The sequence below is a fragment of the Lysobacterales bacterium genome (assembly GCA_019634735.1).
Lineage (GTDB): Bacteria > Pseudomonadota > Gammaproteobacteria > Xanthomonadales > UBA2363 > Pseudofulvimonas.
Map to the genome: position 1 here is coordinate 57,383 of JAHCAT010000016.1, position 42,139 is coordinate 99,521.

Below are 42,139 nucleotides of genomic sequence, written 5' to 3' on the forward strand. Positions count from 1 at the left end.
AAAAGGCCGGGGGTCGCCTCCGCCCCGGCGGCCGCCAAAGGCCGGTCGCCCGCCTGCACGCCGTAGGCGCGCGGGTGGTAGCCGGCCACCTCGCCCGCCTCACCCACCGTCGCCGACAGCTCCGCGACCACGCCGACATGCATCCAGGGCTGCGGGGACAGCACCCGGAGGGGTCCGGCCTCCGGATAGGGCAACGGCGCGATCAGCATCGGCTGGAGCAGGCTGAACACGCCCGTTGTCGCACCGATGCCCAGGGCCAGGCAGAGCACGGCCAGGGCACTGGCCCAGGGCCGGGCGGCCAGGCGCCGCGCCGACTGCCGAAGTGCGCCGCTCATGCGCGTCCCCCTGGCATGCGGCGGGGACGAAGGGGGATGCCTGCAGCCTTGGGGCAGGCCACGGGACGGGCCGACAGGGAGGCTGGAGGGGTTCGCTCTGCGGTCGGCACGGCATCGTTCCCAGGCGCCCGTTGCTGGGCAGCGAATCCGAGTGCAACAACCATGCCAGGACGCGGTGTCCTGCGCGATCGCCCAGGACATCGCGCGGGGCCCACCGTCCCGGCCCCGACGCGGCCTTCCAGGACACGGTCGCAGCCGGCCGAGTGCCCGCCTGCGGACGGCGGGCTGTCCGATTCCGGCAGCGCCGAGGCTGGGATCGGTCGCCTGGCCGGCAACCTCCGGACGTCTGCGCCCCGGCAGGGGCAGCTCCAATGAGCAGGACCTACCCGGCAAGCCGATGCGGCGGCGGCCAGTTGTCCTTGCGGATAGTCACGGGGCCGGCGACTCGAGCCGCAGCCAGACGGGTAACGCAGCGACAGGCGGCTAACGGTCCGGCCCGCGGCGGACGCGGGCAAGGAGCTCGCGCACCAGGAACGCGAGCAGCGCCGCCGGCGCCACGAACTGCACCAGCACCTGGATGGCGCGGCGCAGCGTGCTGCGGATGGCCGTACGCACCTCGTCCTGTGACGGGTGAAAGTCGACATCCGACCAGCCGATCCACAGCAGCCCGATCAGCGCGGCCACGGCCAGCACATAGACCCAGGGAGGGCGACGTCCGGGTTCCGCCATGGTTCTGCCTCGTCGGGAACACAGGCCGAATCCTGGCCGCCCATCCGGCGACGTCCAAGGTGCCTTTGGTCACCACGTGGCACGCCGCGCCGGTCGTGCGGCCGCCGGGTCCGCGCGGCGGACCGGCACCCGCGAGGCGAGCAATCCGGTGAAGGGCGGGCCCGTGGCCCCTGCCCGCTCCTGATCCCGTGTCGCCCCGGGAGCCCGCCGGAAACGTCGGGCGCGTCCCGATGCAGGCGGGCGCCCTCCCGCGTTGCCCTGACCCCGGAGCGGACCGGCCTGCGCCCGACCCTGTCGACCCCGAGGATTTGCCGATGCCCGCACCCGACCTTCGCCCCGCCCGGACCCGTGCGGTCCGCCGCCGCGACCCGCGCCTGCTCGCTGCGGCCCTGCTGCTGCCGCTGGCCGCTTCGGCCAGCGACACCGGGGCGGTACCGGACCAGGCGACGACGCCGGCCAGCGTCGCCTCCCCCAGTGGCCCTTACGCCCTGGAGACGGTGCTCGGACCGTCGCTCGACGGCCCCGGCGACACCAGCGATGTCCAGGTTCGCTTCGGCGACGCGGTCGCGATCGACGGCGACTGGATGCTGGTCGGCGTGCCGGAGCGGCGCGGTGCCGGCGGTCAGGTCCGCGGCGCCGCATTCGTGTTCCGTCGCGACGCCGCCGGGGAATGGGAAACCCACCAGTTCCTGCAGTTCGGCGCCGGCGGCGATGCCCGGTGCGGCGCCGCCGTGGCGCTGAGCGGTCGCCATGCAGTGATCGGCTGCCCGGGCTACAGCTCGGAGGGACTCGCCGAGCGCGGGCGCACGCTGGTGTACTACCGGAACGATGACGGCCTCTACGTCGACCCGGTCACCTTCCTGGGCAGCCAGGCCGGCGCCCGCTGCGGCCACGCGGTGGCGGCCGCGTCGTGGATCGCGGTGGGCTGCATCGGCCAGAACACCACCGGCCAGAGCCCGGCACGCGGCGAGGTGGAGCTGTACGTCCAGCCCGAGCTGCCGCCGCCGTTCAATCCGCAGCTCTGGATCAATCCGGGCAGGCTGGTCTACGACGCCAACGTGGTGCCCGGCCCGGCGCCCTTCCAGATGGGCTTCGCACTGGCGATCGACCGCCTGGACGGCGTCGACCGGATCGCCGTCGGGATCCCCGGCACGGTCAACAACAGCGGCATGGTGCGCGTGTTCCGGCGCAACCCCGGCGACGGCCTGAACTGGACCTTCGAGTACGCCGGGTCGCTGCCCGGCGGTCCCCAGACCGACGCGCGCTTCGGCGAGCGCATCGCCCTGCGCGGTCGGTTGTTGAACGTGGGCGCACCCGGTGCCGACACGCGCGGGCGGGTGCACACCTACTACCTGAGTCCGGTGACCGGCGCCTGGTCGGCGACCGGAGTCATCGAGCCAGGCACCTTGCCGCAACACATCAACAGCGGCTTCGGAAGCGCCCTGGCGTTCAACGGCTCGGAGCTGTGGATCGGCCAGCCGGGCTGGCGTGATGCCAGCCTGGTCACGCGGGGCCGGGTGCTGCGCTACCGGGCCGAGTGCAGCGGCCCGCTGTGCGTGCCCGCCTACACCTACGTCGATGCCCGCTCCTACTCAGGCTCGCTGATGCTGTCCTCTGCCGAATTCGGCAGCGCGCTGGCCGCCGATCCCGGCAGCGGCACGCTGCTCATCGGCGCTCCGCGACTCGGTTATGGCTTTCCGGGCGGCGTGTCCGAAGGCACCCTGCGCCGCTGGGGGGGCGTGTTCTCGTACCGCGCCGACCGCCTGTTCGCCAACGGCTTCGGCAGCGCCTCGGCGGCGGTCGCGGACTGAACCGTCATGCGCTGGCCGGGGCGGCGCGGTCCGCCCCGGCAGCCACCCCCGCTGCCTGGTGCTGACGCTGGGGTGGTGCGCGCCCTTGCGGGTTGCGGCCTGCCCGGGCTATGGTCGCGCGCCGTCGCGACCCGGAACGGCATGCGCCTACCAGGGAGGTTGCACATGGCCATGGGGTTTGCTGCGTTCGCGGTGCCGGAGGCCCACATCGACCTGCTGGCCTCCCAGCCGGGCTGGGTGCACGACTACCTGGAAGGCAACCGACCCCATGCCGGGGACGCGACGCTTCCGGCGGACTGGCCAGCCCAGGCGCCGCAATCGCTGGGCGGTTGGGGCATCAACCACCGCAACGTCGACCTCTACCACTGGATCCTCAACCGCGGACCGGCGCTCGCCACAGGCGCCGGCTCGCTGTTCCAGACCTGGTACGAGCCCGACCAGCATGCCGCCTTGAAGCTCGACGACAGCAACGAGCGCTTCGCCTTCCGTTCCGGCCAGCTTCCCGAACTTCTGGCGCTCTCCGAGGCGGTCACGGTGGAGTCGACGCTGGCGGCTTTCACGGACTGGTGCAAGCAGCGTGGCGAACGCCACGACGACCTTGACCACTACGCCTGCCAGCCGTTCGTCGATGAGTTCGCGCAGTTCGCCCGCGGCCTGCGCGGCGCCATCGAACACGGTGACGGCATCGTCTGGTAGGTCGCCGAACGGCCCATCCGGCCGCCCGGCCACGCGCTGTTGCCGTCAGCCGGGCAGGCGTGGCCCGCGGCTGGGAGCGGCGATACGCGCCGCGCACGGTGACCCGCATCTGACCCGGCATCGGGGCGCGCCCGTGAACCCTGGCGCCACGGCGCGCCGCCCGTGGCAAGCTGGCCGCAGACCGCCGCCGGAGCAGCCGCATGAGCACGATGCCCGCAGCCTTCCTGGGCCATGGCAGCCCGATGAACGTGCTGGAGCGCAACCGCTGGACCGCCTGCTGGCAGGCCCTGGGCGCCAGCGTGCCGCGGCCGCGCGCGATCCTGGTGGTGTCGGCGCACTGGTACGTCAATGCCACGGCGGTGACCGCGATGGCGCGCCCGCGCACGATCCACGATTTCTACGGCTTCCCGCGGGCGCTGTTCGACATCCAGTACCCCGCCCCGGGACTGCCGGAACTGGTCGACGAGATCGCGCAAGTCGCCCGGCCGGACCATGTCGCCGCCGACCACGACAGCTGGGGCCTGGACCATGGCACCTGGTCGGTGCTGGTGCACGCCTTCCCGGCCGCCGATGTGCCGGTGCTGCAGCTGTCGATCAACGCCGGCAAGCCGGCGGCCTGGCACCTGGCGCTGGGCGCCCGGCTGACCCAGCTGCGCGAGCGCGGCGTCCTGCTGCTGGGCAGCGGCAACGTCGTGCACAACCTGGCGGCCATGGACCGCCGCAATCCCGATGCCGTGTTCGACTGGAGCAGGCGCTTCGACGAGGCGGCGCTGGAGGTCCTGCGCGCGGCACCGGGCGACGCGGCGCGGCTGGTCGAACATCCCGACTATCCCCGGGCAGCGCCGACCGCCGAGCACTTCCTGCCCTTGATGTACCTGGCCGGCTTCGCGGCAGCCACCGGCCGGCCGGTCACCCGGCTGGTCGACGGCCATGCCTACGGGTCGATCTCGATGGCCAGCTACGGCGTCGACGTGCCCTGCCCGCCGCCGACGGGGCATCTTCCCGGCGCCAGCACCCTGGCCACCGAGGCGCCCGGCGACGCCAGCAACCTTTGAAGGGACTGGCATCGGCGATTCACCTGCCGTCACGGGACGGTGCGGGCCAGGAGATCCGGAGAGAACGCGTGTCCGCCGAACAGCAGGCTCAGTCGCTGCGTCCCGCCGGCGGCTCGCGCAGGTGCCGCCAGCGCACGCCGGCGCCGGCCACGACCGCCGCGTAGACCGCCACCGCCGCCGCCACCAGCCAGGCCAGGTGGATGCCGCGCCACACGGGCGGCAGCTCGCCGAACGAGCCCACCGCGGCGGATCCGGCCAGCAGCAGGCCGGCCATCAGCGCACAGCCGGCCAGCATCGCCGCCAGCAGCCGGCCCAGGCCGCGCTGCGGCCGGTACAACCCGCGCCGGCGCAGCCAGGTCCACAGCAGGGCCGCCTGCAGCAAGCCGCCCAGTCCGGTGCTGAGCGCGATCGCGGCATGCGCGCCGGTCGTGCCGGCGGCGCGCAGCGGCAGCACCAGGGCGCTGACCAGGACCAGGTTGACGACCACCACGATCACCGCCGCCCGCATCGGCGTGGCGGTGTCCTGACGGGCGAAGAATGCCGGCGCCAGCACCTTGCTGAGCATGAAGCCGGGCAGGCCGAGCGAGATTGCCGCCAAGGCCAGGGCCGCCATCTGCGCGTCGTGAGCCCCGAACCGGCCGTGCTGATACAAGGTCGCGCAGATCGGCCCGGCCAGCAGCACCAGGCCGACCGTCGCCGGCAGCGCCAGCAGCAGCACCAGGCGCACGCCCCAATCTATACCGGCGTTGTAGGCGGCCGCGTCGCCGGCGGCATGGCGGCGCGACAGGGTCGGCAGCAGCACGGTGCCGATCGCCACGCCGATCATGCCGATCGGGAACTCCAGCAGGCGGTCGGCCAGGTACAGCCAGGTCTGGCTGCCCGCCACCAGGAGCGAGGCGAAGGCGGTGCCGACCAGCAGGTTCACCTGGGCCACCGAGGCGCTGAACACCGCCGGCCCCATCAGGCGCAGCACCCGGCGCACGCCAGGGTCGGAAAAACCCGACCGCGGCCGCGGCAGCAGGCCCAGGCGCATCAGTGCCGGCACCTGCACCAGCAACTGGATGACGCCCGCGGCCAGCACGCCCCAGGCCAGCGCATAGACAGGCACCTGCATGCGCGGGGCCAGCCACAGGGCCGCGGCGATCACCGCAAGATTGTGCAGGATCGGCGTCAGCGCCGGCAGGGCGAAGCGCTGGAAGGTGTTGAGCACGCTGCCCGAGAGCGCGGTCAGCGAGACCAGGAACAAGTAAGGGAAGGTGATCCGCAGCATGTCCGAGGCGGCCGCGAAGCGCGCGCTGTCGGCCAGGTAGCCGGGCGCGAACACCGCGACCACGCCCGGCGCCGCGGCGATGCCGATGCCGGTCACCACCAGCAGCACCGCGCACAAGGTGCCGGCGATGCGGTCGAGCAGTTCCTTCAGCGCCTGGCGGTCGCCCGATTGCCGGGCGGCACTGAACACCGGCACGAAGGCCTGGGCGAAGGCACCCTCGGCGAAGATGCGGCGCAGGAAGTTGGGGATGCGGTAGGCGACCACGAAGGCGTCGGTCAGCCCGGTGGCGCCGAACACGATCGCCTGGACCATGTCGCGGGCATAGCCGGACACCCGCGACAGCAGGGTCAGCGCCGAGAACACCAGGGTCGAGCGGAGCAGCCTCATGCGGGACGCGGCGGCGGCCAGGCGCGGACGGGGCGCCGCGGTCGCCGGCATTGTCGGGGCAGCGGCACGGCATCTGCAAAGGCCGGCCCGGTCCGGGCGTCGGGCCGGACCGACCGCTGCCCGACGGGCGGCACGGAGCACTTGACCGGCCCGGACCGCACCCGCATAATGCGCGGTCTTTGCAACCACCCGTTTCTGGAGAACCCCTTGGCCAACATCCAATCCGCCAAGAAGCGCGCCAAGCAGGCCGTCAAGCGCCGCGAGCGCAACATGGGCGCCAAGTCCATGGTCCGCACCGCCATCAAGAAGGTGGTCAAGGCGATCGAGGCCAAGGACCTGAACGCCGCGCAGGAGGCCTACAAGACGGCCGAGCCCCTGCTCGACCGCTACAGCAGCCGTGGCCTGATCCATCGCAACAAGGCGGCACGCCACAAGTCGCGTCTGCAGGCGCACATCCGCGCCCTGGCTGCCTGAACCCCGATCGGTTTCGGCGTTGCCCGATCCGAAGGCCGGCCCACGCCGGCCTTCGTCGTTTCCGGATCTGCGGTCCCTGCGCAAAAATCCCAAGCCGACGCGGCCCGCAAGGCGGGTCGCGGTCGCGATTCCCGGCGCCCGTCGGTGCATGCAGCAGGCCAACCCGTCGCCAGCGCAAGACAGACCGGCAGGCGGAAGCGGTCGCTGGCCCTCCCGATGTGCTTACGCCCCGACTGCGACGCCGATGACGGCTACGCCCGATCGGATGCAGCCGGATCCCAGGGGGCGTCCTCGGCGGCGCGGTCCAGCGCGGCCTGGCGCTGGCCGTCGAGGAACTCGAACACCTTCTGGGCCACCTGCCAGGTGCCCTCGCGGCCGATCGCCGACACCACGAACCAGGGCGCGGTCCAGCCCAGGTCAGTGACGATCTGCGCGGCGCGCGCCTGGCGCTCGTCTTCCGGCAGCAGGTCGGCCTTGTTCATCACCAGCCAGCGCGGCCGCTGCAGCAGATCCGGATCGAAGCGCTCCAGCTCGCCCTCGATGGCGCGCACCTGGGCGACCGGGTCGGCGCCATCCATGGGCGCCAGGTCGACCAGGTGCAGCAGCAGGCGGTTGCGCTGCAGGTGGCGCAGGAACTGGATGCCCAGGCCGGCGCCTTCGGCGGCGCCCTCGATCAGCCCGGGGATATCGGCTATCACGAAGCTCTTGTGCGGCTCGATGCTGACCACGCCGAGCTTGGGCGACAGCGTGGTGAACGGGTAGTCGGCTACTTTCGGCGTCGCCGCCGAGACCGCCCGGATGAAGGTGCTCTTGCCGGCGTTGGGAAAGCCGAGCAGGCCGACGTCGGCCAGCAGCTTCAGCTCCAGGCGCAGGCTGCGCTCCTCCCCCGGGAAGCCGGGCGTCGCCTTGCGCGGCGCCCGGTTGGTCGAGCTCTTGAAATTGATGTTGCCGCGACCGCCGTCGCCGCCGCGGGCGACCAGCAGTTCCTGGCCGTGCGTGGTGAGGTCGCCGATCACCTCCTCGGTGTCGACGTTGATCACCACGGTGCCGACCGGCACCTGGATGCGGACGTCCTCGCCGCCGTGGCCGGTCATCTGCCGGCCCGCGCCGTTCTCGCCGCGGCGGGCGCGGAAGCGGCGCTGGTGGCGGAAGTCGACCAGGGTGTTGAGGTTCTCGTCGGCGACCAGCCAGACGCTGCCGCCGCGGCCGCCATCGCCGCCGTCCGGGCCACCGAACGGGATGAACTTCTCGCGCCGGAAGCTCACGCAGCCGTTGCCGCCATTGCCGGCGGCTACGAGGATCTCGGCTTCATCGACGAACTTCATGGCAGGCGGGCTTGAGGGGTTGGGGGACCGGGGACCGGGGACCGGGGACCGGGGACCGGGGACCGGAAAGAGCATACGCCACGCGTCTGCGCGCGGCGGGCGGCGCCGGCTTGGCCACAGGCCCGGAAACGAAAGGCCCCGCGCGGGGCGGGGCCTGGCGTTGAACGCTTGGCGCGGGCGGTCAGCCGGCGACGACGTTGACCGTGCGACGCTTGTTCGGACCCTTGATGGTGAACTCGACGGTGCCGTCGGCCAGCGCGAACAGGGTGTGGTCGCGGCCCAGGCCGACGTTGACGCCCGGGTGGAACTGGGTGCCGCGCTGGCGGACGATGATGTTGCCGGCCTCGATCGCCTGGCCGCCGTAGATCTTGACGCCCAGCATCTTCGGGTTGGAATCGCGACCGTTGCGCGAGGAACCTACGCCCTTCTTGTGTGCCATGGCGGCTTACTCCTTGTCGCTGGACTTCTTCGAGCCGCCGGCGATGCCGGTGATCTCGATCTCGGTGTAGTGCTGGCGGTGGCCCATCTGCTTGCGATGGTGCTTGCGCCGGCGGAACTTGACGATATGCACCTTGTCGGCGCGGCCATGGCCGATCACCTTGGCGGTGACCTTGCCGCCGTCGACCAGCGGCGCGCCAACGGTGATGGCATCGCCATCGGCCAGCAGCATCACGTCGCCCAGCTCGATCTCGGCGCCCGGCTCGGCGTCCATCAGCTCGACGCGCAGGACGGCACCCTTCTCGGCGCGGTACTGCTTGCCGCCGGCGGAAAATACAGCGTACATGTCGGAAATCCTTGGGAAACAACCCGGTGAAGACCGGCGATTGTAGGGGGGATCGGGCGGGTGGGTCAACAGGGGGGTTACTCGGGACTCGGGACTCGGGACCGGGGACTCGGGACCGGGGACCGGGGACCGGGGACCGGGGACCAGGGAGCGGGGGCGGGGCGGAAGCGGAAGCGGGGGGCGAAGGGCGATGAACGGAGGCGGGACCTAAGGGGGCGCCTTTGCGGCGGTTGCCGGCCGACCGCACGGGGACTGAACGGACCACGGCGTCGCGACGCGTGGGACGGCTATAGTGCCTGATTGCCTTTTGCCGGTCCCAGCGCACCCATGGATTCCATCCGCATCCGCGGCGCCCGCACCCACAACCTGAAGAACATCGACCTCGACCTGCCGCGCGACCGGCTGATCGTGGTCACCGGGCTGTCCGGCTCGGGCAAGTCCTCGCTGGCCTTCGACACCATCTACGCCGAAGGCCAGCGCCGCTACGTGGAGTCGCTGTCGGCCTACGCCCGGCAGTTCCTGTCGATGATGGAGAAGCCCGACGTCGACCACATCGAGGGCCTGTCGCCGGCGATCTCGATCGAGCAGAAGTCGACCTCGCACAACCCGCGCTCGACGGTCGGCACGATCACCGAGATCCACGACTACCTGCGCCTGCTGTTCGCGCGCGTCGGCACGCCGCGCTGCCCCGACCACGGCATCCCGCTGGAGGCGCAGACGGTCAGCCAGATGGTCGACGCCACCCTGGCGCTGGACCCCGAGCGGCGCTGGATGCTGCTCGCCCCGGTGGTGCGCGAGCGCAAGGGCGAGCACGCCCAGGTGCTGGAGCGGCTGCGCAGCCTGGGCTACGTGCGGGTGCGGGTGGACGGCATCGTCCACGAGGTCGACGACGTGCCGGCGCTCAACCTGCGCACCAAGCACACCATCGAGGCCGTGGTCGACCGCTTCAAGCCGCGCGAGGACCTGCGCCAGCGCCTGGCCGAGTCCTTCGAGACCGCCCTGAAGCTGGCCGACGGCGTGGTCGCCGTGCAGGACATGGACGACGCCTCGGCGCCGCCGGTGCTGTTCAGCCAGCGCTACGCCTGTCCGGTCTGCGACTACTCGCTGACCGAGCTGGAGCCGCGGCTGTTCTCGTTCAATTCGCCGGTCGGCGCCTGCCCGGAGTGCGACGGCCTGGGCGTCACCCAGTTCTTCGACCCCGAGCGCATCGTCGCCCACCCCAACCTCAGCCTGGCCGGCGGCGCGGTGCGCGGCTGGGACCGCCGCAATCCGTATTACTTCCAGCTGATCTCGGCGCTGGCCCGGCACTACGGCTTCGACGTCGACACGCCGTTCGGCAAGCTGCCGGCGCGCGCCCGAGACGCGGTGCTGTTCGGCTCCGGCGACGAGGAAGTCAGCTTCACCTATGTCACCGGCAGCGGCGGCCGCAGCAAGCGCAGCCATCGTTTCGAAGGCATCGTCAACAACCTTGCGCGGCGCTACCGGGAGACCGAGTCGGCGGCGGTGCGCGAGGAGCTCAGCAAGTACATCGCCGACCAGCCCTGCCCGGCCTGCAACGGCGACCGCCTGGGCCCGGCGGCGCGCAACGTGTTCGTCGCCGAGCGCACCCTGCCCCAGCTCTCGCGCCTGCCGGTCGACGAGTGCAACGGCTTCTTCGAGGCCCTGGAGCTGCCCGGCTGGCGCGGCGAGATCGCCGCCAAGATCGTCAAGGAGATCCGCGACCGGCTGCGCTTCCTGATCGACGTCGGCCTGGACTACCTGACCCTGGAGCGCAAGGCCGACACCCTGTCCGGCGGCGAGGCCCAGCGCATCCGTCTGGCCAGCCAGATCGGCGCCGGCCTGGTCGGCGTCATGTACGTGCTGGACGAGCCCTCGATCGGCCTGCACCAGCGCGACAACGAGCGCCTGCTCGGCACCCTCACCCGCCTGCGCGACCTCGGCAACACGGTGATCGTGGTCGAGCACGACGAGGACGCCATCAACCTGGCCGACCACGTGGTCGACATCGGCCCGGGCGCCGGCGTGCACGGCGGCCAGGTGGTCGCCCAGGGCCGCGTCGAGGACATCAAGGCCTGCAAGGAGTCGCTGACCGGCCAGTTCCTGTCCGGCGCCCGCCAGATCGCGGTGCCCGCCAAGCGCCACCGCCCGGACCCGAAGCGCACCCTGCGCATCGCCGATTGCCGCGGCAACAACCTGCAGGGCGTCACGCTGGAAATCCCGGCCGGCCTTCTGACCTGCGTCACCGGGGTATCCGGCTCGGGCAAGTCGACGCTCATCAACGACACCCTGTACCGGATCGCCGCCAGCCACCTCAACGGCAGCAAGGAGCGCGCCGCCGCGCATGGCGCCGTGCACGGCATCGACCTGTTCGACAAGGTCGTCGACATCGACCAGAGCCCGATCGGCCGCACGCCGCGCAGCAACCCGGCCACCTACACTGGCCTGTTCACACCGCTGCGCGAGCTGTTCGCGCAGGTGCCGGAGGCGCGCGCCCGCGGCTATGCGCCCGGCCGCTTCAGCTTCAACGTCAAGGGCGGCCGCTGCGAAGCCTGCCAGGGCGACGGCATGATCAAGGTCGAGATGCACTTCCTGCCCGACGTCTACGTGCCCTGCGACATCTGCCACGGCAAGCGCTACAACCGCGAGACCCTGGAGGTGCTCTACAAGGGCCACACCATCTCCGACATCCTGGAGATGACCGTCGAGGACGCCTATGCGCTGTTCGCGCCGGTGCCGTCGATCGCCCGCAAGCTGGAGACCCTGGTCGACGTCGGCCTGAGCTACATCCGCCTGGGCCAGAGCGCCACCACCCTGTCCGGCGGCGAGGCGCAGCGCGTCAAGCTGTCGCGCGAGCTGTCCAAGCGCGACACCGGGCGCACCCTGTACATCCTCGACGAGCCGACCACCGGCCTGCACTTCCACGATATCGAGCAGTTGCTGGAAGTGCTGCACCGCCTGCGCGACGAGGGCAACACCGTGGTGGTGATCGAGCACAACCTGGACGTGATCAAGACCGCCGACTGGATCGTCGACCTCGGTCCCGAGGGCGGCCACCGTGGCGGCACCCTGGTCGCCACCGGCACGCCCGAGCAGGTCGCCGCCAGCGACGCATCGCACACCGGCCGCTTCCTGGCCCGGCTGCTGGCGCCGCCAGCACCGGCGCCGGCAGCCCGTCGCGCGCGCAAGCGCTGACATCCCTTCGAATCGGAACCGCCAGGCCATGACGCCCGTCCTGCACCGCACCGAACTCGACGTCCGCTGGGGCGACCTCGACGCCTTCGACCACGTCAACAACGCCACCTACCTGGACTACATCCAGGAGGCCCGCCTGCGCTGGCTGGTGTCCCTGCCCGAGGCCAGCTGGCGCGACGACGACATCCATCCGGTGGTGGTCAACACCACCTGCAACTACCGCACCGCCATCGTCTGGCCGGCCCGGCTGGCGATCGAACTGTCCGTGCTCAAGGCCGGCGAGAGCAGCCTGACCCTGGGCCACCGCATGGTCGACGCCGGCCGCCCCGAGGTGCTCTACAGCGACGGCCATGTGGTGATGGTCTGGATTTCCCGCGCCAGCGGCCGTTCGGTGCCGCTGCCGGACGTGGTGCGGGCCGCCCTGCCCGGCTGACCGCCGCCAGCCGCGCCCCCACCGCGCGCCGCGCGCCCTCCTTGGCCCGGTGAGCGCGCCAGCAGGCTGTTGAAGAACAGCCTGCTGGCGGCGGCCATGAATGGCCGCCCGGCGAAGCACGTGCGCAAGCGTTTGATTCGACGGGAGCGCGTCCGGACCTGCGCCGGACGGGCGACTTGAAAAAAACGACCAGGACGGTCGTTTTTCATCAAGCTGCTGGGGCATCCTGTCCTCGCTGCCCCACGAAGAGGAGAGCCAGGATGCACCGGACCGCCCTGTTGCTGGCCCTGATTGTCCCGGGCCTCCTGGCCGCTGCCGCCGCTCCCCCGCTCGAGACTACGGAACAGACCCGGGCGCTCTGCGCCCGGTCCGCCGCGGCCTTTGCCGAGGGCGACAGCGATGCCGCATTCGCCGCCCTGGCACCCTACTGGCCCGTGTCCCGGGCCGAACTGGATGCGCTGGCGGCGCAGACCACCGCCCAGCTGGCGGGGGTCGCCGCGCGGTTCGGCGCGCCCCTGGGCCACGAGCACATCCGCAGCACGGGCGTCGGGACCAGCCTTGTCGAACACACCCACCTGGTGAAGTTCGAGCGCCATGCGGTCCGACTGAGCTGCCGGTTCTACCGACCCGACGCGCACTGGCTGGTCAACAGCGTGAGCTGGGACGACAAGATCAACGAGCTGTTCGAATGAGCCGCGGCGATGTCGTGCTGAGGCCGGCGCGCCGCGACGAGGTCGCGGCCATCGTCGCCCTGCTCGCCGACGATCCGCTGGCGGCACGACGCGAGCGACTGGAGACGCCGCTGCCCGCCGCCTACCTGCAGGCCTTCGATGCCATCGAGGGCGACCAGGGCGAGGAACTCGTGGTGGCGGTGGCCGGCGAGGAGGTCGTGGGCGTGCTGCAGCTTTCCGTGCTGCCCTCGCTGACCCGGGTCGGGGGCTGGCGGGCGCAGGTCGAGGGCGTGCGCGTGGCCGCCACGCGCCGCGGCGACGGCATCGGCCGCCTCCTGCTGGACTGGGCGATCCAGCGCGCCCGGGCACGCGGCTGCGTGCTGCTCCAGCTGAGCACCGACCGGGACCGGCCCGACGCGCTGCGCTTCTACCAGTCCCTGGGGTTTGCCGCCTCGCACCATGGCCTGAAGCTGTCGCTGTAGGGGCGCCGGCCGGGCGCAGGCCCACCGCTGCGCCCTATGATGACCGTCCAACACCCGGGAGCCCGGCTATGGACGCCAACGGCACCTCCGACGAGCGCCCTTTCGTCGCGCCCTGCCGGCGGCTCGACGCCACCGCGCCGCTGCGCTGGCTGCGCCTGGGCTGGGCCGACCTGCGCGCGGCGCCCGGGCCGACGGCGGTGTTCGGCATCGCCGTGCTGGCGATGAGCGTCGCCGTCTCGGCCCTGGCCTGGTGGCTGGGCCGGTTCGCCCTGCTCGCCACCGTCCTGTCGGGCTTCGTCTTCATCGCGCCCCTGCTCGGCGTCGGCCTGTACGCGGTCAGCCGTGCGCATGCCGAGGGCCAGCCGGCCCGGGTCGGCGACTCGCTGGCGCTGGCCCGGCGGGTGGTCGGCCAGGCCGCGGTATTCGCGCTGATGCAGCTGGTGATCGTGATGGTCTGGTCGCGCGCCGGCATGATGGTCAGCGCCTTCGTGCCGCTGGCACCCGGCAGCACCGCCGCCCTGGTCGAGTTCCTGCTGGTCGGCTCGGCGGTCGGCTCGGTGTTCGCGGCGCTCACCTTCGCGGCGGCAGCGTTCTCGCTGCCGATGATCGCCGACCGCGATGTCGACATGGTCACCGCCTGCCTGACCAGCGTCCACGCGGTGCTGCGCAACAAGCGGGCGATGGCGGTCTGGGCAGCGCTGATCGTGCTGCTTACGGCGATCGGTTTCGCGACCGCCTTCCTAGGCCTGGCGCTGATCCTGCCGTGGCTGGCCTATGCAAGCTGGCACGGCTACCGCGAGACCATCGACGCCAGCGAATGGCCCACCCTGCCCTGGCGGCCCTGAGCCGCCTGCGCCACCTGCGGGCCGCCGCGGATATCCGGCACACCGACTGCAACCCCTGGAGAAGCCCATGCGCCACCTGCCGATGATCGCCCTGCTGATTGCCGGAGCGATCCACCTCCTTCCCCTGTCCGGGGTGATGGGCGCCACCGCGCTGGAGCGCCTGTACGGCGTCGCCGTCGACAGTCCCGACCTGGCCGTGCTGCTGCGCCATCGCGCCGTACTGTTCGGCCTGTTGGGCGCCTTTCTCGTCGTCGCCGCATTCCGTCCCGCCTGGCGCCTGGCCGGCCTGCTCGCCGGCCTGGCCAGCGTGCTCGCCTTCCTGCTGCTGGCCTGGCTCGAGCCGGGCTGGGGCGAGGCCATCCGCCGGGTGGTGATCGCCGACCTGGTGGCGCTGGTCGCGCTGCTGGGCGGTTGCCTGGCGCTCGCCCTGCGCCCCCGCCCGAACTGAAGCTGAGGCGCGGCGCCCTGCCGCGCCCGATGACGCCAGCTTGGCGGCGCGGCCCCTGCCCCGGGGCCGGCGGCGCCCGTGGTCCGGGCGAGGAACCTGATCGGGTCCCCGATCGATTCCCCGATCAGTCTCCGCCAGGCGCGCTCGACACAGGGGCGGCCAGATGCCGGTAGTCGCGCTCGACCCGCGCCACCCGCACCGTGTAGTGCGCGTACCAGCGGCGGATGCCGGCGTCCTGGGCGGCGCGATGCGCGAGGTCGGCCTTCCAGGCGGCGATCGCCTCCGGGTCGGACCAGTACGAGACGGTGATGCCCAGGCCGTCGGCGCCGCGGGCGCTTTCCATGCCCAGGAAGCCGGGGCGGGCGCTGGCCAGGGCCTGCATGCGGGCGGCCATCTCGTCGTAGCCGTCGACCTGGCCGGACAGGCGCGAGGTGAACACCACCTGCCAGTAGGGCGGCGGCGGGGTCGCCGCGAAACCGGGCGGCGCGTGTTCGCCCGCATGCATCAGCGTTGCTCCAGGACGACGCTGGCGAGCGGTCCGTCGACGCCGTCCAGTTCCACGGTCACGGTGTCGCCCGCGGCCAGCGGCTGCTGGGCGCGGAACAGCATCAGGTGCAGGCCGCCGGGCCGGAGTTCGACCCGGCCACCGGCCGGCACCACCAGCTCGGGCAGTCGACGCATGCGCATGGCACCGCCCTCGCCCTCGACCATGGTGTGGATCTCGATGGCGCCGAACGCTTGGCTGCGTGCGCCGGTGACCACCAGGTCGGCGACGCCTGTGTTCTCAAGCACCAGGTAGCCGGCGCGGACGCGGGCCACGGGCGGGGCCTCGCGTATCCAGCCGTCGTGGCCCTTCAGCTCGCCGGCGAAGGCCGGCGCGACGGGCACAGAAAGCGCGAACAGGAGGGCCAGAACGGGAAGCAGGCGCGGCATGGCGTGGGGTCCGGGCAGGTCGGGAAACAGAGCATAGCGGCCGCCGCGCCAACGCAATCGCAACGGCTGGCGCTGCCGCGGCGGTATCCTTGGCGGCCGTGCCCAGGAGTCGCCGCATGAGCCTTGCCATCACCGATCACGATCCCGGCATCCGGGTCCTGCACCTGGACCGGCCGCCGGTCAACGCCCTTTCGCCGACCCTGGTGGCGGCGCTGCGCGATGCCCTGGACGCCGCCATGGCCGACCCGGCGGTCCATGCCGTGGTGCTGTCCGGCGGGCCGAAGGTGTTCAGTGCCGGCCTCGACGTGCCGACGCTGATGACCCTGGACGCCGCAGCGATGGCGGAGTTCTGGCGCGACTTCCTGGGCGTCGCGGCACGCCTGGCGCGCGCCGACAAGCCGGTGGCCGCCGCGATCGACGGCCACAGCCCCGCGGGTGGCGCCGTGCTCGCGCTGTACTGCGACGTCAGGATCATGGCCGAGGGGCCGTTCCAGATCGGCCTCAACGAGGTCCAGGTCGGCCTGGCCGTGCCCGGCAGCATCATCGCCGCGCTGCAGCGCCAGGTTGGGCCCCGTCACGCCGAGCAGCTGCTGGTGGCCGGCGCCATGGTCGATTCCCGGCGGGCGCTGGAAATCGGCTTCGTCGACGCCCTGTGCCCGCCCGGCCAGGCCCAGGCGCAGGCACTGGACTGGTGCCGGCAGCGCCTCGCCCTGCCCCGCCAGGCGATGCTGGCCACGCGCCGTGCCGCACGGGCCGACCTGGCCGGCATCTTCGCCAGTGCCGAGGCGCTGGACATCCATGCCATGAACGAGGCCTGGTTCAGCCCGGAGACCCGCGCGACCATGACCGCCCTGGTCGAGCGCCTGCGCGCCGGTCGCGGCTGACCGGCGGGCGGCCTGTCCGGCCATGGCACGCAGCGTCGACCTGGACGCCGCCGAGCGCCTGCTGCGCGCCGGCGAGGTCGTCGCCATCCCCACCGAGACCGTGTACGGACTGGCGGCCGATGCCCGCAACGCCGGGGCCCTGGCGCGGGTATTCGCGCTCAAGCGCCGCCCGCTGGGCAATCCCCTGATCGTCCACCTTCCGGACGCGACCGTTGCGCCGGACTGGGCGCACGGCACCGGGGATCCGGCGGTGGCCGCCCTGCTCGCGCGCTTCTGGCCCGGGCCGCTGACCGTGGTGCTGCCGGCCCGCCCGACCGTGCTGCCGCTGGTCACCGCCGGCAGCGGCCAGGTGGCGCTGCGGGTGCCGGCGCATCCGCTGGCGCGGACCCTGCTGGCGCGCCTGGACGGCGCGCTGTGCGCGCCCAGCGCCAACCGCAGCGGCTACGTCAGCCCGACGTCCGCGGCGCACGTGCTGGCCGACTACCCGGACCACGACCTCGCGGTGCTCGACGGCGGCGACTGCCCCGGCGGCATCGAATCCACCATCGTCCGGCCGGTCGGCGACACCCTGCAGATACTGCGGCCGGGCGCCATCGACCTGGCGACGCTGCGCAACCATTGGCCAGGGTCCGTACAGGCCACCGACCCCGGGGCACTGCCGGTACCCGGCAGCAGTCCGCGCCACTACGCGCCGCGCACGCCGGTGCTGTTGATCGAACGCGACCGGCTGGTCGAAGCCGGCCCTTCTGATGCCGTGTTGGCGATCTCCCCTGCCCCGACCGGACTGCACGCCGCCGAACTGCGCACGCTGCCCGACGACCCGGCAGGGTATGCCCGGGCGCTCTATGCCACCCTGCGCGCGCTGGACCGCGGCGGCCATGGCCGCCTGCTGGTGCAGCGCCCGCCCGATGCCGATGCCTGGCTGGCGATCGCCAACCGCCTCGCGCGCGCCGCCCACCCGGAGTCCGCCCGATGACCGACCGCCTGATCCTGACCCGCCCCGACGACTGGCACCTGCACCTGCGCGACGGCGACCTGCTGGCCGCCACCGTGGCGCCGACCGCCGCCGTGTTCGGGCGCGCCATCGTCATGCCCAACCTGCTGCCGCCGGTGACCACCACCGCGCAGGCGCAGGCCTACCGCGCGCGCATCCTGGCGGCGGCGCCGGCCGGCAGCGGCTTCGAACCGCTGATGACCCTGTACCTGACCGAGGCCACGACCGCCGCCGAAATCGCCACGGCGCGCGCCTCCGGCATCGTTCATGGCGCCAAGCTCTATCCGGCCGGCGCCACCACCAACTCGCAGTCGGGCGTCGCCGACGTGCGCCGCATCTGGCCCCTGCTGGCGGCCATGCAGGAGGCCGACCTGCCGCTGCTGGTGCATGGCGAGGTCACCGATGCGCAGGTCGACGTGTTCGACCGCGAGGCGGTGTTCATCGAGCGCCACCTGGCGCCGATCGTCGAGGCCTTCCCGGCGCTGCGCGTGGTGTTCGAGCATGTCACCACCGCCGACGCCGTCGCCTTCGTCCAGCAGGCGCGGCCGGGCGTGGCGGCGACGGTCACGCCGCAGCACCTGCTGATGAACCGCAACGACCTGTTCGCCGGCGGCCTGCGCCCGCACCACTGGTGCCTGCCGGTGCTCAAGCGGCGCCGCCACCAGGAGGCGCTGCGCACCGCGGTGGCCAGCGGCGATCCACGCTTCTTCCTGGGCAGCGACTCGGCGCCGCACGCGCGCCGCGACAAGGAGTCGGCCTGCGGCTGCGCCGGCTGCTACTCGGCGCCGGCGGCGCTGCCGCTGTACGCCCAGGTTTTCGAGGAACTGGGCTGCCTGGATCGCCTGGAAGCCTTCGCCAGCCACCACGGCGCCGACTTCTACGGCCTGCCGCGGAACACCGGGCGAATCGTGCTGGAGCGTTCCGGATGGACGGTGCCGGATGAACTGCCGTTCGGCGCCGGCGGCATCGTGCCGTACTGGGCGGGACGGCCGCTGCAGTGGCGCGTTGCCGATACGGCCGCGTTGGCATCCGCCGACTGATCCGCAACGCCATCAGGACGGCTCGACGTCCGGGAGGGCGGCGCCCCCGGTGGCAGACGGAAGCGCCTCAGCCCCCGGCTTCGGCGATCCAGACCTCGACGCGACGGTTGCGCCTGCGTCCCTGCTCGGTGGCGCTGGAGGCGACCGGCAGGGCGCCGCCCAGGCCACGTGCGCGGGTGACCCGGATACCGCGTCTGGAAAGCTGCTCGGCGATGTAGTCGACGCGTTCGTTGGACAGCGCCAGGGCCAGGTAGGGCAGGGTTTCCGACGCCTCCACGAAGCCGATCAGCAGGACGCCCGTCCCGGCGCGCGCGGGCTCGGCGAGGAAGCGCGTGAGACGGTCCAGGTCGCGTTCGCCGCGGGTGTCCAGCACCCCGGCGCCCTGGCCGAAACGGAAGTTCAGCGACAGCCGGCGGGCACCGTCGACCAGGCGCAGGTATTCCTCCGGCACCTCCGGTGCCGGTGGCAGCGCCACCTCGCGGATGGTCTGGGTCACGAAGCCGGCCTGCGCGACCAGCGGCTGGGCGGCCGGACCGACCGCGAACTCCGCGAACGCCCTGGCCTGCGGCGAGGCGTCGCTGCGCAGATAGAGATACAGCCGCCGGCTGAGCAGATAGTCCTCAACCGCCACGGTCTCGTCGCCTGGAAGAATCGCGGCCGCGTCCAGGTCGCCGACCGCCAGCACGCGGGCACGGCGTGCGCCGCCCAGCCCGACGAAGCCGATCGCGAGCGGATCGGCGGCGACCGCCTCGGCAAGCGCGTCGCTGGACTCGTAGCGGACCGCGCCAGCGGACAGCACGCGTTCGCCCAGCACCAGGGTGCGGAACGTCTCCCAGGTGCCGGACCGCTCGTCGCGCGCGTGCAGGCGGACCGGGCCGGGCGCGCCACCAACCTCCCGCCAGTCGCGCGCCTGGCCCGAGAACAGGCGCCGCACGGCGGTCACGTCCAGCGCGCGCAGCGGATTGTCCGGATGCACGATGATCGCAAGGCCGTCGAGCGCCACCACGTACTCCTGGCCGGCACCATCGAGACGGCCGAGACCGGCGCCGGCCGCCGCCGCGATCTCCTCGGCGGTCGCGGGACGCGAGGACATCGCGATATCCGCCTGCCCGGCCAGCAGGGCGCGCATGCCGGTGTTCGATCCATGGCTGCGCAACTGCACGCGCAGTGCGCCGCCGACGAACTCGCCCTCGCCCTCGGCGCCGGGCCGCCACTCGGGGGAGGGCTCGCCACCGTCGAGCAGCCAGCGCTCGACCAGTGCCGGCGCCAGGTGCTCGCCGATCGTGTTGGAACCCTGGATGCGCAGCGTTTCGGCCGCGAGGGCCTGCATCGTGCAAGCCAGCGCCAGCAAGGACCACAGCGCCGTCGCCGTCGCCATCCGCACCACGATCGCATTCACCTTCGTCACCTCGCCCCGGATGCAAGCCGCGCAGGATGCCGGGCCCGGATGACGTGTCGATTACCGGCGCGGATCGCAACCCGGGCAAGGTCCGATCAGTAGACACCTTCCCAGCCCATGGACAGACCTGCGTGAATCGAGCACGCGCGCGCCTGATGCATAGGAGCCGGACACGGACATGTGCCGGGCCCGGCGAGTCCGATCAAGACCAGGACCGCCTTGCTCAGACCCTCCCTGGCGGTGCGGGGATTGCAGCAGTTGACCCAGCGGCCGCTCAGTCGCCGGTCGCCACCGGGCGCGCCGGATCGGTGATCCAGCCGCTCCACGAGGGTGCGTACAGGCGCGAGCCGTGCAGGCCGGCGTGCTCCATCGCCAGCAGGTTGTGCACGGCGGTGACGCCCGAGCCGCACATGTGCACGACCTGGGAGGGCGCACGACCCTGCAGGAGGGCCTCGAACTGCCGGCGCAGCTCGGCGGCCGGCAGGAAGCCGCCGTCGGCCGCCAGGTTGGCCGAGTACGGGCGGTTGCGGGCGCCCGGCACGTGGCCGGCCCGCGCGTCGATCGGCTCGACCTCGCCCCGGAACCTGGGCCCCGCGCGGGCATCCAGGAGGAGGATCTCTCCTCTGGCGAGCGCCGCCGCCAGCGCGCCGGCCTCCTCACAGGCCCTGCCAAGGGTGGAGGGGAGCATCGGCAGATCGCCGATCTTGCGCGGCGGCTTGTCGTCCGCCACCGGCAGGCCGGCGCCGGTCCAGGCGGCCCAGCCCCCGTCGATGACCGCCACCCGGCGGTGCCCGCAACTGCGAAGCAGCCACCAGGCCCGCGCCGCCGCCAGGGCACCGCCGGCGTCGTCGTAGCAGGCGACATCGGTATCGGGCCCGATCCCCCATCGGCCGCAGATGGCCGCGAAAACGCCGGGGTCGGGCAGCGGGTGTCTGCCCAGTCCGGATCGGCCCAGGTCGCTGAGATCGGTGTCGAGGTGGGCGTAGCGCGCGCCCGGCAGGTGGCTGCGCCCATAGGCCTGCCAGCCGGCGTTGGCGTCGGCCAGCGCGTAGCGGCAGTCCAGCACCACCAGGTCGGGATCGCCCAGGCGTGCGGCCACCCCGGCGGGAGCCACCAGGGTGTCGGGAAAGCTCACAGGGGCACGCCCCGCAGCCGCCCGAGCAGGCGTTCCAGGATCATCGCGGTGGCGCCCCAGATGGTGTGGCCCTCGAACTCGAGGGCCCGAAGCTCGATGTCGAGGCCCGGGCGCGGCAGCGGATAGGGCCGCCACAGCTCGCTTCGGGCGGCCAGCGCCAGCGGCAGCTCGAAAGCGCAGCTGACCTCGCCGGCGCACAGGCGCAACCGGTAGCCCGGATCCACCCTGGCCACCACGGGCTGAACCAGATACTCGCTGACCGTCGCCAGCGGCTCCATCCGCCCCAGCGGCCGAACCTGGCCGGCGGACACGCCGACCTCCTCCTGAGTCTCGCGGATCGCCGCGGCCACCGCATCGGCGTCGCCCGCGTCGATCCGGCCACCCGGAAAGCTGACCTGGCCACCGTGATGGGTCATGCCTTCCTGGCGGCGGGTGAGCAGCACATGCAGGCCGTCCGGGCGCGGCACCAGGCCGACCAGGACCGCGGCTGGCCGCAAGGGTCGGGGCCCGCCCCACCAGCGCTCCAGGGCCGCCAGGTTGTCCGCCGGCAGGTCCGGATCGCCGGCCAGCGGCAGCAGGCGCTCGGTCAGCGCCGGCCAGGGCGGTGCCAGCGTCTCAGGCATGGCCGCGCTCCTGCTCGCGGCGCGGCAGCACGACCTCCATGATCCGCATCCGCGCCGGTTCGCCCATGCTGGCCCAGCCGGCGATCTCCGCACCGGTGCGCAGGCAGCCAGCGCAGTAGCCCTCGTCGTCCAGCGTGCAGACGCCGGTGCACGGGCTGAGGATGGCTGGAGGGATGGCGGGTAGGGACACGTTGCGACTCGATGGCGGATCGGGTCCGGGGCCCGGAAACGCAGCGGGGCGGATCGCTCCGCCCCGGCTGGCCGTGCCCCGGGGGGGTGCGGCTTACTTCACTTCGATGAGCTTGATGTCGAAGGCCAGCGCCTCGTTCGGACCGATCGGCGGCTGGCCGCGCTCGCCGTAGGCCAGTTCCGGCGGCAGGAACACCTGCCAGTGGTCGCCCACCTTCATCCGCGGCAGCACTTCCTGCCAGCCACGCAGGACCTCGTCGACCTTGAAGGTGACCGGCTGGCCGCGCGCGAACGAGCTGTCGAACTCGAACCCGGTCGAGGCGATCGAGCCGCGGTAGTGGATGCTGACCTCGCTCTGCGCGGTCGGGCTGCGGCCGCTGCCGGCCTCGATGACGCGGTACTGGATGCCGTTCGGGAGCGACTGGATGCCGGTCTTGGAGCGGTTCTCGGCCATGAACCGATCGCTCTTGGTCTTGTTCTCGGCGGCGAGCTGGCGCAGGCGGCCGACCGCCTCCTCGCGCATGCGCGCCTGGAACGCCATCAGGTTGGCGCGCATCTCCTCGGCGGGTACGGTGGGATTGCGACCGGCAGCCGCGTCCTGGATGGCGCGGATCACGGTGTTGACGTCGATGTCCGCGCTCTTGTCGCGGAAATCGGAGCCAAGCTCGTAGCCGATCGCGTAGCTCAGCTTGTTCTTGTCGGTGGCCGGGATGGCCGGACGCTCGCCCGACTGCGGGTCCTGGGCGGCGGCGGCGGTGGCGAAGAGGGCCGCAAGCACGAGCGCGGCACGACGGAACAGCATGAAGAACCTCCTGGGAGTGCGACGCGGTTGGGAATCAGCGGGCAAGTGTAGTGGAAGCGGCCCGGCGCCGCGGTGGCGCCGGTTGGCCTGCGTTCAAGCAGGGCCGATCGGCAGGATCGCGCTGCCCGCCGGCCGGCCGCGGCCTACAATCGCCCTTTCGACCGACACGGACCCCGCGATGAGCTACCGCACCCTGCTGAGCGCCGACGAGGGCGCCGTCCGCACCCTCACCATCAACCGCCCGGACAAGCTGAACGCGCTGAACCGCGAGGTCATCGCCGAGTTGTCGGTGGCCTTCGCGCAGGCCGCCCAGGACGACGCCGTACGCGTGGTGCTGCTGACCGGGGCGGGCGCCAAGGCCTTCGTGGCCGGGGCCGACATCGCCGAGATGGCCGGCCTCAGCCCCGTCGAACTGCGCGATTTCTCGCGCCGCGGCCAGGCCCTGATGCGCTCGATCGAGCGCCTGGGCAAGCCGGTGGTCGCGGTGCTGAACGGTTTCGCCCTGGGCGGCGGCTTTGAACTGGCGATGGCCGCGCACCTGCGCCTGGCCGCCGATACCGCGAAGATCGGCCAACCCGAGGTCAAGCTGGGACTGATTCCCGGCTTCGGCGGCACCCAGCGCCTGCCCCGTCTGGCCGGTCGCGCCGCAGCCCTGGAGCTGTGCCTGGCGGGCGAGCCGATCGCCGCCGCCCGCGCCCACCAGCTCGGCCTGGTCAACCAGGTGCTGCCCGCCGACGAGTTGACGGCGGGCGCCATGGCGCTCGCCAGCCGACTTGCCGGCATGGCGCCCCAGGCCCTGCGCGGCGTCATCGACGCCGTGGTGCTGGGCGCCGACATGGCCACCGACCAGGGCCTGGACTACGAGACCCAGCTGTTCGCGGTGCTGGCCAGCACCGCTGACATGCGCGAGGGCACCAGCGCGTTCCTGGAAAAGCGGTCGCCGCAGTTCAGTGGGCGCTGAAGCTTGCCGCCGCATCCGACCGTGCTGCGCCCTGCGGCAGCCCTCCGCGCTGCCCTCATTGGGCGATGGACGCTCCTGGTGAGAAGCTGGCGCGCCGGCGCTCGACGATGCGCTCGGCCGCCATGCGCCCTTCAACCAGTTCATAGCCGAGCAGGGCGAACACGCGCTCGCCGATGAAGATCGGCCGCGCGTTGCCGTACCAGTCCACGCAGCTGGCGCGGCAGGCGTCGTCGACGGCGACCTCGGGATCGGCCATCAGCTCGCCGGCGGGGGAAAGCGCCAGATCGCGATTGCGCAGGTAGGCCACCACGGCCGACCCATGCCGGTGCGCCACCCGGCCATCACTACGACCGGGGCCGACAACCGGCAGGCCGATGATCCCGTCCTGCGCCGAGTGCGGGCGATAGAAGAAGCCGTGCGTCCGCCGCTCGCCCTGCGCCGCACCTGGCCTGACCAGCACCGAGGCCAGGGCGGCGCTGCCGGCCTCCAGTCGCAGGCTGCTGAAGTGCAGGTCGCCCTTGGCGCTGCCGACCACCAGCGCGTGTCCTGCCAGCGCCTCGATGCGCTCGGCGCCATGACCGAGATCGATCGTATGCACCGCGTCGCGCGCCGCCGGCCTCAGCGCGTGGACGGTGCGTCCCGGCTTCTCGTTTCCCGCGCCCTGCCATGGCCACGGCGCGCTGCCATAGACCAGCCAGTCGCCGATGTAGCGATTGCTGCGTGCACCGGGGCCCGGGTCGGGCAGCCGCCGGTAGGCGGACGCCGGTGCCGCTGCTCGACCATCGCCAAAGTGCGCCAAAGGCACTCGCAACAAAGCGATTTCGCCGCTGCCGGACTGGCCGCCCCACATGCCCTCGCCCCCGCCGACCTCGGAAACCAGCACGTTCAGGTGGCCATCGTCGCCCTGCAGGAAGGACATCTGGTCGAACGGAACACCCCGCGCGAGCAGGGCCGAAGGCGTCCCCTCGTCGAGCGGCATCCTGACCACCACGGACCGGTTCGGCCCCTGGCGGTCGTGGCGCGTGGTCCATACATAGACGGCGTCGGCGGACACGTAGAACACCCGGCCCGGCGGCCCCAGCACGGCGGTCGCCGAGCAGTCCAGAACCGCCGCCGCCAGGTTGCAGCGCGTCACCGTGTGCAGGGTCAGGCTCCACGGTGGCAGGTCCAGGCCATCGTCGACATGGAAGATGCGGGTCGCTGGCAGGATGCGCCGGAAGTCGCCGGGTACCGCATCGGGACGCCAGCGGCGCAGCCCGGGAAGCGGGCTGCCGGCGGCATCGTGGCCGCCGAGCCGGAACGGCGTGTACAGCACCAGGGTGTCGCCGACCAGGCGGCTCGCATAGTTGTTCGCCGAGTAGTAGTCGTTGCTGCGCAGGTGGTAGGTGTCGCGGTGACGGAGCCCGCCCGCCGCGTCGATGTCGAACAGCACCAGCTCGGTGCCGCCGCGCGCGTAGCTGTAGCCGATCACCACCACGGTGTCGCCGCCGACCAGCATCTCGTCGTACCAGGCGCCGCCCGGGTCGACCCCGGGCCCGAAGGCATCGACCATGGCCACCGGTGCCAGGTCATCGCCGCCGACCCGCACCGTGAACAGCCGGCCGCGGCGCAGCACCACCAGATGCTCGCCGTGGCGCTTGACGATGCCGCCCTCGTCGACGCCGGCGGTCTGGACATTGGTGATCGATTCTGCGGCGGCCCCGGCCGCCGGCGCTGGCGGCGACGCCGGCACTGCCTCCGCCACCACCATCGCGCTTCGACGCCGCGCCTGCATGCGCGCCCTTGCCTGGACCCTGGCCAGCCAGCGCTGCCATGCCGCCTCGTCGGCGAAGGCGGGCAGGCCGTTGCCCGCCGGTGCCGCACTGGCCGGAGCCACCGATCCAGGGACACCGCCCTGACCGCAGGCTGCCACCACCAGCGCCACCACCAGAACCCGTCCAATCCTGCCTGCCATGCCTGACTCCTGCCTTGTCCTTCGCCCGCCGTGCGCCGCGCACCGGGTCGGATACCTGCCTGCAACGCGGCAGGGCCGTTCATGGGGTCGACGGTTGCGGTCGGGCAAGGGCATTAAGCTGTGGCGACCGTCACCCGAACGACACCATGCCTTACTCGACGCGCGCCCCGCATCCGACCCGACCCGCGTTCGCGGCAGGACGTCGCCTGGCCGCCCCCGGGCTTGCCTTGCTGGCACTTGCCTCGATCCTGCCCGGTCCGCTCCTGGCCGACGAGGGCGCCGAGGTCTTCCAGCGCTGCCTGGCCGGGCTGGCCGCGCCTGCGGCCCGCGCCGGCATCGACGCCGACTTCTTCCATCGCACCACCGCTGCGCTGGCGCCCGATCCCGGCGTGCTGGAACTGCTCGACGCCCAGCCCGAGTTCACCACGCCGCTGTGGGACTATCTTGCCGGCCTGGTCGACGACGAGCGGGTCGACGACGGCCGCACCGCCCTGCAGCAGAACAGCGCGCTGCTGGCACGCATCGAGGCGCGCTTCGGCGTCGACCCGGCCACCGTGGTCGCGGTCTGGGGCGTGGAAAGCGACTTCGGCCGGATCACCGGCAAGCGTCCCCTGCTGCGCTCGCTGGCGACGCTGTCCTGCGCCGGCCGCCGGCAGCCGTTCTTCCGGGGCGAACTGTTCGCCCTCCTTCGTTTGCTGCAGTCCGGCGACCTGGTCGACCGCGACCTCACCGGCTCCTGGGCCGGTGCGTTCGGGCAGACCCAGTTCATGCCCAGCACTTACCAGCGGATCGCCGTCGACTTCGACGGCGACGGCCGCCGCGACCTGGTCGACAGCGTCGACGACGCCCTGGCATCGACCGCCAATTACCTCAGGCAGGCCGGCTGGCGCACCGGCCAGCCCTGGGGCGTCGAGGTGCGGCTGCCGGCCAGCCTCGACCTGGCCAGGGCCGGGCGCCGCAACAAGGCGCCGGTGTCGACCTGGCAGGCGCGCGGGGTCCGCCGCCTGGACGGCCGCGAACTGGTCGGACCGGGCTTCGAGGCCGGCGTCCAGGCCGCGGTGATCGCACCGACCGGACGCGACGGCCCCGCCTTCCTGGTGCTGCGCAACTACGACGCGATCTTCTCCTACAACGCCGCGGAGAGCTACGCGCTCGCCATCGCCCTGCTCGCCGAGCGCCTGCGCGGCGCAGGTCCGCTGCCGGTCACGCCCTGGCCGACCGACGACCCCGGCCTGTCGCGCGCCGAACGCCGGCAACTGCAGACCCTGCTGCTGGCGCGCGGGCATGACATCGGCGAGGCCGACGGCCTGATCGGCACGCTGACCCGGCGGGCGATCGTCGAGGAACAGCGCCGGCTGGGCCTCGAGCCCGCCGATGGCCGGGCCGGCCAGCGCGTGCTGGCCGCGCTCCAGGAGGCGGCAGCGCCCTGACCTCGGGGCGAAGTCATGGCGGGCGCCGGCTCAGGGTCTTGCCGCCGAGGTGCCGCCGAAGGCCGGATCCGCGCGGATCCGAACCTGGGCCAGCAATGGCACCGGCTGGACGCCGGTCGCACTGGACCGGGTGCCGCGCAGAAGGATCCGCTCGCCGTCGGCCGAGATCGCCAGCGCCGACACGTCGACCCACGTGGACACGTCGTATCCTGCAGCGGCCACCGCGGTGCGGATCGACACCATGCCGGTATCGGCGGTCCACAGGGCTGCATCGATCGGCGCACCGAGGGGCTGCGGGACCGGCGATACGCCATCCGACTCGAAGTAGAAGCGTTCTGCGCAGTTGCCGACCGCCACGGTGGCCGCCGCATCGATCGCAGTCAGTTCGCAGGTCTCCCTGGGATTGCTGGTCAGGGTGCCCAGGCGCACCACCTGGCCATCCCCAAGCCGGTACCACGGCGCGAAGGCGTCGAGCACCTGCATGCCCGGGGCGCGGCTGTGGTGGCCGAACATCACCGAGCAATCGGGACCACAGCCGACCGGGTTGTAGAGCTGACGGCCATCGGGTGCCAGCACCGGCACCGGCGGTCCCTGGTCCGGGGGCCAGGTGATCAGGGCCGCCGACGGCGGGGCCATGAAGGGTCCGTGCACGGGGATGATCCGGACCCCGAACAGGCTGCGGTCCGACGAAAGGGCATAGCGCGGCTCCTCCCGTGTCAAGGCCGGCAGGTCGCCGCTGGAGCGCGGCAACCAGCGCGTCCCCTGCTCGGGGTCCCAGCGCCAGCCCTGGAGCGGCGCCGTGGCGCTGCTGCGACCGACGCCCAGCACCTCGCCACCGTGCGCGGACAGGCCGGTGGCCCGGGACCAGTCGCCGGGGCCGTCGGGCAAGGCACGCCACTCGCCCTCGACCCAGGCCACCGGTCTGCTGCGAAACTCGTCGAAGCGCTCGGTGGCGACCACGGCATCTCCTGCCGAATCCACCAGAATCATCCCGTCTGGGTGCAGGGATCCCAGGCGATGCCACCGGTCCTGGCCGGCAGCCAGGCTGAGCACCCGAAGCGTGCCGGCCCCATCGCCGATGCCGACGACTGCCAGTATGTTCCCGTTGCCGTCGAACAAGGCCTGCAGGGGCACGACCTGGACGCCAGCCAGCCCGTCGATGCGCGAGGGCAGTTCGAGCAGCTCGATGCTGGCGCGGTCGCCCAGCCCGGGCGGACGCCAGGGGCAGCCCATCCCCTGCAAAGCGGTCAGCCGTTGCAGGGGTAGAGTGCCCTCCCCATAGCCGGCAACCATCGACCGGTAGCGCAGGGTGGCGAGATCGCAGCCGACGGCCAGCTCGATGTCGCCCCAGACCGTGCGACGCACCTGGCCCGAATCGAAAGCATCGCCGAACCTCGCGCCGGTCGCGGTATGCACGCCCTCGAAGACCAGTCCCCCGTGCGGGCCGGGCTCACCGACGCCGGTGATCCAATAGGGCATGCCTGCAAGATCGTAGGTGTACCAGGTCAGCAGCGCCTGTCGCGGACCGATCCATTGCAGAGTGATGCCTTCGCCATTGCGGTCGGGTGCGTACCAGGAGCCGCTTTGTCCCGCGAACGCCGAGGTCTCCTCGCCAGGCCGGCCGAATGGCGCCTCGCAGCGCGTCCCCCAGGCCGGCGCGAGGCGCGCCAGATCGCGCGCACGTTGCTCGCCATAGGCCTGGTAGCTCAACAGCCCCCGCTGGCAATCCTGGAAGGAGATGCGGGCGGATCCGACCACCTGGCGCTCGACATCTGCCGGATCGAATCCGGCGCCGAAACGCGCGCCCCGGTGGGCGACCAGTTGCGGAAACGCCAGGAACCAGCCGTCGCCGTCCTGGTCGATCCGCCCGGCGGCCGTGAGCCAGCGCTGCGCGCCTTCGCCATCGTAGGTGAACCAGTACAGCAGGGCCTGGCCTCCGCCAAGCATTTCCAGGGACCACCCCTCACCGCTGCGGCCTGGCGATACCCAGTGTCCTGCGTGTCCCTGGGTTGGAGCCACGCCGGCCTGAGCCAAGCCCGCCGATGCAAGCATCAGCGCCAGCGCAGCCACCATCGATGCGGTGCATTGCAAGGCGGTGGTGAGCGCTTTTTTGCCATTCAGAAGGTTGCTCATGGTCGTTCTTGGGAAACTGCCGGGCGGTTCACCATAGGTGCCGCTTCCTGGCCGGTCAACCGCGTCCGGCGGACAGATACCGTGCTGGCGGCGCGTGGCAGCGCCACGGGCCGGGAAGCCCGCGTGGACGCGCAGACATGAGGTCGCGTGCGTCCTGCGCCTTCCTGGCCTGCGCCCGACACCGGTCAGGGCGCTGGCAGGACGGTGCCTCCCGGGCAGGCCGCAGTGGTCGCGCATGGGCGGAACAGCGCATCCAGGTCGTTGCCACAGGCCACCCGCCACTGGCCCGGCGCCAGTCCGTCCATCTCCAGCGCGCCGATCGCCAGCCGATTCAAGCCCACCACGTGATTGCCGGTGGCCGCGAACATCCGGCGGACCTGGTGGTAGCGACCCTCGGTCAGCACCAGGCGCGCCCGGCGCGGGCCCAGCGCCAGCATGCACGCCGGCGCCAGGGGCCGGGTCTCGCCCTCGAGCAGCAGCGTTCCGCTGGCGAACAGGTCGCCTTCGTCGCCGCGCAGGTCCTCGGCCAGCTCGGCCTCGTAGAGTTTTTCCACGTTCGCGCGCGGCGAGATGATGCGGTGCAGGAGCTGGCCGTCGTCGGTCAGCAGCAACAGGCCGCCGGTCTCCCGGTCGAGCCGGCCGACAGAGGCCAGGGCCGGACTGCGCAACGCGAAGCGCGGCGGAAACAGCGAATGCACCAGCGGACCCGGACCGCGCGTCGAACACACCACGCCCACCGGCTTGTTCAATACAAGGGTCAGTGGCGGCGGCGGATCGAGCGGTTCGCCGTCCAGTCGCACCCCCTGCGGATCGACGTCGTCGTCCGCGTAGAGCACCTGCCCTCCGGCGTCGGTGATCCGGCCCTGCCGGAACAGCGCCAGCACCTGCTTGCGGCTGCCATACCCCAGGTTGGCGACCCGCCGCAGCAGTTTCATCGGGGCGCCTCGCCCTGCAGGACCTTGTATCCGGCTTCTTCGGCGACCACGCGCACGTCCCGGAAGCGTGCAGCCAGGATGGCCTCGTAGGGCAGATGCCGGTTGGCGACCAGCCACAGGCTGCCGCCGGGCACCAGGGCGGCGGCGGCAGCGGCGATGAAGGCCTGGCCCAGCTCGGGCCGGTCGGCGCGGTCGCGGGCATGGAACGGCGGGTTGCTGACGATGAGGTCGTAACGGCCCGGAATGCCGGCGGTCACGTCGTGCCAGTGCAGGCGCGCCTGGCGACCCCCGGCGCACGCCGCCAGGTTGAGGCGGGCAGGGTCAAGGGCGCGGCGGTCGCTCTCGAACAGGTCGATGCTGGCGATCGCCGGACAACGTCGAAGCAGCGACCCGGCCAGAAAACCGAAACCCGCGCCGAGATCGGCTGCGCTGCCGGACAGGTCGGCAGGAAGGCTCGCGGCGAGCAGGGCGGAACCGGGATCGACGCGGTCCCAGGCGAACAGGCCCGGCCGGCTCCACCAGCCTTCCGCGTTCCGAACCGGCGCATCCAGGGCGGCCCAGCGGGCGCGCAGTTCGCTGTCCACCGCAGCACCGGGCGCGCTCCAAAGCACCTTGCAACGATGCTTGGCAAGGCTGCACGGCGGGCCGGCCAGCGCCTTCAGGTCGGTCTGCAGGGCGCCGGCGCCCGACTGGTTGCCAGCCACCGCCACGACCGTGCCAGCGGCGGACACGCTGGCCGCGCGCGCCAGCAGGATGCGGCACAGGTCCCGGCTGCGTGGCGCCAGCACGACCGCGCAATCGAAACCGCCCTGCACGGCGTCCGTTCCGGCCACCTGGCCACCTTGCGCCTGCAGCGCCGCGGCAAGCGCCGCATCGTCCTGGAACAGGCGCCAGCCTGGCAGGGGCAGCCCGGATCCGGGCCTGGCGTTCAACACGGCGACCCGGGCAGGGTCGGACAGGGGCAGCGCGCCGCTGTCCAGCGCGTGGGCCAGCGCCGCCAGTTCCGGATCGCCGGGCAGGGTCATGGCGCCAGGAAGTCGCGCACGCTGCCGAGGTCGTCGACCACCGGCATCGGCGGCAGCGCCGCCAGGATGCGCCGGCCATAGCCCTTGCCGCGCAGGCGCGGGTCGAGCAGGGCGACCACGCCGCGGTCCTCGCCGCTGCGGATCAGGCGACCGACCCCCTGTTTCAACAGCAAGGCGGCCTGGGGCACCTGCCAGTCGTTGAACGGGTCGCCGCCCTCGGCGCGGACGGCCGCCAGCCGTGCGGTCAGGACCGGATCGTCGGGCGGCGCGAACGGCAGCTTGTCGATCGCCACCAGGGATAGCGCCTCGCCGGGCACGTCGACGCCCTCCCAGAAGCTGGCGGCGCCGAGCAGCACGCCGTTGCCGCTGGCCCGGAACGCTTCCAGGAGCTGGTGCTTGCCGGCCTGGCCCTGCACGAACAACGGCAGCGCGACGCGCTCGGCCAGGACCTGGGCGGCGTAGCGTAGCGCCCGGTGCGAGGTGAACAGCAGCAGCGCGCGTCCGCGCGAGGCCTCGACCAGGCCGGCCAGCGCCTGCGCCATCGCCTCCAGCCAGGCGCCATGGTTGGGTTCGGGCAGGTCGCCCGGCAGGTACAGCAGCGCCTGCCGGCGATAATCGAACGGGCTGTCCAGGCGCAGGGTCTGCGCGTCGAACAGGCCGGTGCGGGCCTGGAACAGCCGGAAGTCGTCGGCCACCGCCAGGGTCGCCGAGACGTGGATCCACGCGGCCCGCGACTGGGCGCGGAACTGTGCCAGCGGCGCGGCCACGGACAAGGGCGTCAGGCTCAGCCGGAAACCACGCTGGCTGAGCTCGTACCAGCGCACGGCGTCGTCGCCGGCGGCGCAGATCGGCTCGGGATCGGCATCGACCAGCTCGACCGGGTCGGCCGCCTCGCGCCAGCGCGCCAGGCGCTGCCGCAGGGTGTCCAGGCGCTCGCCCAGCGCATCCATGCCGGCGCTCGCCCCCTCCAGTCCTGACAGCACGGCCGCGGTGTCGTCGAGCGCCACGGCCAGCGCGGCCAGGCCGTCGACCACGCTGTCGCGCTGCAGGGCCTGCGCCGCGGTGCCGCGTGCCGGCAGCCCATCCAGGGCCAGGCGCAGGCCCCGAAGGGCGGTCTCCAGCGCCTGCAGCGGCGCGGTGGCGACCGCCAGCGCACCGCTCACCTGGCCGCATTCGGTCAGCAGGTCGGTGCCCAGCTCGCGCACCATGTGATCGCTGAGTGCGCTGCCCAGGAACAGCGAGGCGGTCTCGGGGAACTGGTGGGCCTCGTCGATGACAAAGGCATGGGCGCCGGGGAGGATCTCGCCGAAGCCCTCCTGCTTGAGCGCGAAATCGGCCAGCAGCAGATGGTGGTTGACCACCACCAGGTCGGCCTCCTGGGCGGCGCGCCGTGCCTTGACCACGAAGCAGTCGCCGTACTGAGGACACTCGCCGCCCAGGCAATTGTCGCGACTGGAGGTGACCCGCGCCTTGAGCGCACCGTCCTCGGCCAGGGCCGGGAAGGCATCGAGATCGCCATCGCGGCTGCGACCGGCGAACTCGCGAAGCGATTGCAGGACGGCGACGTCGCCCGTCCGGGCGTGGCGACCCTCGCGCCAGGCCTGGTCCAGGCGGTACAGGCACAGGTAGTTGCCGCGCCCCTTGAGCAGGGCGGTGCGCGGCCGCACCGCCAGCGCCTGGCACACACGCGGCAGATCGCGCAGGAACAGCTGGTCCTGCAGGGCCCGGGTGCCGGTCGAGACGATCACCCGGGCACCTGAAAGCAGTGCCGGGACCAGGTAGGCGTAGGTCTTGCCGGTGCCGGTGCCGGCCTCGGCGACCAGCAGGCCGCGATCGGCGACCGCCTGTTCCACTGCTGCAGCCAGCGCCAGCTGCGCCGATCGGGGCGAGAACCCCGAAAGGGCTGCCGCGAAGGCGCCCTCGCTGCCCAGCACCTGCGCCGCGGTTGGGGCCGATCCGGGTTCGGGGTCGCTGACGGCCATCGACCGGCGGGTCAGTGCGCCGGCACCGTGCGGCCGGCCGCCCAGTCGCGCAGCGCCTGCACCTGCTCGGCCATCAGCATAGAGAGCGGGCGGGTCGCGGCCAGCTCGGCGAGCAGCAGGGCCTGGTCGAGGGGCCGGGCGACGGCGTGGGCGGCATACAGGCCGGCGACCACTGCCTGCTCGATCTCGGCGCCCGAAAAGCCGTCGCTCGCAACGGCCAGCGCCGGCAGGTCGAAGCCGTCCGTTGCCAGGCCACGACGCGCCAGGTGCAGCGCGAAGATCTCGGCCCGCACCGTCGCGTCGGGCAGGTCGACGAAGAAGATCTCGTCGAACCTTCCCTTGCGGAGGAGTTCCGGCGGAAGCTGCTGCACGGCGTTGGCGGTGGCGACCATGAACACCCGCGAGCGCCGTTCGGCCATCCAGGTCAGGAAATGGCCCAGTACGCGGCGCGATACGCCGCCGTCGCCATCCCCGGCGCTGCTGGCCAGCCCCTTCTCGAGTTCGTCGATCCACAGCACGCAGGGCGCGAGCGCCTCGGCCGCCGTCAGGGCCTCGCGCAGGTTGCGCTCGGTCTCGCCGTGGTACTTGGCGTACAGCGCACCGAAATCCAGGCGCAGCAAGGGCAGCCCGAATCCGCCGGCGATCGCCTTGGCGGCAAGCGACTTGCCGCAGCCCTGCACGCCCAGCAGCAGGATGCCGCGCGGCGGGTCCAGGCCCGGCAGGGGCTCGACCGCGGCCAGCGCCGGGCGTCGCTGGGCGACCCAGTGCTTGAGCCGCGCCAGCCCGGCGACATCGTCCATGCCCGCGGCATCGCCCTCGAAGTGCAGGTGGCTGGAGCGGTTGAGCAACTCGAAACGCATGCGGTTGGCGGCCGGCACGTCGCGCGCGCAGACCACGCCGTCGTCGAAGATCAGGCGTGCGGCGACGCGCCTGGCCTCGACGGCATCGAGACCGCCCAGGTTGCGGATGATCGCTGCCAGCGCCTGCGGGTCGACCTCCACCCGGCGGCCGTCGTGTTCGCGCGCGTACCGGGCCGCCTCCTCGGCGACGATCCGGCGCAGGACCTCCGGCGATGGCAGGCTGATCGGGACGCGCAGAGCCAACCGCTCCAGCTCCGGGGCAAGCTCGATCCGGCTGCCGACCATCACCACCACGTGCGCCGCGCAGTCGTGGCGCTGCACGATCTCGCGCAGGTTGCGAACGGTGGCCGGATAGCCCAGGTAGGGATGGAAATCGAACAGCAGGAAGACGCTGCGCTGCCGGGCGGACCGGATCGCCGCCAGGGTGGAGCCGACGTCGGGCGCGGTGCCGGTGAGCGCGTCCTCCAGGTCGAGGTCCAGGCGCGACAGCCCCCCGGTGATGCTCCAGCGGTACAGAGGTCGAAGCACCTTGCCCAGGACATGCCGGAACAGGTCGACCACCCGGGCCTCGTCCGGGGTCTCGATCACCAGCAGCGGGGTGTCGGCACGCAGCAGCGCCGCCAGGTCGTTGCTCTCGGGCATCGTCTTCCTTGTCAGGGGCAGTCCACATCCGGACACGCCCGGATGACTCCACGGTGCCGGCTGCCGCCCCGGAACCGTCCGCGCCGCGCGATCCGTCCCCGGGCCGCCGCCTCGGCAACGCAAGGCGCCGACCACACCGGCTGGCGTGTCGCCAGGCCAGACGGCAGGCACCGGACGGCGCGGCACACTTTCGGCCGCGATTAGACCCCATTCCGGCGGCAGCCGCCATCGCCCGGCAGACGCTACTAGAGTGTCACATGTCGTCCCGCACCTGCCCGTGCGGGGCCGAGTGCCGCATCCGCCCCGCGCCGGAGCGGCCGCGGTGGGCACCGGACCGATGCCGATGTGCCGCCCGGACAGACGCACATCCGTCCCTTCGACGCCCCATCGCGCCGGGCGCGACCCTGGATCAGGCCACGCCCCGAAGCGACCCGATGGAGTGATCCACGTCTCAACCTGTGCGACCGGTCCGCGGCATCCTTGCGCCGGTCAGCGCTGAGGAGGCGACGCATGGAGCCCTGTGAGCAGGTCCCGGTGACGGGTGCCAAAGTGGTGGACCTGGCCGACGTGCGCCGGCGATGCCGCCCCGGCACCCCGGTGCCCGCCGTGCCGCTCGGCATGGATGTCGACTCCATGATCATCACGCTGGGCGATGCCGTGCAGTTCCTGTTCCACCTGCGCGCGCTGGGTCGTGAGCCGGCCGCACAACGCGACCTGGAACGTGCCGTGCGGGTCGCACTGGCCTGTCACCCGCTCAGCGAGGATGCCGAAATCCTCGCCGACACCTGGGACAGCATCCGCGACCTCAACTTCCTGGAAGCGCGGGTCGCTTCGGTTCGTCGCTTCGAGGCACGCAACAGCGAGGATTAGCAGCTTGTTGAAAAACGACCTTCCTGGTCGTTTTTCAAGTCACCCGTCTGGCGCAGGTCCGGACGGGCTCCCATCCGCAGCGTGGCTGTCACGGCAAGGGTTGGCCGGGCGACTGCGGCTGCGGCCAGCCCGCGGCGCGTGTTGATCCCGAACGGCCACGCGCCCGGGTGGGCGACCGGCGAGCCACCAGGACCGCCGTTCTCCACCGCACAACACGGGCGGTCCTGGCGATCGGCCGCGCCCTGCCGCGAGGTGCCGATCCCCCCGCTCAGTAGCGGTCCACCCGGGGCGGCATGCAGGCCTGTGCGCGCTCGCGCGCCTGCACCGCGCCATTGGGCGCGTTCTGCAGGACCCGCGCCTCGGCGATGGTCAGCCAGCTGCGCGCGCACCACTCGCCGACCCTGGCGCCGGCTTCCCAGGCCTCGCGGGCCAGCGCTTCGGCGCGCGCCGCCTCGCCGCGCGCGAGCAGCAGTTCGGCGTAGCGCTGGCGCGCCTCGGGGTCGTCCAGCACCGCCTCCAGAGCCCGTTCGGCGGCGCGGCGGTCGCCGCGCATCTCGGCCTGCGCAGAGGTCTCGATCGCCTCCACCACCGCCGCATCACGGACCAGCTCCACCTGGAACTCGCCGCGATAGGCGGCGGCGCCGTCCCGGATCACCGCCAGCACGTTGACCGGCGCAGCCGCCGCCACGGGTGCCGGGGCGCGCACCGGCTCAGTCGCGCAGGCGGCCAAACCAGCGGCGGCGAGGGCGCCGCTCATCGTCCTGGCGTACCGGTTGGTTGCTTGCTTCATCATCGTCCTCATTGCGTGTTCCACCAAGGTTCCTGAGCACGTCGCCCATGCCGTTGTCGATGCAGCCGCCCCAGCGCGGCAGCGCCGGCGCATGGCCGGGCACGAAGGGCAGCAGGCGGGTATCCGGGCAGCGCGGCGGGCGGGCCTCGCCGTCGGCGTTGACGGTCTGCCAGTCGATCGCCGCACGGCTGTCCACCGACAGCGGCACCTGCGGCAGCCGGCGCATCAGGTCGGTCCAGACCGGCAGCGCCGCACCGGTGCCGGTCAAGCCCAGTGCGGCATTGTCGTCGTTGCCGACCCACACGACCGCCAGCAGGTTGCCGGTATAACCGGCGAACCAGGCATCGCGCCCATCGTTGCTGGTACCGGTCTTGCCGGCGGGCGCGAACGGCGCCAGGGTCGAGCCGGCAAGCGCCCGTGCCGTCCCGGTGCGGGCGGCCTCCTGCAATGCATGGCCAACCAGGGCGACCGCCGCCTGGTGGCTGGCGCGCGCCTGGGCGGGCTGCAGGCGCGCCAGCGCGCGGCCACGGGCGTCGAGCACGCCGGTGACCACACGCAAGGGCCTGGCCTGACCCGCCGATGCCAGGAACCCGTAGAGCTGCGCGACCTGGGCGGGACTGAGGTCGAGCGCGCCAAGAAGCAGCGATGGATTCGGGGTCACCCGCATGCCGCCGGCAACCGATCCCACCAGGCTCGCGACCTGGTCGACGCCGATCGACATGCCAAGGTGGACGGTGGCCAGGTTCAACGAGCGCGACAGGGCGTCGACCATCTGCACGCGACCGGTGCTGCGCCCATCGAAGTTCTTGGGTTCCCAGCTGCGGCCGCCGGCGAGAGGCACCCGGATCGGCACGTCGTCGAGTGGGCTTGCCAGCGACCAGCGCGACGGCTGCGACAACGCGACCAGATAGACGAACGGCTTGGCCAGAGAGCCGACCGGGCGCTGCGCCAGCAAGGCGCGGTTGAATCCGGGATTGCGCACGTCGCGCCCCCCCACTGCTGCCAGCACGTCGCCGCTCCAGGGATCGGTCACCACCGCGGCGGCCTCGAGCTGGTCGGCGTTGCGCAACCTGGCGGTCGCCTCCTGGACCGCCGACTCTGCAGCTGCCTGGGCCGCGGGCGCCAGCGTGGTGTGGATGGCCAGGCCTTCCCTGCCCAGCATGTCGGCGTCGAGGTCGCGGCCGAGCTGGGCGCGGACCAGGTCCAGGAAGGCGGGATGCAGGTTCCGCGCCAGCCCGGGGCGCTCGGTGACCGCCAGCGGCTGCGCCAGGGCATGGCGGTACTCGGCCTCGTCGATCAGACCGGTCTCCCGGAAGTGCCGCAGCACCAGGTCGCGCCGGGCGTTGGCCCGTGCCGGGTGGCGCCGCGGGTTGAGCCAGGAGGGGCCCTGGATGAGGCCGACCAGCAGGGCGATCTCGGCGACGCCCAGGCGGCGCAGCTCGCGCCCGAACCAGAACTCCGCCGCCGCGGCCATGCCGTGCACCGACTGCCCGCCGTGCTGGCCCATGAACACTTCGTTGAGATAGAGCTCGAGGATGCGCCCCTTGTCCTGGCGCGCCTCGATCAGCACCGAAAGCACCGCTTCGTTGACCTTGCGCGTCCAGGTCTGCTCCAGCCCGAGGAACAGGTTGCGCACCAGCTGCTGGGTGATCGTGCTGCCGCCCTGGGTGCGGTCGCTGGTCAGGTTGCGCCATGCGGCGCGCACGATGGCCAGGGGATCGAGGCCGCGATGGCGCTTGAAGTCGCGGTCCTCGACGGCCTGTACGCCGGCGACCAGAAGGGTCGGCATTTCCACAAGGCGCAGCGGCCGCTGCTCGCGCTGCCGTGGTCCGTAGAAGGTGGCGATGCGGGCCGGATCGATGCGCGCCTCCGCCAGCGTCCGGCCGCCACCATCGGCCAGCGCGGCGACCCGGCCGCGCGCCAGGGCGATGCGCAGTCGCTGTTCGGGCCAGCTTCCGGAAGGATCCACGAAGCTGCGGGTCTGCACCACGAAGCCACCCTCGCCTTCGCGCGCGAAGGTCCCGGGACGCAGTGCCTGGCCGTCCTCCTGGTAGCCGGCGGCGGCCAGCTCGGCCAGCAGGGCCGTAGGGGTCATCGCCAGGTTGGGGCGCAGGATCATGGCGCGCGCATAGACCCTGCTGGGCTGCACGGTGACCGTGAACTCGGCGAAGCGCTGCGCGATCTGGCGGTCCAGGTACCAGGCCCACGCCGACAGGAAGCCGATCGCCAGGCCGATCGCCAGCAGCACGGCACGCAGCAGCCAGCTGCGCAGCGACAGTCCGGCCAGGGTCATGCGGCGGTGCCGGTCCCGAGGGGACAGGCGACGCCGGTGCCGCCCAGTCCGCAGTAGCCCCCTGGGTGGCGGTCCAGGTATTGCTGGTGCTCGGGCTCGGCAAACCAGAACGCGCCAAGCCGCTCGACCGTGGTGGTGATGGCGCCCAGCCCGGCCGCCTCCAGCCGCTGCTGATAGGCCGCCAGGCTGGCCCGCGCCAGCGAAGCCTGGCCGTCGTCGGCGACCAGGATGATCGAGCGGTACTGGCTGCCGAGGTCGTTGCCCTGGCGCATGCCCTGGGTCGGGTCATGCCCCTCCCAGAAGCGGCGCAGCAGGTCGGACAGACCGATCTGCGCGGGGTCGTGGACCACCTGCACCACCTCGGCATGGCCGGTCATCCCGGAACAGACCTCACGGTAGGTGGGATTGGGTGTGTAGCCGCCCGCGTAACCCACCGCGGTGGACACCACGCCGGGCAGCGTCCAGAACAGGCGCTCGGCGCCCCAGAAGCAGCCCATCCCGAACCAGATCCGGGCCAGGCCCGGGAAGGCATCGTCCAGCGGCGCATCGAGCACACGGTGGCGCGACGGCACCGGCATCGCCTCCGCCCGGCCAGGCAGCGCCTGCGCCGGCTCCACCATGCGTTGTCCGAAGGCGCCGATGCCGGCCATGCTCAGATCGCCTCGTACTTTGCCAGGCGCTCGGATTCGGCGCGCCCTTGGGCGATCCACTCCTGCATCGCCGGCAGCGCCAGCAGCGCGTCCATCCACGCCCGGCATTCGCCATCGACCGGCACCGCGTAGCCGGTGAAGCGGATCGCCACCGGCGCGAACATGCAGTCGACGATGCCGAAGTGGCCGCACAGGAACGGACCGACTCCGGCATGGCGGGCGCGCAGCGAGCGCCACAGCGCCTGCACCCGGTCGATGTCCCGACGTGCCCCGGCGCCGATCTGCGGCAGCGGACCGCGCCGGCTGCAGTTCATCGGCAGCTCGCCGCGCAGGTCGGGAAACCCCGAATGCATCTCGGCGCTGGCGCTGCGCGCCAGGGCCCGCGAGGCGGGGTCCTGCGGCCAGCCGTGCGCCTGCGGATGGCGCTCGGCCAGGTACTCGAGGATAGCCAGGGAATCCCAGACCACCACTTCGCCATCGTGCAGGACCGGCACCCGGCCGGACGGCGAGAAGTCGCCGATGCGGGTGCGGAACTCCTCGCTGTCCAGCGCCAGCCGGACCTCTTCGAAGGCGATGTCGTGGTGGCGCAGGAACAGCCACGGCCGCAGCGACCATGACGAGTAGTTCTTGTTGCCGATCACCAGGCGGTAGCGGGTCATGCGGGTCTCCAGAGGATGTCGCGGATGCTAGCAGGCTGCCGGAACACGGCCGGCAGGCGACACTTGCGCACCGGCCACGGCCGGCGCTGCCCTGCCCGGCCTCATGCCTGCCCGTCCGCCGGCTGCTTGTCGACGATCAGGCGAGCATTGATGCCGTGCTCCAGCCAGACCTTGCAGGCGGCGAGAACCAGATTGAAGCCCTCCGTCGAGTCCAGCGCCTGGGCGACCTGGGTCTCCGGGTCACCCTCAAAGCCCCAGGCGGCGATCCTTACGAAGGTGGCCTCCGTCCCGTGGGCTTCGAACAGCCACTCGACCGGCGTCGGCCACTCGATGAGCAGACGTCGGTCCGGATCGAAATCGCGCACCAGCACTTCGCCGGATGCTCCGCAGTGGTCCCAGAACCACGTCACCCTGGCGCCCGGCTCTAGCCGGCCGCTGGCGCGGCTGAACCAGAAGCGCGTGGTGACCGCCGGATCGACGAAGGCCGCGAAAACCACCGACACGGGTCGTCGGATGAGCATGGTCGCGCGTGCGACCGGCGGCGGGGGCATTGTCATGGCGCAAGCAATGGATGATCCGGAGTCGCCGGCATTCTCGCCGGGGCGCGGTCCGCTCGCCACGAGTCCCGGCATCAAGGTGGCCGGCCGTTCAGGTGCGCGGCGTGTGCAGGTCCTTCATCGCCCGCTCGAAGCCGCCTTCGACCATGCCCGGGGTGGCGTGCACCGCCTCCTCGATGGCACCGCGGATCGCCGCCTCGTCGTCGGCACCAGGCCGGCCCAGCACCCACGGGGTGACCTTGTCCTTGTGCCCCGGGTGGCCGATGGCGACGCGCAAGCGGTGGAACTTGCCGTGGCCGAGCAGGCGGACGATGTCGCGCAGTCCGTTCTGGCCGCCGTGGCCGCCGTCGAACTTGAAGCGCGCGACACCGGGCGGAAGATCCAGTTCGTCGTGGGCGACCAGCATCTCCTCCGGCTCGATCTTCCAGTAGCGCAGCGCGGCGGCGACCGACTTGCCGCTGAGGTTCATGAACGTGGCCGGCTTGAGCAGCCAGACCGACTGGCCGGCGATCTCGACCTTGGCGGTCTCGCCGAACAGCTTGCTTTCCAGCCCGAAACGCGCGCCGCACTGCTGCGCGAGGGCGTCCACAAACCAGAACCCGGCGTTGTGCCGGGTTCTGGCGTGTTCGGGGCCGGGATTGCCGAGCCCGACGATGAGGCGCAGGCCTGCCATCGGAAGTCGCGAAGATCGCGGCGACGGCTCGCCCGGAGGCGCGCCGTCGCCTGGCGATTACTTCTGGTCCTTCTTGGTGACCTTGGCGGCCGGCACTTCGGCGGCGGCCGGAGCGTCGGCGGCTTCGGCCTCTTCCTTGCCGTGCTTGGCGATGACGACGGTGAGGTCGTGCTCCTTGCCCAGCTTCAGTTCCGGGATCGACACGCCGGCCGGCAGCTTGAGATCGGACAGGTGGACGATCTGGCCGACGTCGAGGGCCGACAGGTCGATCTCGATGAACTCCGGCAGGTCCTTCGGCAGGCACTCGACCACGACTTCGTTCAGCTCGTGGGTGACGACGACTTCGGCCGACTTGCCGGCGGGCGACTTGTCTTCGTTGGCGAAGTGCAGCGGCACGGCGGTGCGCAGGGCCTTGTTCTCATCGACGCGCTGGAAGTCGATGTGCATGAGGATCTGCTTGAACGGGTGGCGCTGGAGGTCGCGCAGCAGGACCTTCTGGACCTTGCCATCGACGTTCAGGTCGAGGATCGACGAATAGAACCACTCGTGCTGGCTGGCCAGCCAGGTCTTCTCGTGTTCGAGCTGGATGCTCTGCGGGGCGGCGTCGCCACCGTAGATGACGGCGGGGATCAGGCCGGCATGACGCAGGCGGCGGCTCGCACCCTTCCCCTCGTCCTTGCGGCTGGTCGCCGAGATGTTGTGTTCGGACATTGTCTTGACTCGCTTTGCAGTGATGAACCGCCTCGCGGCGGTGGTTCGACTCCCCCGCGACCAGGGGAGCCGGGTTCC

General features: G+C 72.2%; 42 protein-coding genes (1 of these 42 only partly in view). 16 read left to right on the top strand and 26 right to left on the bottom strand.

Going from position 1 to position 42,139, the window contains the following annotated elements; all coding sequences use genetic code 11:
- Positions 1-335: the beginning of an ABC transporter permease gene (locus tag KF823_14270; GenBank protein MBX3727071.1), read on the bottom strand. 2,044 nt of this gene lie to the left of the window's left edge; 335 of the gene's 2,379 nt are visible here — the first part of the coding sequence; the start codon lies at positions 333-335; its stop codon lies beyond the left edge, outside the window.
- A gap of 483 nt (positions 336-818) precedes the next feature.
- The gene (locus KF823_14275) at positions 819-1,064 is read right to left on the bottom strand and encodes a hypothetical protein (GenBank protein MBX3727072.1); all 246 of its coding nucleotides are present in this window, start codon (positions 1,062-1,064) and stop codon (positions 819-821) included.
- A 314-nt stretch (positions 1,065-1,378) separates the two neighbouring features.
- Between KF823_14275 and KF823_14280 the strand changes: the two genes are divergently transcribed.
- The 3 genes from KF823_14280 (at position 1,379) to ygiD (ending at position 4,626) form a co-directional block, all read left to right on the top strand.
- Complete coding sequence (locus KF823_14280; protein MBX3727073.1) at positions 1,379-2,875, top strand: hypothetical protein; 1,497 nt, start codon at positions 1,379-1,381, stop codon at positions 2,873-2,875.
- Between the two features lie 165 nt (positions 2,876-3,040).
- Positions 3,041-3,571: a hypothetical protein gene (locus tag KF823_14285; protein MBX3727074.1), complete on the top strand. Its 531-nt coding sequence runs from the start codon at positions 3,041-3,043 to the stop codon at positions 3,569-3,571.
- Between the two features lie 209 nt (positions 3,572-3,780).
- Positions 3,781-4,626 carry a 4,5-DOPA dioxygenase extradiol gene (ygiD, locus tag KF823_14290; GenBank protein ID MBX3727075.1) on the top strand — a complete coding sequence of 282 codons (846 nt, stop codon included), beginning with the start codon at positions 3,781-3,783 and terminating at the stop codon, positions 4,624-4,626.
- 88 nt (positions 4,627-4,714) lie between these two features.
- On the opposite strand, the gene murJ is transcribed toward ygiD, so the two are convergent.
- Complete coding sequence (gene murJ / locus KF823_14295) at positions 4,715-6,283, bottom strand: murein biosynthesis integral membrane protein MurJ (GenBank protein ID MBX3727076.1); 1,569 nt, start codon at positions 6,281-6,283, stop codon at positions 4,715-4,717.
- Positions 6,284-6,490: 207 nt separating this feature from the next.
- On the opposite strand from murJ, the gene rpsT reads away from it, so the two are divergent.
- Entirely contained in the window at positions 6,491-6,757 is a 267-nt protein-coding gene (gene rpsT / locus KF823_14300; protein MBX3727077.1) for a 30S ribosomal protein S20, read from the top strand.
- A 251-nt stretch (positions 6,758-7,008) separates the two neighbouring features.
- On the opposite strand, the gene obgE is transcribed toward rpsT, so the two are convergent.
- From obgE to rplU, 3 genes are all read right to left on the bottom strand, one after another.
- Positions 7,009-8,082, bottom strand: a complete 1,074-nt coding sequence (obgE, locus tag KF823_14305; GenBank protein MBX3727078.1) for a GTPase ObgE — start codon at positions 8,080-8,082, stop codon at positions 7,009-7,011.
- 181 nt (positions 8,083-8,263) lie between these two features.
- Positions 8,264-8,521 (bottom strand): 50S ribosomal protein L27, encoded by a 258-nt coding sequence (gene rpmA, locus KF823_14310; GenBank protein MBX3727079.1) that lies wholly within the window; start codon positions 8,519-8,521, stop codon positions 8,264-8,266.
- Positions 8,522-8,527: 6 nt separating this feature from the next.
- Positions 8,528-8,866 carry a 50S ribosomal protein L21 gene (rplU, locus tag KF823_14315; protein MBX3727080.1) on the bottom strand — a complete coding sequence of 113 codons (339 nt, stop codon included), beginning with the start codon at positions 8,864-8,866 and terminating at the stop codon, positions 8,528-8,530.
- Between the two features lie 327 nt (positions 8,867-9,193).
- Here rplU and uvrA point away from each other — a divergent pair, with 327 nt between their 5' ends.
- The 6 genes from uvrA to KF823_14345 all read left to right on the top strand — a co-directional run bounded on the left by uvrA (position 9,194) and on the right by KF823_14345 (position 14,937).
- The gene (gene uvrA, locus KF823_14320) at positions 9,194-12,058 is read left to right on the top strand and encodes an excinuclease ABC subunit UvrA (GenBank protein MBX3727081.1); all 2,865 of its coding nucleotides are present in this window, start codon (positions 9,194-9,196) and stop codon (positions 12,056-12,058) included.
- Positions 12,059-12,086: 28 nt separating this feature from the next.
- The gene (locus KF823_14325; GenBank protein ID MBX3727082.1) at positions 12,087-12,491 is read left to right on the top strand and encodes an acyl-CoA thioesterase; all 405 of its coding nucleotides are present in this window, start codon (positions 12,087-12,089) and stop codon (positions 12,489-12,491) included.
- A 260-nt stretch (positions 12,492-12,751) separates the two neighbouring features.
- Positions 12,752-13,183, top strand: coding sequence for a hypothetical protein (locus KF823_14330; GenBank protein ID MBX3727083.1), 432 nt, complete (start codon positions 12,752-12,754; stop codon positions 13,181-13,183).
- A complete protein-coding gene (locus KF823_14335; GenBank protein ID MBX3727084.1) occupies positions 13,180-13,644 on the top strand; it encodes a GNAT family N-acetyltransferase in 465 nt (154 codons plus the stop codon). The genes KF823_14330 and KF823_14335 overlap by 4 nt, the downstream gene beginning before the upstream one ends.
- Before the next feature lie 68 nt (positions 13,645-13,712).
- Positions 13,713-14,489 (top strand): DUF2189 domain-containing protein, encoded by a 777-nt coding sequence (locus KF823_14340; protein MBX3727085.1) that lies wholly within the window; start codon positions 13,713-13,715, stop codon positions 14,487-14,489.
- Positions 14,490-14,556: 67 nt separating this feature from the next.
- The gene (locus KF823_14345; GenBank protein ID MBX3727086.1) at positions 14,557-14,937 is read left to right on the top strand and encodes a hypothetical protein; all 381 of its coding nucleotides are present in this window, start codon (positions 14,557-14,559) and stop codon (positions 14,935-14,937) included.
- 124 nt (positions 14,938-15,061) lie between these two features.
- Here KF823_14345 and KF823_14350 read toward each other — a convergent pair whose 3' ends face one another.
- Together KF823_14350 and KF823_14355 are read right to left on the bottom strand one after the other, a co-directional pair.
- Positions 15,062-15,442, bottom strand: a complete 381-nt coding sequence (locus KF823_14350; protein MBX3727087.1) for an antibiotic biosynthesis monooxygenase — start codon at positions 15,440-15,442, stop codon at positions 15,062-15,064.
- Positions 15,442-15,870: a copper chaperone PCu(A)C gene (locus KF823_14355; protein MBX3727088.1), complete on the bottom strand. Its 429-nt coding sequence runs from the start codon at positions 15,868-15,870 to the stop codon at positions 15,442-15,444. The genes KF823_14350 and KF823_14355 overlap by 1 nt, the downstream gene beginning before the upstream one ends.
- 116 nt (positions 15,871-15,986) lie before the next feature.
- On the opposite strand from KF823_14355, the gene KF823_14360 reads away from it, so the two are divergent.
- From KF823_14360 to pyrC, 3 genes are read left to right on the top strand one after another with little or no spacing between them, the layout of a single operon-like run.
- Positions 15,987-16,754 carry an enoyl-CoA hydratase/isomerase family protein gene (locus tag KF823_14360; GenBank protein ID MBX3727089.1) on the top strand — a complete coding sequence of 256 codons (768 nt, stop codon included), beginning with the start codon at positions 15,987-15,989 and terminating at the stop codon, positions 16,752-16,754.
- Positions 16,755-16,776: 22 nt separating this feature from the next.
- Positions 16,777-17,730: a threonylcarbamoyl-AMP synthase gene (locus KF823_14365; GenBank protein ID MBX3727090.1), complete on the top strand. Its 954-nt coding sequence runs from the start codon at positions 16,777-16,779 to the stop codon at positions 17,728-17,730.
- The gene (gene pyrC, locus KF823_14370; GenBank protein ID MBX3727091.1) at positions 17,727-18,788 is read left to right on the top strand and encodes a dihydroorotase; all 1,062 of its coding nucleotides are present in this window, start codon (positions 17,727-17,729) and stop codon (positions 18,786-18,788) included. The genes KF823_14365 and pyrC overlap by 4 nt, the downstream gene beginning before the upstream one ends.
- A gap of 67 nt (positions 18,789-18,855) precedes the next feature.
- On the opposite strand, the gene KF823_14375 is transcribed toward pyrC, so the two are convergent.
- From KF823_14375 to KF823_14395, 5 genes are all read right to left on the bottom strand, one after another.
- Complete coding sequence (locus tag KF823_14375; protein ID MBX3727092.1) at positions 18,856-20,187, bottom strand: substrate-binding domain-containing protein; 1,332 nt, start codon at positions 20,185-20,187, stop codon at positions 18,856-18,858.
- Positions 20,188-20,461: 274 nt separating this feature from the next.
- Positions 20,462-21,322: a sulfurtransferase gene (locus KF823_14380; GenBank protein ID MBX3727093.1), complete on the bottom strand. Its 861-nt coding sequence runs from the start codon at positions 21,320-21,322 to the stop codon at positions 20,462-20,464.
- On the bottom strand, positions 21,319-21,945 hold the full coding sequence (locus KF823_14385; protein ID MBX3727094.1) for a CoA pyrophosphatase: 627 nt from the start codon (positions 21,943-21,945) through the stop codon (positions 21,319-21,321). The genes KF823_14380 and KF823_14385 overlap by 4 nt, the downstream gene beginning before the upstream one ends.
- Positions 21,938-22,135 carry a DUF1289 domain-containing protein gene (locus KF823_14390; protein MBX3727095.1) on the bottom strand — a complete coding sequence of 66 codons (198 nt, stop codon included), beginning with the start codon at positions 22,133-22,135 and terminating at the stop codon, positions 21,938-21,940. Before KF823_14390 ends, KF823_14385 begins: the two co-directional genes overlap by 8 nt.
- A gap of 93 nt (positions 22,136-22,228) precedes the next feature.
- Complete coding sequence (locus KF823_14395; protein MBX3727096.1) at positions 22,229-22,936, bottom strand: FKBP-type peptidyl-prolyl cis-trans isomerase; 708 nt, start codon at positions 22,934-22,936, stop codon at positions 22,229-22,231.
- Positions 22,937-23,114: 178 nt separating this feature from the next.
- Here KF823_14395 and KF823_14400 point away from each other — a divergent pair, with 178 nt between their 5' ends.
- Positions 23,115-23,897: an enoyl-CoA hydratase/isomerase family protein gene (locus KF823_14400; GenBank protein MBX3727097.1), complete on the top strand. Its 783-nt coding sequence runs from the start codon at positions 23,115-23,117 to the stop codon at positions 23,895-23,897.
- Positions 23,898-23,952: 55 nt separating this feature from the next.
- Here KF823_14400 and KF823_14405 read toward each other — a convergent pair whose 3' ends face one another.
- Positions 23,953-25,851, bottom strand: coding sequence for a beta-propeller domain-containing protein (locus KF823_14405; protein MBX3727098.1), 1,899 nt, complete (start codon positions 25,849-25,851; stop codon positions 23,953-23,955).
- A gap of 146 nt (positions 25,852-25,997) precedes the next feature.
- Between KF823_14405 and KF823_14410 the strand changes: the two genes are divergently transcribed.
- On the top strand, positions 25,998-27,281 hold the full coding sequence (locus KF823_14410) for a lytic murein transglycosylase (protein MBX3727099.1): 1,284 nt from the start codon (positions 25,998-26,000) through the stop codon (positions 27,279-27,281).
- Positions 27,282-27,311: 30 nt separating this feature from the next.
- Here the strand turns inward: KF823_14410 and KF823_14415 are convergent, their stop codons facing one another.
- The 5 genes from KF823_14415 to KF823_14435 form a co-directional block, all read right to left on the bottom strand.
- Positions 27,312-29,414: a hypothetical protein gene (locus tag KF823_14415; GenBank protein MBX3727100.1), complete on the bottom strand. Its 2,103-nt coding sequence runs from the start codon at positions 29,412-29,414 to the stop codon at positions 27,312-27,314.
- A 185-nt stretch (positions 29,415-29,599) separates the two neighbouring features.
- Positions 29,600-30,349 carry a pseudouridine synthase gene (locus KF823_14420; GenBank protein ID MBX3727101.1) on the bottom strand — a complete coding sequence of 250 codons (750 nt, stop codon included), beginning with the start codon at positions 30,347-30,349 and terminating at the stop codon, positions 29,600-29,602.
- Positions 30,346-31,374, bottom strand: a complete 1,029-nt coding sequence (locus tag KF823_14425) for a class I SAM-dependent methyltransferase (GenBank protein ID MBX3727102.1) — start codon at positions 31,372-31,374, stop codon at positions 30,346-30,348. The genes KF823_14420 and KF823_14425 overlap by 4 nt, the downstream gene beginning before the upstream one ends.
- Positions 31,371-33,356 (bottom strand): ATP-dependent DNA helicase, encoded by a 1,986-nt coding sequence (locus KF823_14430; GenBank protein MBX3727103.1) that lies wholly within the window; start codon positions 33,354-33,356, stop codon positions 31,371-31,373. The genes KF823_14425 and KF823_14430 overlap by 4 nt, the downstream gene beginning before the upstream one ends.
- 11 nt (positions 33,357-33,367) lie before the next feature.
- The gene (locus KF823_14435) at positions 33,368-34,858 is read right to left on the bottom strand and encodes an AAA family ATPase (GenBank protein ID MBX3727104.1); all 1,491 of its coding nucleotides are present in this window, start codon (positions 34,856-34,858) and stop codon (positions 33,368-33,370) included.
- Positions 34,859-35,368: 510 nt separating this feature from the next.
- Between KF823_14435 and KF823_14440 the strand changes: the two genes are divergently transcribed.
- Positions 35,369-35,728 carry a hypothetical protein gene (locus tag KF823_14440; GenBank protein MBX3727105.1) on the top strand — a complete coding sequence of 120 codons (360 nt, stop codon included), beginning with the start codon at positions 35,369-35,371 and terminating at the stop codon, positions 35,726-35,728.
- Between the two features lie 268 nt (positions 35,729-35,996).
- Here KF823_14440 and KF823_14445 read toward each other — a convergent pair whose 3' ends face one another.
- The 7 genes from KF823_14445 to KF823_14475 all read right to left on the bottom strand — a co-directional run bounded on the left by KF823_14445 (position 35,997) and on the right by KF823_14475 (position 42,061).
- Positions 35,997-36,485, bottom strand: coding sequence for a hypothetical protein (locus tag KF823_14445; protein MBX3727106.1), 489 nt, complete (start codon positions 36,483-36,485; stop codon positions 35,997-35,999).
- Positions 36,439-38,811, bottom strand: a complete 2,373-nt coding sequence (gene mrcB / locus KF823_14450) for a penicillin-binding protein 1B (protein ID MBX3727107.1) — start codon at positions 38,809-38,811, stop codon at positions 36,439-36,441. Before mrcB ends, KF823_14445 begins: the two co-directional genes overlap by 47 nt.
- Positions 38,808-39,461, bottom strand: coding sequence for a peptide-methionine (S)-S-oxide reductase MsrA (gene msrA, locus KF823_14455; protein MBX3727108.1), 654 nt, complete (start codon positions 39,459-39,461; stop codon positions 38,808-38,810). The genes mrcB and msrA overlap by 4 nt, the downstream gene beginning before the upstream one ends.
- Positions 39,462-39,463: 2 nt before the next feature.
- Positions 39,464-40,120 carry a glutathione S-transferase family protein gene (locus tag KF823_14460; GenBank protein ID MBX3727109.1) on the bottom strand — a complete coding sequence of 219 codons (657 nt, stop codon included), beginning with the start codon at positions 40,118-40,120 and terminating at the stop codon, positions 39,464-39,466.
- A 101-nt stretch (positions 40,121-40,221) separates the two neighbouring features.
- Positions 40,222-40,641, bottom strand: a complete 420-nt coding sequence (locus KF823_14465; protein ID MBX3727110.1) for an SRPBCC family protein — start codon at positions 40,639-40,641, stop codon at positions 40,222-40,224.
- Between the two features lie 127 nt (positions 40,642-40,768).
- A complete protein-coding gene (gene pth, locus KF823_14470) occupies positions 40,769-41,350 on the bottom strand; it encodes an aminoacyl-tRNA hydrolase (protein MBX3727111.1) in 582 nt (193 codons plus the stop codon).
- Positions 41,351-41,407: 57 nt separating this feature from the next.
- Complete coding sequence (locus KF823_14475) at positions 41,408-42,061, bottom strand: 50S ribosomal protein L25/general stress protein Ctc (protein MBX3727112.1); 654 nt, start codon at positions 42,059-42,061, stop codon at positions 41,408-41,410.
- Positions 42,062-42,139 lie beyond the last annotated feature (78 nt).

Excerpts from the sequence above, each read along its gene's own strand:
- KF823_14385 (MBX3727094.1), bottom strand. The coding sequence starts at position 21,945 with ATGCCTGAGACGCTGGCACCGCCCTGGCCGGCGCTGACCGAGCGCCTG.
- KF823_14410 (MBX3727099.1), top strand. The coding sequence starts at position 25,998 with ATGCCTTACTCGACGCGCGCCCCGCATCCGACCCGACCCGCGTTCGCG.
- KF823_14285 (MBX3727074.1), top strand. The coding sequence starts at position 3,041 with ATGGCCATGGGGTTTGCTGCGTTCGCGGTGCCGGAGGCCCACATCGAC.
- KF823_14330 (MBX3727083.1), top strand. The coding sequence starts at position 12,752 with ATGCACCGGACCGCCCTGTTGCTGGCCCTGATTGTCCCGGGCCTCCTG.
- KF823_14430 (MBX3727103.1), bottom strand. The coding sequence starts at position 33,356 with ATGGCCGTCAGCGACCCCGAACCCGGATCGGCCCCAACCGCGGCGCAG.
- KF823_14345 (MBX3727086.1), top strand. The coding sequence starts at position 14,557 with ATGCGCCACCTGCCGATGATCGCCCTGCTGATTGCCGGAGCGATCCAC.
- msrA (MBX3727108.1), bottom strand. The coding sequence starts at position 39,461 with ATGGCCGGCATCGGCGCCTTCGGACAACGCATGGTGGAGCCGGCGCAG.
- KF823_14445 (MBX3727106.1), bottom strand. The coding sequence starts at position 36,485 with ATGAGCGGCGCCCTCGCCGCCGCTGGTTTGGCCGCCTGCGCGACTGAG.
- KF823_14395 (MBX3727096.1), bottom strand. The coding sequence starts at position 22,936 with ATGCTGTTCCGTCGTGCCGCGCTCGTGCTTGCGGCCCTCTTCGCCACC.
- obgE (MBX3727078.1), bottom strand. The coding sequence starts at position 8,082 with ATGAAGTTCGTCGATGAAGCCGAGATCCTCGTAGCCGCCGGCAATGGC.
- KF823_14405 (MBX3727098.1), bottom strand. The coding sequence starts at position 25,851 with ATGGCAGGCAGGATTGGACGGGTTCTGGTGGTGGCGCTGGTGGTGGCA.
- KF823_14440 (MBX3727105.1), top strand. The coding sequence starts at position 35,369 with ATGGAGCCCTGTGAGCAGGTCCCGGTGACGGGTGCCAAAGTGGTGGAC.
- rpmA (MBX3727079.1), bottom strand. The coding sequence starts at position 8,521 with ATGGCACACAAGAAGGGCGTAGGTTCCTCGCGCAACGGTCGCGATTCC.
- KF823_14335 (MBX3727084.1), top strand. The coding sequence starts at position 13,180 with ATGAGCCGCGGCGATGTCGTGCTGAGGCCGGCGCGCCGCGACGAGGTC.
- rplU (MBX3727080.1), bottom strand. The coding sequence starts at position 8,866 with ATGTACGCTGTATTTTCCGCCGGCGGCAAGCAGTACCGCGCCGAGAAG.
- mrcB (MBX3727107.1), bottom strand. The coding sequence starts at position 38,811 with ATGACCCTGGCCGGACTGTCGCTGCGCAGCTGGCTGCTGCGTGCCGTG.
- KF823_14365 (MBX3727090.1), top strand. The coding sequence starts at position 16,777 with ATGGCACGCAGCGTCGACCTGGACGCCGCCGAGCGCCTGCTGCGCGCC.
- KF823_14435 (MBX3727104.1), bottom strand. The coding sequence starts at position 34,858 with ATGCCCGAGAGCAACGACCTGGCGGCGCTGCTGCGTGCCGACACCCCG.
- KF823_14325 (MBX3727082.1), top strand. The coding sequence starts at position 12,087 with ATGACGCCCGTCCTGCACCGCACCGAACTCGACGTCCGCTGGGGCGAC.
- KF823_14420 (MBX3727101.1), bottom strand. The coding sequence starts at position 30,349 with ATGAAACTGCTGCGGCGGGTCGCCAACCTGGGGTATGGCAGCCGCAAG.
- KF823_14355 (MBX3727088.1), bottom strand. The coding sequence starts at position 15,870 with ATGCCGCGCCTGCTTCCCGTTCTGGCCCTCCTGTTCGCGCTTTCTGTG.
- ygiD (MBX3727075.1), top strand. The coding sequence starts at position 3,781 with ATGCCCGCAGCCTTCCTGGGCCATGGCAGCCCGATGAACGTGCTGGAG.
- uvrA (MBX3727081.1), top strand. The coding sequence starts at position 9,194 with ATGGATTCCATCCGCATCCGCGGCGCCCGCACCCACAACCTGAAGAAC.
- KF823_14400 (MBX3727097.1), top strand. The coding sequence starts at position 23,115 with ATGAGCTACCGCACCCTGCTGAGCGCCGACGAGGGCGCCGTCCGCACC.
- KF823_14350 (MBX3727087.1), bottom strand. The coding sequence starts at position 15,442 with ATGCATGCGGGCGAACACGCGCCGCCCGGTTTCGCGGCGACCCCGCCG.
- KF823_14280 (MBX3727073.1), top strand. The coding sequence starts at position 1,379 with ATGCCCGCACCCGACCTTCGCCCCGCCCGGACCCGTGCGGTCCGCCGC.
- KF823_14340 (MBX3727085.1), top strand. The coding sequence starts at position 13,713 with ATGGACGCCAACGGCACCTCCGACGAGCGCCCTTTCGTCGCGCCCTGC.
- KF823_14275 (MBX3727072.1), bottom strand. The coding sequence starts at position 1,064 with ATGGCGGAACCCGGACGTCGCCCTCCCTGGGTCTATGTGCTGGCCGTG.
- KF823_14465 (MBX3727110.1), bottom strand. The coding sequence starts at position 40,641 with ATGCTCATCCGACGACCCGTGTCGGTGGTTTTCGCGGCCTTCGTCGAT.
- KF823_14425 (MBX3727102.1), bottom strand. The coding sequence starts at position 31,374 with ATGACCCTGCCCGGCGATCCGGAACTGGCGGCGCTGGCCCACGCGCTG.
- KF823_14475 (MBX3727112.1), bottom strand. The coding sequence starts at position 42,061 with ATGTCCGAACACAACATCTCGGCGACCAGCCGCAAGGACGAGGGGAAG.
- KF823_14460 (MBX3727109.1), bottom strand. The coding sequence starts at position 40,120 with ATGACCCGCTACCGCCTGGTGATCGGCAACAAGAACTACTCGTCATGG.
- murJ (MBX3727076.1), bottom strand. The coding sequence starts at position 6,283 with ATGAGGCTGCTCCGCTCGACCCTGGTGTTCTCGGCGCTGACCCTGCTG.
- KF823_14360 (MBX3727089.1), top strand. The coding sequence starts at position 15,987 with ATGAGCCTTGCCATCACCGATCACGATCCCGGCATCCGGGTCCTGCAC.
- KF823_14415 (MBX3727100.1), bottom strand. The coding sequence starts at position 29,414 with ATGAGCAACCTTCTGAATGGCAAAAAAGCGCTCACCACCGCCTTGCAA.
- pth (MBX3727111.1), bottom strand. The coding sequence starts at position 41,350 with ATGGCAGGCCTGCGCCTCATCGTCGGGCTCGGCAATCCCGGCCCCGAA.
- pyrC (MBX3727091.1), top strand. The coding sequence starts at position 17,727 with ATGACCGACCGCCTGATCCTGACCCGCCCCGACGACTGGCACCTGCAC.